The following is a 57091-nucleotide window of genomic DNA, read 5'->3' on the forward strand; positions in this document are numbered from 1 at the left end:
GCGCCGCCAAGCTGCCGGGAGGTCTCGTCCGCGACGCGGCGGAGCACTCCCGCGAGCGCGTCGGTGACGGGGACGACGGTGTCACCCAGCAGCAGCGTGCCCTCGTCGACGCGGCGTTTGGGGTTGGGCTCGAAGCGCGAGGGGTCCAAGCGGGCGCGTCGCTCGGCGTCGCGGCCCACGACCAGCCCACCGTCCTCGGCCGCGAACACCGCGGACGGCATCATCGACGACCCGTCGACGTCGACCACCCTCGGCGGGCGGCCGTGCGCGGACAGCACGGCAACGGTGTTCGACGTGCCGAGATCCACCGACAGGACGTTCACTGCTCTCCCCTCATCGCACCCGACTACACCTCAAGCCCCCGGGTAGTCGCGCAGATAGTCCCATGCCCGACCTTTCGCGCGGTCGCGGTAGGCCGAAGTGCCTGGCCGAGTTGTCCACAGGCGACGCCGGAGGACTGGGCGGTGTCGGTGCCGTCAGGTAAGCATTGACATATGGCGGTGAACGCGCTCGACCTGTTCACGCCCGCGACGAGGCAGTGGTTCGCGGGCGCTTTCGTCGCGCCCACCGAAGCCCAGACGGGGGCATGGCGGGCCGCGGCGGCGGGCGAGCACGCGCTGGTCGTGGCACCGACCGGATCGGGGAAGACGCTCGCGGCGTTCCTCTGGGCGCTCGACCGGTTGGCCGCCGAGGGCCCGCCCGTCGAGGCGAAGCACCGCTGCCGGGTTCTCTACGTGTCTCCGCTCAAGGCGCTGGCGGTCGATGTCCAGCGCAACCTGCGGGCGCCGCTGGCGGGCATCCGGCAGGCCTCGCACCGGCTGGGCTTGCCGGAGCCGGACATCACGGTGGGCATGCGGACCGGCGACACCCCGGCCGACGAGCGCCGCGCGTTCGCCAGGACCCCGCCGGACGTGCTGGTCACCACGCCGGAGTCGCTCTTCCTGCTGCTGACGTCTGCTGCGCGCGAATCGCTGCGCGGGGTGCGCACGGTGATCGTGGACGAGGTGCACGCGGTCGCCGGGGCCAAGCGCGGGTCGCACCTGGCGCTGTCACTGGAGCGGCTGGACGCTCTGCTGGAGCGGCCCGCCCAGCGGATCGGGCTGTCGGCGACGGTGCGGCCGGTGGACGAGGTGAGCGGCTTCCTCGGCGGCGGCAGGCCGGTCACCCTGGTCCAGCCGAAGATCGGCAAGACGGTGGAGATCCGGGTCGAGGTCCCCACCGAGGACATGTCGAGCCTGACCGAGCAGCACAACGACGACGGAAACGACCGGACGACAGCCTCGATCTGGCCGAAGGTGGAGCGCCGGGTGCTGGAACTGGTGCGGCAGCACCGGTCGACGATCGTCTTCGCCAACTCGCGGCGGCTCGCGGAGCGGATGACGGCCAGGCTCAACGAGTTGGCGGACGAGGAGCCGGTCGATCTCGACCGCTTCCCCGCGGAGGCGATCGGCCAGTCCGGCCTCACCACGATGGCCTCTCCGGTGATCGCGCGGGCGCACCACGGCTCGATGTCGCGAGAGCAGCGCACGCTGGTCGAGGAAGACCTCAAATCCGGCAGGCTGCCGTGCGTTGTGGCGACGTCGTCACTGGAACTGGGCATCGACATGGGCGCGGTCGACCTGGTGGTCCAGGTGGAGGCGCCGCCGACGGTCGCGTCCGGCCTGCAGCGCGTCGGGCGTGCGGGCCACCAGGTGGGCGCGGTGTCGCGCGGCGTGATGTTCCCGAAGTTCCGAGGCGACTTGGTGTCCTGCGCCGTGGTGGCCGAGCGGATGGCTCAGGGTGCGATCGAGGCGGTCCGGTACCCGCGCAACCCGCTCGACGTGCTGGCGCAGCACATCGTCGCGATGGTCGCGGTGGAGCCGTGGACGGTCACCGAACTCGCCACGCTGGTGCGGCGGGCGGCGCCGTTCGCGTCGCTGCCGGATTCGGCGCTGTACGCGGTGCTCGACATGCTGGCGGGCCGCTATCCGAGCGAGGAGTTCGGTGAGCTGCGGCCCCGGGTGACGTGGGACCGGATCAGCGGTGAGCTGCGCGGCAGGCCTGGTGCGCAACGGCTCGCGGTCACCTCCGGTGGCACGATCCCGGACCGGGGGCTGTTCACCGTGATGACCCCGCCGGACGAGCGGGGCGCCGGGTCGCGGGTCGGCGAGTTGGACGAGGAGATGGTCTACGAGTCGCGCGTGGGCGACACGTTCCTGCTCGGCACGTCGGCGTGGCGGGTCCAGGACATCACCCACGACCGGGTGATCGTCACACCCGCGCCGGGCGAGCCCGCGCGGATGCCGTTCTGGAAGGGCGACGCGCCGGGGCGTCCGCTGGAACTCGGTCGCGCGCTGGGCAAGTTCGTCCGCGAACTGTCCAGTGTGGACGATTCAGCCGCGCGGGACCGGGCCGCGGTGGCCGGGCTGGACGGCTGGGCGACGGACAACCTGCTCGCGTACCTGTCCGAGCAGCGCGAGGCGACTCAGCACGTGCCCGACGACCGGACGATCGTGGTCGAGCGCTTCCGCGACGAGCTCGGCGACTGGCGGCTGGTCGTGCACTCGCCGTTCGGCGGGCAGGTCAACGCGCCGTGGGCGCTGGCGATCGGCGCCCGGCTGCGCGAGCGCCGCGGCGTCGAGGCGCAGATCGCGCATGGCGACGACGGCATCGTGATCCGGCTGCCCGACGCGGTCGACGACCTCGGGCAAGAGGTTGTGGCGGGCGCCGAGGACGTGCTGCTCGACCCGGACGAGGTCGAGCAGATCGTGGTGGCCGAGGTCAGCGGGTCGGCGCTGTTCGCCGCCCGGTTCCGTGAGTGCGCGTCGCGGTCGTTGTTGCTGCCCAGGCGGGATCCGCGCAGGCGCACCCCGCTGTGGCAGCAGCGGCAGCGCTCGGCGCAGCTGTTGTCGGTCGCGGCGAAGTACGAGCAGTTCCCGGTCGTGCTGGAGGCGATGCGCGAATGCCTGCAGGACGTCTACGACGTGGGCGGCCTGCGTGAGCTGATGTCGGACGTGCGGGCGCGGCGGGTGCGGGTGGTCGAGGTGCAGACGCAGGCCGCGTCGCCGTTCGCGCGCAGTCTGTTGTTCGGCTATGTCGGGATGTTCCTCTATGGCAGCGACGTTCCCCTCGCGGAGCGGCGGGCGGCGGCGTTGTCGCTCGACAGCGCGCTGCTGGCCGAACTCCTCGGGTCCGAGGCGATCCGCGAACTGCTCGACCCGGATGTCCTGGCCGAGGTGGAACGGTCGCTGCAGCGGCTCGACCCGAACCGGCACGCCCGACACGCCGAGGACGCGGCGGACCTGTTGCGGTTCCTGGGAGATCTGTCCGAAGCGGAGGCGCAGGCCCGGGGCGTGGCGCCGCAGTGGCTCGCGGAACTGGAAGCCGCGCGACGGGTGCTTCGGGTCCGAATCGCAGGCGACGAGCGGTTCATCGCCATCGAGGACGCGGGCCGGGTCCGCGACGCGCTGGGCACCGCGCTGCCGGTCGGCGTGCCCGAGGTGTTCACCGAGCCGGTCGCCGATCCGTTGGGCGACTTGCTTTCCCGCTACGCCCGCACCCATGGGCCGTTCCCCGCGGCGGAGGCCGCCGCCCGGTTCGGGCTCGGCGCGTCGGTGGTGACCGGGGTGCTGGAGCGGCTGGCGGGCGCGGGCAGGCTGGTGCGCGGCGAGTTGCGGCCGATCAGCGGCCCGGAGCCGCCCGCGGCCGTCGAATACTGCGACGCCGACGTCCTGCGGCGGCTGCGGCGCTCGTCGCTGGCGCGGCTGCGGGCCGAGGTCGAACCGGTCGAACCGGCGGCGCTGGGCCGGTTCCTGCCCAGCTGGCACGGCATCGGCCGCAAGTCCCGCTCGTCCGCGACCGCGGATGACGTGCTGGCGGTGGTGGAGCAGCTCGCGGGAGCGCCCATCCCGGCGAGCGCGTTGGAGTCGCTGGTCCTGCCCTCGCGGCTGCGCGGCTACTCCCCTGCCCTGCTCGACGAGCTCACCGCCGCGGGCGAGGTCACCTGGTGCGGCACCGGCACGCTGGCGGGCGGCGACGGCTGGATCGCGCTGGCACCCGCCGATGTCGCCGACCTGCTGCTCCCCGATGTCGAGGACACCGTCCCCGACACCCCGCTGCACACGGCGGTCCTGTCCGCTTTGGACGGTGGCGCGCTGTTCTTCCGGCAGGTCGCCGACCGCACCGGCGCCGTCCTGCTCGACGGCGGCGCCAAGTCCCCGAACGACCCGGATGTCATCGCGGCGCTGTGGGATTTGGTGTGGGGCGGCCTGATCACCAACGACACAATCGCGCCGTTGCGTGCTCTGGTCTCCGGCAAGGGCGCCGCGCACCGGCCCCGCCGGACAGCTCCCCGCGGGCGCTACGCCCGGCTGCGCACCGCCCGCCCGGACATGCCCACCCGCACCGGACCACCGACCGTCGGCGGCCGCTGGTCCCTGGTCGTCCCCCGCGAACAAGACCCGACGCGACGCGCCCACGCCCGGGCGGAGGCATTCCTTGAACGCCACGGGGTTCTCACTCGCGGCGCACTGGACACCGAGCGGGTCACGGGTGGCTTCAGCGGCATCTACAAGGTGCTGCGGGCGATGGAGGAGTCGGGCCAGATCATCCGCGGCTACGTCGTGGAGGGCTTGGGCGCTTCCCAGTTCGCCGCCCGCGGCGCGGTCGACCGCCTCCGGGCACTGTCGCGCGCGGACCCGGCCGACGCCCCCGAATTCCCCGCGACCGTCCTCGCCGCCGCCGACCCGGCCCAGCCGTACGGCGCGGCACTCACGTGGCCGGAGGCGTTGGGGGAAGGCAAACACCGCCCGGGCCGCAAGGCCGGGGCGCTGGTGGTGCTGGTGGACGGCGTCCCCGCCATGTACGTCGAACGCGGCGGCCGCACCCTACTGTCCTTCACCGACGAGGAACCTTCCCTACGCGCCGCCGCCGAAGCCCTCTCCCGCGCCGTCCGAGACGGCTGGCTCGGCTCACTGTCGGTCCAGAAGGCGGACGGCGAAATAGCCCTCACCTCATCCCTGGCCACAGTCCTCCGCGACGCGGGTTTCCGAGCCACCCCCAAGGGCCTGCGCCTACGCGCATAGGAGCAGGGCAGGGCACCCACGCACGCATCCGTATCCACGCCCGAAATCGGGACCAACGGCCCGTTGCGATGCCGGGGCACCCTCTCAACCACCATGAAACTCATTGCCTTCCGGATCAACGCGAACCTCAGCCCCAACCGCCCCCACAGCCAACCGGACCCGGTTCCTGACAACCTTCGGCTCCACGACCCGAACAAACTCCAACCACGGCCCAACACCTTCAAGCGAAGCGAAGTCATCAGTCGCGAGCGCCACCCGGCGGCCGGTGATGGTCGACCACGCCAAAGCCTGGCTCGCGGGTGCGAGGGCGTCGACCACGATCGCCGCCACCGGGCCGGTCGCCGCGTATTCGGGGCGGGGTTCCAGGACACAGAACTCGTTTCCCTGTGGGTCGCGCAGTACTGCCCACGGGGTGCGGCCCTGGCCGATGTCGGCGTGGGCGGCGCCCAGGGACAGTGCGTGGGAGACGATGTCGCCCTGGTCGGCGGCCGACTGGGAAGCCAGGTCGAGGTGGACCCGGTTTTTCACCGTCTTCGGCTCGTCCGCGGGCACGAACGTCAGCGTCAGCTCAGGAGCGTGGACTTGCGTCCCGTCGAGTGGCACGTGGAGCAGGTCGGCCCAGAACCTCGCCGACACCAAGGGATCGGCACTGTCCACGACGACGTTCACCTGGCCGGTCGACACGTTGTCGACGCTAGCGGCTGAAGCGGCGGACCGGGATGTCGATGGCGGGTTCGCACACCAGGTTGAACTCGTTGCCCTCGGGGTCGGCCAGGACGCGGTCGGACAGCCGGGTGGCGCCGAGGGCGAGCAGCCAGCCGACCGGGTCCTCGATGTCGGTGGGGAACATGTCGAACTGGATGCGGTTCGGCGTGCGCTTCGGGTCGGGGACGCGGAGGAATTCGATCCAGGGCCCGTGGGTGTCGAGGGGGCGCAGGGCGGCCGAGTCCTCGCAGACGTGCACGACCGGCCACCCGGTCGCCGCCGACCAGAAGTCCGCGACCCTGGCCGGGGCGACCGAGTCGATCACGACGGCGGCGAGCGGGCCGGTGTCGGTGTAGAGCTCGCGTGGTTCGAGGACGCAGAACTCGTTGCCGTCGGGGTCCTGGAACACCGTCCACGGCATCGCGGGACCTTGGCCGATGTCGACGACGTGGGCGCCGATGTCCGCGGCCAGGGAGGTGAGGACCTGGTACTCGTGTGGGCTCTCGGTGGCCAAGTCGACGTGGATGCGGTTCTTGCCGGTCTTGGCACCGTGCGCGGGGACAAACACCAGGTCAAGGTCGCAGCCACCGATCTCGGGCCCCACCAGTCTGCGGCCCTGAGGGCCGTCGGGAATGGCGGTGCCGCCGAGCATGACGTACCAGAACTCGGCGGCGGCACTCGGATCCGCCGCTTCGATCACGACGCTCGCCAGGCGGGTGGACATACCGGACACGGTAGCCGCGTACGCGACATCGCGTTTCGACATCCACCCACCGACGCGCCGACCAGCACTTTCGAAGATCATGCGCGGACGGTCCGCCACCCGCACCCGACTCCGCGCGGCGACGCGCTCCCACCGAATGGCCGAGTCGCCTACACCCAAACGCCAGTCACCGTCGCTGGGCATGTGGTCGCACGGCTGCCGCTGGTCGCGCGGGGCGCGCTCGCCACCGTGCTCCCTCACGCTTGGGGCGCGCACCCACCCTCACCAACGTGGGTGGGCGGGTGCCCCGCCCACGCGCCGTTCGTGAGCGGACGCGGTTGTCGTCGCCGACGGGGAAGCGGTCACCTGGTTCGGATCGCGTCGGCGTGACCAGCGAATCGCCGGTCGGGCGGTCAGCGGGTGGCGAGGCGCAGGAGGGCCCACATCTGGGAGGAGATGTCGAGATCTCCCTCGAGCGTGAGCGACCTGTCGAACACCGCCCGCCTGCCCCACAACCACAGGTACAGCTCCACCGCGTCGCCGGTGACTGAGGCGTCCGCGGTCTCGGCTTCGGCCGCCGTGGCTCGGGTGGCCTTGGTGCTGACCGGGCCCAGGGTCGCGAGCCAGAACCGGTCTCCCGCGTTGATGGCCACCGTGCCCCGGCGGGTGCCGGAGACGCCGAGAACCGAGAGGCGGTGGGTGAACCACAGCCGCAGGACCTCGTCGATGCCGTCGAGCGCCACTTCGGGCTCGACGAGGTCGATCTCACCACCCGCCGCGGTCTGGACGTCGATGCGGTGGACCGTGCTCTCGTGGGCCATGCGGCGACGCCAGAAGCCGTAGTGGTGTTGCGCGGGATCCCAGGTGGGGCAGGGTTCGTCGGGGTGGTGGGTGACAAGTTCGCCGAGGAGGGTCCGCAGACCGTCGCGGAGGTAGTCCTCGACGGTTTGGTCGCCGAGGGGCTGGCGCTGCCAGGACGTCGGGCGGTCGCCTGCCCGGATCCAGGACACCACGGTCCGGTAGACGCTGCCGACGTGCCGGACCGTCTCGCCGATGTCCAGGCCGGGGCAGCCGGGGATCAGGCGGTCGTGGTCGGCGGCCTCGGCGGACGCGGCGAGCAGGCCTCCTTCGTGTTCGAGGATGTCGAGGTATCTGTCGTATTCCAGGAGCGGCGTCCAGCTCATCGCCTGTCGCCGTGCACGGCACGGTGGACGAGGGCGATGAACTGCCCGGACTGGCGCACCAGGTCGTCGGCGGCGCGGGGACCGACGCGGCTGGTGATGCCCGCCTGGACGGCGGCGCGAGTGGTGGAGCAGGAGGCGAAGAACGCCGACCACTCCCGCATCTCCGGGGCGACCGAGGAGAGCAGGGTCCACACACTGGTCGGCTTGGCGCGCCCCCGGTGCGGCCGCCCACGGGCGGCGAGCAGCGCGGCGGCGGCCCGAAGCGCGCAGAGGTACGCCTCCGCGAAACGCTGGGCGGGCTGCGGTTGCCGGACGGCGGCGGCAAGCCCCTGCTCGGCTTGGGCGAGCAGGCCGAGCGCGGCCGGGGGCACCGCGGGCACCAGGCCCCGCTCGTCCTGCGTCGCGGATCGGTCGCGACGAGGAGACGTGGCGACACGGGGTGAAACCTGCGCACCGACCTGCCCGTGTCGGGTCGAAGCTATTCCGCGCTCTACCTGGGCGGGCATCGAGTTGGAACCCGAAGCGCCACGCTCCCCCGCTCCGGCCGACGCCGGGGTCGCCCGGCCTTGAACCGGAACCGGCATGGCTGGGTGCACACCAAGGTCGGGCTGGACCGCCTCTGCCCCACCGGCCGCTGACACACGACGCGGGGTCGCGGCGATGCCATGGTGGGATCGGGGGTGGGATCGGTCGTGCGTGGCAGGCGTGGCGAAGCCCAACTCGGCTTGGGCGAACCCGTCCGACGCTGTTGCCGGGGTGACTGGGAAGTCCAAGGTGCTGGTCATCGTGGCCTCCTCGCAAGATTTCCGTCACGGCTGGTGACGGGCGGCGCCGAGGGGAAGCCGGCGGCGCTCGGTGGTGAGGCGCTTCCCCCGCCCCACCACCGAGCAGATTCGAACTAGTGTTCGAACAACGCCAGCCTAACCCGGCGGCTCGCGGGCTTCAAGCAGGCTCGGGTGTGACCTGTGGACTACTTGCCCACGACCAGATCAGGGATGGTGAGATGGAGCGGTGAGCACACTCGAACATCCCGCCGTGGCCAAGGTCGCCGCGGCTCTGCGCGAAGCGGGGATGGAGCAGGCCGCCGACGGGATCCGGATCCTCGACGCCGACGTGAAGACCGCCGCGGCGGCCGCGGCGGCGTTGGGGGTGGACGTGGGGGCGATCGCCAACAGTCTGGTCTTCCGCACCGACAGCGACCCCCTGCTCGCCCTCACCTCCGGCGCCCACCGCGCCGACACCGGGCTGCTGGCCGAGCTGGCCGGCGTGCGGGAGGTGGGACGGGCCGACGCCGCCTACGTCCGGGAGCACACCGGCCAGCCGATCGGCGGAGTCGCCCCCACCGGCCACCCGGCGCCGCTGAAGACGCTGGTCGACCGGCACCTCGCCCGCCACGCCGTGGTGTGGGCTGCCGCGGGCCACCCGAAGTCGTTGTTCCCCACGACGTTCGCCGACTTGGTGACGCTCACCGGGGGCACGGCTGCGGATGTCGCGCACGAGGAGGATGATCGGGCACCGTGACCGCCGCCCCCTCCCCCCGCGTCGACCGCTTCGCTGAGCTGAGCTCCGAGGAGCTGCGGGTGCGCCTGCGCGAGGCGCTGGCGCTCTACGTCACCGCCATGCGCTACCCGAAGGGCACAGTTGAGCAACGGGCCCCGATGTGGCTCGCGCACATGCTCCGCGCGGGCTGGCGTTGCGTGGCGGCCTTCGACAGCGACGACCGCATGACCGGCATCGCCTACGGCTACCGGGGTTCGCCCGGGCAGTGGTGGCACGAGCAGGTGCGCCGCGGCGTGACCGAGAACCGCGGGCCCGCTGTCGCCGAGGCGTGGATGTCGGACTACTTCGAGCTGACCGAGCTGCACGTGCTCCCGGACCGCCAGGGGCAGGGCATCGGCGAGGAACTGGTGCGCAGGCTGGTCTCCGGGGCGGACACGGCCAACGTGCTGCTGTCCACCCCGGAGGGGCCCTCCCGCGCCTGGCGGCTCTACCGCAGGCTCGGTTTCGACGACGTCCTGCGCGACTACCAGTTCACGGGCGACCCACGCCCTTTCGGTGTCCTGGGCCGCCCGCTTCCCCTCTAGGTCTTGTCTGACAAATCTCGGCGGCGAGAGTCGTGATCGAGGTGGTTCCTGGCGGTGCGGCCGGAATGCCCTCGTACCGGGTTGTACTCGGGCGTTCCGGCCGTGCCGTCAGGGGCCGCCTCGGCGCGGCTCTCGCTGTCGCGATTTGTCAGACAGGACCTACAGAGCCGCGAGGCGGGTGCGCAGGGTGTCGAGACCCATGGCGCCCATCTCGAGGGCTCGCTGGTGGAACGTCTTGAGCGAGAAGTCCTCGCCCTGCCGCGCCTGGTATTCGTCGCGGGCCTGCAGCCAGAGGCGTTCGCCGAGCTTGTAGGTCGGGGCCTGGCCCGGCCAGCCGAGGTAGCGATCGATCTCGTCGCGCACGTGCGCCTTGTCGGTGATCGTGCGGGTGAGCAGGAACTCCAAGCCCAACTCGGGAGACCACCGCTCGCCCTCGTGGAAGCCCGCCCCACGGGGGATCTCCAGCTTCAGGTGCATGCCGATGTCGATGATCACCCGGGCCGCGCGGAAGATGTTGGCGTCGAGCATGCCCAGCAGGTCGCCGTCGTCCTGCAGGTAGCCGAACTCGCGCATCAGACGCTCGGCGTAGAGGGCCCAGCCCTCGCCGTAGGCGGGCACCCAGGTGAGCAGGCGCTGGAACTTGTTGAGACTCTCCCCCTGGGAGACCGCGGTGGCGATCTGCAGGTGATGCCCGGGCGCGCCCTCGTGGTAGACCGTGGTGACCTCGCGCCAGGTGGAGAACTCCTCCCGGTCGGCGGGCACCGACCACCACATGCGCCCCGGACGGCTCCAGTCGTCGGTCGGGCCGGTGTAGTACGCGCCGACACCGCCGCCGGGCGGGGCGATCTTGCACTCCAGCCGCATGATCTCGTCGGAGATGTCGAAGTGCACGCCCCGCAGGTCGGCGAGCGCGCGGTCGGACAGGCCCTGCATCCACTCCTCGAAGGCCTTCTTGCCGCGCACCTGGTAGCGGGGGTCGGCGTCGAGCTTGGCGGCCGCGTCGGCGATGGTGCCGCCGGGGACGATGCGGCCCGCGACCTCCTTCATCTCCGTCTCGAGCCGGGTGAACTCCTCCCAGCCCCACTCGTAGGCCTCGCGCAGGTCGAGGGTGGCGCCGGTGTACTCGCGCGACCAGAGCCGGTAGCGCTCCTCGCCGACGGCGTCCTCACCGCTCGACTTGGGAGCCAGCTCACCGGTGAGGAAGTCGGCGAGTTCGCCGTAGGCCTCGGCGGCGACCCGGGCGCCCGTGTCGATCTCGGCGCGCAGGGCGCCCTCGGCGACACCGTCCGCGCTATCGGCGAACGTGGCGAAGAACGACTTGGCGCCGCCCCGGCCGGACCAGGTCTGGCACTGTTCGGCCGTCTTGGTGATCTGGCGCAGCGCCGCGACGTCACCCCGGGCCGCGGCGAAGCGCAGCGACTCCTGGTAGCCGGCGAGCGCGGCGGGAACGGCGGACAGCCGCTTGGCGATCACCGCCCAGTCCTCGGCGGTGGCGGTCGGCATCAGGTCGAAGACCTGCCGCACGTCCTGCGGGGGGCTCGCGATCACGTTGAGGGTGCGGTAGAACTCGCCCGCCTCGTGCAGCTCGGCCTCCAGGCCGACCCGTTCGAGGAACACCGCCTTGGCGTTGGCCTCCGACACGTCGGCCGGTTCGGCGGCGCGCATCGCGGCCAGCGCGGCGGTGGCGATGGCCGCTCTGTGGTCGACGCCCTCAGGCGACAGGTCGGGAAGTCGGTCGTCATGCCCGGCGATACCGAGGTAGGTGGCGAGGATCGGCTCCGCCGCCGCCGAGTCGTCGACATAGGAATCACTGATCTTGTGCACGCCGGTGGGCGGTAAGGACACCATGCCTCGCACGCTACCGTCCGGTCACGGCCCGCAGGCAACCGATAAACAGCCGGGCGGCGGTGGCGTGGACATAGCCGGCAGGATGGCCGAGTGCATCAGGCCATCCCCCGTTTTCCCAGGTGGGCCGCTTTCGCCCTGCTGAGTCTTCTCGCCGTGCTGACCCTGTCCGGCTGCGTCCGGGTCCAGGCATCGATGACCGTCTCGGAGAACGACCTCGTCTCCGGCCAGCTCGTCATCGCCGCGGTCTCGATCAAGCAGGGTGACACCGGTCCCACGCTGAAGATCCCACCCGAGCTGGCGGGCAAGGTGAAGACGCAGGTCTACGCCGCCGACGGCTACGTGGGACAGACCATCTCCCTGCAGGAGCTGACCTTCGCCGAGGTCGGGATCCTGTCGGACTCGATCACCGTCGGCAAGCAGTACCGGCTCAGCTTCCGGCGCGCGGGCGACCTGGTGACGATGGCCGGTTCGGTCGACCTCACGGAGTTGCCGAAGGACCGCGCCGACGTGCAGTTCAAGGTGACGCTGCCGGGGACGGTGAACCGGACCAACGGGGTCAACGACAACGGGACGATCAGCTGGAAGCCCAAGCCGGGCGCGGTCACCGAGTTCAACGCGACGGCGCAGTACACGGACTCGTCAGGAGTCTCGTGGACGAAGTGGGTCACGATCGTGGGCGCGTCCGCCGTCGGTGTCGCGTTACTGGTCCTGGCGTTGGCGTTGTTCTCCCACCGGCGCACGATCGCGCGCGAGCGACACGGCGGCTGACCGCTCAGGCGCGGCTGGGCACCATCCCGAGCCGGGCCACCACTTCCCGCGTCGCCTTGGCTCGGTTGAACGTGTAGAAGTGCAGGCCCGAGACGCCTTCGGCGATGAGCCGCTCGCACACCTCGGTGACCAGGTCGATCCCCTCGGCCCGGAACGCGGCCGCGTCCCCGACCAGCGGGTCGAGCCGGGCGGCGATGCGGGCGGGCACGGGGGCGCCGGAGAGCTCGACGGTCTTGGCCAGGATCTTCGGGGTCGTCAGCGGCATCACGCCGGGCAGCAGCACGGCGTCGCAGCCCTTCGCGGCGACCCGGTCGCGCAGCCGCAGGAAGTCCTCCGGTTCGAAGAACAGCTGCGCGATAGCGAAGTCGGCTCCGGCGCGGAACTTGCGGAGCAGGTTCTCCGTGTCGGCGTCGATGTCGGCCGACTGCGGGTGCCCGTAGGGGAACGCGGCCACGCCGACGCAGAAGTCGCCGAGTTCGCGCACCAGCGCGACGAGTTCGTCGGCGTAGTTCAGGCCGTCGGGGTGCGCGACCCACGGGCCGTTGGGGTCGCCGGGCGGGTCGCCGCGCAGCGCGAGGATGTTGCGGATCCCCAGGGCCGCGTACCAGCCGATGACGTTGCGCAGTTCGGCGACGGAGTGGCCGACCGCGGTCAGGTGCGCCATCGAGACCAGGGTGGTCTCGCGCGCGACCCGGCCGGTGGTTCGGATGGTCCGGTCGCGGCTGGAGCCGCCCGCGCCGTAGGTGACCGACACGAACGCGGGGTCGTAGCCCTCGAGTTCGCGAATGGCGTTCCACAGCCGTCGTTCGTCCGCCTGGTCCCTCGGGGGCATGAACTCGACCGAGAAGACCGGCCTGTTCGAGCGGATTCGCTGCAAAACGGTGGTCATGTACTGAAGAGTATCGGGCGTCCGATCATTGGGACAGCACTCCCACAGTTTGGAAGAAGGTCGCCGGACGTCACACCCGGGCACCCCCGCTTGTGCCTACTTCTTCGTTACAGCGGACCATAGCGGTGTGCAGCAGGCACCGGAAACCCCGGTATTCGATCCAGAGTCCATCGACGGCGCGGTCGCCGATCACGTCGAACGGGCTCTCGCCGACTACCTGGCCACCCGCCACGCCGGGATGGCCGAGATGGCACCGTCGTTCGGCTCCGCGGTGGCGTCCCTGGCCGAGTTCGTGCTTGGCGGCGGCAAGCGGCTGCGGCCGACCTTTGCCTGGTGGGCCTGGCGCGGCACGGGCGGCTCGGGCTCGGGTGCGCAGGCCGACGCCGTTCTGCGCGCGGTCAGCGCCCTGGAGCTGATCCAGGCCTGCGCGCTGGTGCACGACGACCTGATGGACGCCTCCGCGATGCGCCGGGGCAAGCCGACCGTGCATGTCTCCTTCGCCGCGCGGCACCGCGAGCGCGGCTGGCTGGGTGAGTCCGACCGCTTCGGCGCGGCCGCAGCGATCCTGCTCGGCGACCTCGCCCTGGCGTGGGCCGACGACATGTTCGCGGGATCCGGCGTCGACCCGCGGCGCCAGGCCGACGGCCAGGTGCCCTGGCGGGCCATGCGCGCGGAGATGCTCGCCGGGCAGTATCTCGACGTGCTGACCCAGGCCAAGGGCGACGAGTCGGCTGAGGCGGCGCTCAGCGTCGCACGGATGAAGACCGCCGCCTACACCGTCGAACGCCCGCTGCACCTCGGCGCGGCGCTCGGGGGCGCGCCCGAGCCGACAGTGGCCGCGCTGCGCTCCTTCGGCGCCGACATCGGCCTGGCCTTCCAACTGCGCGACGACCTGCTCGGCATGTTCGGCGACACCGATGTCACCGGCAAGCCCGCCGGGGACGACCTGCGCGAAGGCAAGCGGACCCTGCTGATGTCGGTCGGCATGGCCAACGCCGACGCGGCCGGACGCACGGCGGACGCGGCACTGCTGCGGGCCGCGCTCGGCGATGGCGACCTGACCTCGGCCACCGTCGAGCGGGCCCGTGAGGTGCTCACCGATCTCGGCGCGGTCGCCGAACTCGATCGCCGCATCGACGAGCTGACCGCGAACGCCCTCGGCACCCTGGCCGCCGCCGACCTCGACGCGCCTGCCGCGAAGGTCCTGTCCGACCTCGCCGTCGCGGCCACCCGCAGGGCGCACTGACCGTGGCCGATCGCAAGACCATCCCGGGCCGCACCGACCACGTCGTCGTCGTGGGCGCGGGGCTGTCCGGTCTGTCGGCCGCCCTGCACCTGGCGGGCACCGGCCGCGAGGTGACCGTGATCGAGGCCGCCGCGAAGCCGGGCGGGCGCGCGGGCCAGGAGACGATCGAGGGCTACCGGGTCGACACCGGCGCGACCGTGCTGACCATGCCCGAACTGATCGACGAGGCCTTCGCCGCGGTCGGGACGTCGCTGGCCGCCGAGGTCGACCTGATCAAGCTGGACCCGGCGTACCGGGCCCGGTTCGCCGACGGCAGCACGATCGCGGTGCACACCGACGCCGCGGCCATGGAAGCCGAGATCCGCGAGGCGGCCGGACCTCGCGAGGCCGAGGGCTACCGCAGGCTGCGCGCCTGGCTGACCGACCTCTACCAGGTCCAGCGCGACCGGTTCATCGGCGCCAACTTCGACTCCCCCACCGACCTGGTCGGCCCCGAACTGGCCCGGCTGGCCGCGCTCGGCGGCTTCGGCAGGCTCGGCCCCGCGGTGGGCCGGTTCTTGTCCGACGATCGGTTGCGCAGGCTGTTCTCGTTCCAGGCGCTCTACGCCGGCGTTCCGCCGAGCCGCGCGCTGGCGGCGTACGCGGTCATCGCCTACATGGACACGGTCGCGGGTGTGTCGTTCCCCCGCGGCGGGATCGGCGCGGTGGCCGAGGCGATGGCGGGCGCGGCCGCCCGCGCGGGTGTGCGGGTTCGGTACTCGACCAGCGCGGCCTGGCTGGAGCGGGTGGGCACCCGGGTCGGCGCGGTGCGCACGACGACGGGCGAGCGGATCGCGTGCGACACCGTCGTGCTGACCGCGGACCTGGCCGCGAGCTACCGGCTGCTCGGCGTGACGCCGCGCCGCCCGCTCGCGCTGCGCTACTCCCCCTCCGCGGTCGTGCTGCACACCGGCACCACGCGGTCGTGGGCCGAACTGGACCACCACACGATCTTCTTCGGCCGCGCCTGGGAGCGCACCTTCCAGGAGATCACCCGCGAGGGCGTGCTGATGAGCGACCCGTCGCTGCTGGTCACCCGGCCCACCGCGACGGACCCGACGCTGGCCCCGCAGGGACGGCACCAGATCTCGGTGCTGGCGCCGTGCCCGAACCTGCGGACCGGCCCGATCGACTGGCGCCGGATCGGGCCGCGCTATCGTGATGATCTTGTTCGGGTGTTGGAGCAGCGCGGCCTGACCGGGTTCGACTCGTCGATCGAGATGCAGCGGCTGGTCACGCCCGCCGACTGGGAGGCGGCGGGCCTTGCCGAGGGCAGTCCGTTCTCCGTGGCGCACATATTCGCCCAAACTGGACCCTTCCGGCCGAGGAACCTGGTCCGGGGTGTCGATAATGTGGTCCTCGCGGGTAGCGGGACGACGCCTGGGGTGGGGATCCCGCCGGTGGTGATCTCCGGCAGGCTCGCCGCCCAGCGGATCGCCGGGCGCCTGGTGACCGCGACGGGAGTGCGGGGGCAATCTGTGAGCGGACTGTGAGGTTCCGTGAGCGGATTGATCGCCGCCGACAGCGATAATGCTGCGGCGGGCGGCGGCGACATGTCAGTGAGGTGGGGTGCGGTGACCCGGGTACCAAGGCGCGGCCGGTTGGCGGCTGTGTTCGGATCGGCTGTGCTCGCGGTGGCCGGATGCAGCAACGCCGTGTCGGGCAGCCCGATCGCGGCCGACGTGGCGCCGCCGACGGCGGCCGAGTCGATCACGCAGTCGCTGATCAACCTGGGCGAGGCGGGCGCCGTCCACTACAAGGGCACGATGTCGTCGGCCTCGGACGACCCGGTGACGTTCGACCTCACCGCGGCGCAGACCGGCGAGATCCACGGCACGTTCACCCTCGACGGCAAGGCCGCCACGCTGCTCGTGGTCAACAAAGCCACCTACGTCAAGGCCGCCGCCGACTTCTGGGCCGCCCTGTCGGGGGTCGCCAACGGCGAGAACAAGGGCACCGCGGTGGCAGACCGCTGGGTCAAGGTCCCCGGCAGCCTGATCGGGGTCGAGTTCGGCGACGTGTTCCTCCCCGACGTGCTCGGGCAGAACCTCGCCAAGGGCAGCGAACAGGCGGGCGAACGCGCGATCGGCGACGGCGAGCGGGTCGACGTCGGGTCGGCGCGCGCGGTCAAGGTCACCACCGGCGGCGGCACGGTCTACGTCGACGAGAAGGCGCCGCACGGCGTGCTCAAGGTCGAGACCGAACGGGTGGGCCGCGCCGACACCAGCAGCGTGCGCGACCTGGTCACCACGGTCACCGACGCCTCCAGCGAGCTGGGCAAGTTCTACCAGGACACCGCCACCCAGGCGGCGGGCCTCACCGCCCCCATCGACGTGCTGACCACCGTCACCGAGGGCACACACAACTTCGACGCCTGCGGCGCGGCGAGTTGCTCGATCATCGTGCAGTTCACGAACCCCGGGAAGGTCGCGGTCAAGGTGTCCGTGCGCGGCGTGTGGCAGGGCGACAACGCCCCGCTGGGCGTGTGCGACGCCACCGCGGGCCCGGTCGCCCCTGGTCAGGGCGGCAGCGCCACCTGCACGCTGGCCAGCCCGGAGTGGGTCAAGTTCTACCAGCGGGCCAACTCGGTTCCGGGCAACCACCCGTACAGCGTCGAGTGGTCGACGGTCGTCCTCGCCGACGCGCCCGACCTGACGCAGCTCACCGAGCGCGCCGGCGCCAAGCCCGCGGATCCGAAGGCGGGCAAGGCCGAGGGCTCGCACTACGTCTACGCGATCACGTACTCCGACTCCGCCCGCCAGGCGAAGGTCTGGAAGTACGGCGTGGTCGCGGGCAAGTTCTGGGAGGACCACGCCGACCAGCAGCTGCCGACGTGCCTGCGGTCCACCGGCTCCGGCTGCGGAGTCGACCTGGTCACCGCGACCGACCAGGCGGCCTCGGCGCAGGGTCTGACCCAGCAGCTGGTCGACAAATACAAGACCGAGAAGGGCGAATGCCCCACCGGCCAGTGGTCGAGCTGTAAGCGCTGACACGTTCGAATCGGCTCCGTCGGGCGCGCGTGCGACGATGGCGCGCGCCATGCGTGCCCACGAACCCACCCTCCGAACCGCCTACGCGGCGTGCCGTCGGATCAACGCCCACTACGGTCGCAGCTACTTCCTGGCCACCCGGTTGCTGCCCGCGCGCAGGCGTCCCGCGGTGCACGCGCTCTACGCGTTCGCGCGCCTGGCCGACGAGATCGTCGACGCCCCCGGACCCGACCCGTCCGGCGCGCTGGGCGACCTGGAGATCTGCCTGAAGGACGCGCTGGCGGGCGAGCCGACACCGCACCCGGTGCTTCCCGCGCTGGCCGACACGGTCCGCCGCTACGACCTTGACCCGGAGTTGTTCACCGACTTCCTGGCGTCCATGCGGATGGACCTGACCGTCACCGACTACGCCACCCTCGACGACGTGGCCGTGTACACGCACGGGTCGGCCGGGGTGATCGGGCTGATGATGCTGCCCATCCTGGGCACGGTCGGTCCCCGCGCCGAGGCCGCGCCCTACGCGCGGGGTCTGGGCGAGGCGTTCCAGGCGACGAACTTTCTGCGCGACGTCGGTGAGGACTTGGCCAGGGGCCGGGTCTACCTGCCCGCCGACCACCTGGCGGCGTTCGGCGTCGACCGGGAGCGGCTGCTACACGCGGTGCGGACCGGACGGACGGACCGGGCGATCCGCCGGGCCATCGCGCACCTGGTGGCCCACACGAGGGCCCTCTACCGGGCCGCTGAGCCCGGTATCGGCCTGCTCGACCCGGTGGCACGGCCGTGCGTGGAGACCGCGTCGCGGCTCTATGGCGGCATCCTCGACGAGATCGCGGCGGCCGACTACGACGTGTTGGCCGGCCGCGCGGTGGTGCCCCCGGCCCGGCGGCTCGCGGTGGCGCTGCCGGGGGCGGCCAGGTGTCTGGCGGCGCGGATCAGAACGCGAGAGCCTGCGCGCGGCGCTTGACCTCACGGCCCCGGTCGCCGCGCAGCGCGTCGATGGGGGTGCCGGGGAGGGTCTCGTCCTCGGCGAAGAGCCAGCGCAGCATCTCGTCGGGGCCGAACCCGGAGTCGTGGAGCACGGTGATCGTCCCGACGAGACCCTTGACGATCTCGCCCTCGTCGTTGAGGAACGCCGCCGGCACCAGCAGCACCCCCTTGCGGCGGATGGCGATCAGATGGCGGTCACGCAGCGCCTGGTGCACGCGGGTAATGGGCTGGTTCAGCCGCTCGGCGACATCGGGCAGCGGAAGCACGTCGACCGAGGCGTCCAGGACGTCGGTGGCGGCGGGAATCGAACTCACGAGGAACAACGATAGTCACAACGGTCTCTAGGTCACAGATACATGGGGGACGCCACGCCCGTCGGCGTGGCTCCGTACGATCCACGACTGTGGCGGACAAGGGACCGAGGCTGATCGGAGCACTGCTGGAGCAGCGCTACCGAGTCGACGCGCTGCTCGCGCGCGGGGGCATGTCGGCGGTCTACCGGGGGCTCGACACCCGGCTGGACCGGCCGGTGGCGATCAAGGTGATGGATTCCCGGTTCGCCGACGACAAGTCGTTCGTCGAGCGGTTCGAGCGGGAGGCCCGATCGGCCGCGAAGATCCACCACCCGAACGTGGTCGCGGTGCACGACCAGGGCCTTGACGGCGAGCACGTCTACCTGGTGATGGAGCTGGTCTCCGGCGGCACCCTGCGCGACCTGCTCGCCCAGCGCGGGACGCTGCCCGCGCCGCTGGCCGTGGCGATCATGGAGCCGGTCCTGGCCGCGCTCGGCGCCGCGCATGACGCGGGCCTGATCCACCGTGACGTGAAGCCGGAGAACGTGCTGATCGGGGCGGGCGGCGTGGTGAAGGTCGCCGACTTCGGTCTGGTCCGCGCCGTGGCCAGCCCCGGCACGACCAAGAGCAGCGTCATCCTCGGCACTGTGTCCTACCTCTCACCCGAGCAGGTCGAGGCGGGCACCGCGACCGCGCGCGGCGACGTGTACTCAGCGGGAATCGTCTTCTACGAGATGCTGACCGGCAGCACCCCGTACAACGGCGACAACGCGCTGTCGGTGGCCTACCGCCACGTCAACGAGGACATGCCCGCGCCCGGCTCGTCCACCCCGGGCATCCCGGCGCTGCTCGACGACCTGGTGGTCCGGGCGACCCGGCGCGACCCGGAGTCGCGGCCCGCCGACGGCGCCGCGTTCCTCCGCGAGCTGCGGTCGGTCCGCGAGCAGCTCGCGCTGCCCCGGATGCGCGTGCCCGTGGTCGAGGCGCCGCCGATCGACCTGACCGATCCGGTGGCGCCCGACGACATCGTCAAGCCCGTCGGGGAGGACTCCACCCGCGCCGTGGCCCCGGTCCTGGCCGATCCCGAGGCGACCGTGCGCAATATGCCCGTGCCGAACCTGGCGGTGCCGCCGCCCGACGCGACGGTGATGCGGCAGGCGCCGACGGGTTTCAGCGGCGGCGGTCCACAGGGGACGCGCGCGATGCTGCGCTCGGACCTGGAGAAGGTGATCGACTCGGCGGCGGCGAACCCGATGCCGCCGACCGGCCCGCACCCGGTGCCGCACCACGCGGGCCCGCACAGCGGCCCGATCCACAGCGGTCCGATCCACAGCGGTCCGATTCACAGCGGTCCGATTCACGCGGGCCCGCCCGGTCCTCCCCCGCCGCCACCGTCGCAGACCAAGAAGATCGTCGGCTGGAGCATCGCGGGCGTGGTGGCGCTCGCGGTGCTGGTCACGTCGCTCTGGTGGTTCACCAGCGGCCGCTACACCGAGGTGCCCGCGGTGCAGGGCAAGGATTCCGCCACCGCCGAGCAGGCGATCCGCGCGGCCGACCTGAACCCGAACATCACCACGGTCCGGCACAACGACATCGCCGCGGGCGAGGTGATCGGCACCGAACCCGGCGCGGGCGCCGAAGCGCTGCGCGGCGACGAGGTGAAGCTGATCGTGTCCGCCGGGCGCCCGGTGGTGCCGGACGTGGCCGCCGGGTCCACTGTGGAACAGGCCGAGCAGCTGATCCGCACGGCTGAGCTGCAGCCGCAACGCGACGACGGGAAGAACGTCTTCGACGAGAAGGTCGCCAAGGGAACGGTCGTGCGCCTCGACCCGCCGCCCGGCACCAAGCTGCAACTGGGCCAGCGGGTGATCATCGTGCTGAGCAAGGGACCGGCCCCCAAGCCGGTGCCCGACGTGCGCAACAAGACACGTGACGAGGCGTTCAAGCTGCTGCAGGAGCAGGGTTTCGAGCCGTTCGACGGTCCCGCCGAGTTCTCCGGGGAGGTCGAGGGCGGACTCGTCATCCGCACAGATCCCGCGCCCGGGACCAAGATCGCGCCGGAGGCGAGCAAGCGGGTCTCGGTCGTGGTGTCGAACGCGGTCACGGTGCCCGACATCGGCAACAAGACGGTGCCGGACGCGCAGGCGGCGCTGGCGGCGGTGGGCCTGGAGTTGGAACTGGGCGTGTTCAACAATCCCAACGGGATCATCCGCGCGCAGAACCCCGCGCCGGGCACGAAGGTCCAGCGCGGCACCAAGGTCGGGGCTTTCGCCTTCTGAGTGTGACCAACTCGATCGGGTGATACCGCCGAGGTCGACCCACGGGGGTAACCACGGTGTCATCTCGGTCTGGTGTCGTAGAGGCATGCCCCCCACGACCCCACTCAGCGGACTGGACGTCGCGTTCCTGAGTCTGGAACGCGCGAGCACGCCCATGCACGTGGGCGCGGTCGCGGTGTTCCGACCGGAAACCCCGGTCGATCCCGACGAGGTCGCCCGCCTCCTCGCCGCCCGGATCGACGCCATGCCGAAACTGCGCAAGCGGGTCCGGTCGACCCTCTTCCCGCCCGGCGGCGCCGAATGGGCGTCCACACCGGACTTCCGCGCGGCCGACCAGATCTCGGCGTACCGCCTGCCCGAGGAACTCGACCTGCTTGACGCCTACGCCTCGTCGTGGCTGGAGCGGCCGCTGGACCTGAGCAGGCCGCCATGGGACCTGCACGTCGTCACCGGCCTGCCGCACGGCGAGTTCGCGGTGCTGTTCAAGCTCCACCACGCGCTCACCGACGGCGCGGGCGCGGTCGAGATCGCCGCGGGCCTGCTCGACGGCCTCTGCGAGCGCCCGCCGCCCGCCGAGTCGGTTCCCGCCCCGCTGCCCGGGCTGCTCGACCGGCTCCGCCAGGGTGTGGACGTCGCGGGCTCGGTGGTCCAGGCGATGCGCGCGCCCTGGTCAGCTCCCCTGCTCAGCCGTACCACGCCCGCCCGCGAGTTCGCCCGGGTGCGCCTCGACCTGGCCGACATCCGGCACATTCGACGCACCCACGGCGGCACGGTCAACGACGTGCTCCTCGCGGTCCTCACCGGTGCCCTGCGCGACTGGATGGACGCCTCGGGGCGCAAGGTCGACGGCGTCGACGTGCGCGCGCTGATTCCGGTGAACATCCGGGGCCGCGGCGACGCGGGCGGCGGCAACCAGATCTCCGGCTACCTGTGCGACCTCCCGGTCGGCGAGCCCGATCCGGTCGCCCGGCTCAAGGCGGTCCGCACGGCGATGGACGCCAACAAGCTGGCGGGTCCGAAGAAGGGCGCGGGCGCGCTGTCGATGATGGCGTCCTGGCTGCCGCCGCTGGCCCACCGGGTCGGCACCCGGTTGCTCGCGGCGGCGACGCCGATGCTGTTCGACACGGTCGTGACCGCGGTTCCGTTCCCGCCCATGGTGTTGCGTCTGGCGGGCGCGGAGATGCGCGAGGTGTATCCGATCGTGCCGATCGCGCCCGGCCACCGGGTGAGCATCGCGGTGTCGACCTACCGCGACGGTGTCCACATCGGAATCAACGCGGACGCGGGGGCGGTGGTGAACGTCGGTCGCTTCGCCGACGCGATCGTCAAGTCGACGGCGACCCTGCACGAGCTCTGCGCCTGACCCGTGTTCTTTGCTGGTCGGGCTGCGGGTGGGGCGCCCCTCCTGGAGTAGTTTCCGCTCCAGGAAGGGCACTTTGTCTTGGTGATTACGAGCGCAGCATCTCCGCGACCAGGAAGGCCAGTTCCAAAGACTGCTGGGTGTTCAGACGCGGGTCGCAAGCCGTCTCGTAGCGGCCGTGCAGGTCGGCGTCGGAGATTTCCTGGGCGCCGCCGAGGCACTCGGTGACGTCCTCGCCCGTGAGTTCCACGTGGATGCCGCCCGGGTGGGTTCCCAGCCTGCGGTGGACCTCGAAGAACCCCTGGACCTCATCGACGATCCGGTCGAAGTGGCGGGTCTTGTAGCCCGTCGACGACTCGTGGGTGTTGCCGTGCATCGGGTCGCACTGCCAGATGACCTTGTGGCCCGAGGCTTCGACCTTCTCCACGATCGCGGGCAGGACCTCGCGAACCTTGCCGTTGCCCATGCGGCTGATGAGGGTCAGCCTGCCGGGCTCGTTGCGCGGGTCGAGCCGCTCGACGTACTCGACGGCCTGTTCCGGGGAGGTCGTCGGGCCGATCTTGAGGCCGATCGGGTTCGACAGCAGCTCCGCGAACGCGATGTGGGCGCCGTCCAACTGCCGGGTGCGCTCCCCGATCCACAGGAAGTGCGCCGACAGGTCGTAGAGCTTGGGCTCCGGGCCGGACGAGTCCAGCCGCAGCAGTGCGCGCTCGTAGTCGAGCAGCAGCGCCTCGTGGCTGGCGAACACCTCGACGGTGTGCAACGAGCTGTCCTCGACACCACACGCCTGCATGAAGCGAAGGCCGCGGTCGATCTCGGTGGCCAGGGCCTCGTAGCGCTCACCCGCGGGTGAGGTGCGCACGAAGTCGCGGTTCCAGTCGTGGACCTTGGTCAGGTCGGCCATGCCCGCACCGGTGAGGGCGCGCAGCAGGTTCATCGCCGCGCCCGCGTTGGCGTAGGCGCGGATCATCCGCGACGGGTCCGGCACGCGGGCCTCGGGCGTGGCGACCAGGGAGTTGACGATGTCACCCCGGTAGACCGCCAAGCCCAGCGCGTCGGTCTTGTTCGACCGCGGCTTGGCGTACTGCCCGGCGATGCGGCCGACCTTGACCACCGGCATGCTCGCGCCGTAGGTCAGGACGACCGCCATCTGCAGCAGCGTGCGGATGTTGCCGCGGATGTGCGGCTCGGTGTTGTCGACGAAGGTTTCGGCGCAGTCGCCGCCCTGCAGCAGGAAGGCCTCGCCGTTGGCCACCTCGGCGAGCCGGCGGCTGAGCCGGTCGATCTCGGCGGGCACGGTGATCGGGGGCACCGACTCCAACAGGGTGCGCACCTGGCGCACCTGGTCGGCGTCGGGCCACTCGGGCTGTTGCGCGGCGGGCCGCGCAAGGGCGTCGTCGAGTCGGTTACGCAGCGTCGGAGGCAGCGGGGGCAGCTCGGGAAGCGTGTCCACTGGCACGTCCACGGTCCAGTTCACGTGTCAAGAGTAGGAGGTCGGACTTGGCGACCGCACAGCGGGACACCGGGTCCCATCACGTGGACCGGTGTCGACTTGACCGATTCACCCTTCGAGGTGCGCCCAGTAAGGACATTTCCGCTGGTGGACGCCGGTTTTCACGCCCGAACCCTGATCTTCCGGGCACCCAGTCCGCCTCGGACACACCGGGGGCATGGACAAGATCGTTGCCTGTTTGCGCACGGGTGGTGACGAGCAGCCGCGTCAGAGGTCCGGCCTGCGGTCGACCCACGGGTGAGCCCGCTCGTATTGGCCCGCGAGCGACAGGAGCAGGCGCTCCGCGCGGTCCGACCCGATCAGCTGGACGCCGATCGGCATGCCCGTCTCGTCGCGGCCGACCGGGAGGGCGGCGACCGGGTTGCCCAGGACGTTCCAAGTCGGGAAGTACGGGATGCGGTGCGTCACGCCCGCGTACGTCGCGGACAGCCCGCTGCCGTGGAACTGCCCGATCCGGGTGGGCCTGCGGGTCCACGAGGGCTGCAGGATCACGTCGAAACGGGTGAAGAACTCCTCCATCACCCGCCGCAGGGGCGCCTCCCCCGCGTGCGCCCAGCGCAGGGTGCTGTCGGGGATGCGCCTGCCGAGGGCGGCGACCTTGCGGGTGCGCGGCTCCAGCCACTTCGGGTTCGGCAGCCTGGCGACGTCTTGGGCGACACCGCGCAGGTAGCGGATCAGGAACTGGGTGGACGGGCCGGTGCCGAGCGCGGGGTCGGCGACGGTGACCCGGTGGCCGAGGTCGCGCAGCCGGTCGGCGGTGTCGACGACGGCCCGCTTCCAGCGCGGGTTCATCGGGGTCGCGCCGAGCGGTGTGCGCCACGACAGGGCGATGCGCAGGGTGCCGGGGTCGGAGGTGACCGCGTCGCCGTAGGTGCCGCCGTCCTCGGCGATCACGTCGAGCATGGCGGCGGTGTCGGCGACCGTGCGGCCGAGCGGGCCGATCACCGACAGGCCGCTCCAGGTGCCTGCCCACGGAGCCACGTCGACGAGGCCCCGGGAGGTCTTGACGCCGAAGATGCCCGTGGCGGCGGCGGGCATGCGGATCGAGCCGCCGCCGTCGGAGCCGGTGGCCACGCCCACGATGCCCGCGGCGATGGCCGACGCCGAGCCGCCGGACGAGCCGCCGGGGGTGTAGTCGAGGTTCCACGGATTGCGGGTGGCGCCATAGGCCAGGGACTCGGTGAACGGCCAGAGGCACTGCTCGGGGGTGAGCGTGTGGCCGACGACCACCGCGCCCGCCGCGCGCAGCTTCGCGACGACGGCGCTGTCCTGCTCGGCGGGCGGTGACTGCGGGCGACCGCCCTTGGTGGTCAGCCCGCAGGCGACGTCGGAGTCGTCCTTGATGGCGACGGGGACGCCGAGCAGCGGTGTGCGCTCCCCCGCGTCGAGTCTGCGCTGCGCGTCCAGGGCGGCCGTTCGCGCCGCGTCGGCGTAGAGCACGCGGAACGCGTTCACCGTGGGGTTCACCGTCTCGGCCCGGCGCAACACTGCTTCGAGCAGTTCCGGCGCGGTGACCTGCCCCGCGCTCAGTGCCCGTGCCTGCGCGTGGGCTCCGGCCCAGAGCAGATCTTCCATGGCGGGCACCATACCCGCGGGTAGGGCTTCGTGGTCCGGTCGTTGAACCCCGGACCGGCCGCACGCGTTGTCTTAAGGGGATCCGAACCTGAGGAGACGACATGGCCAGATCGACCAGAGCGCTCGCCTTGATCACCACCGCCGCGGCCGCGTTCACGCTGACGGCGGGTGTCGCGGCGGCGGCGCCCGCGATCCCGCTGAACCCGGAACAGGAAACCGGGACGGTGGTCAGCGGCGGCAGCGGGTTCTTCACCTACGAGATCGACGGCAGCGAGCTCTGCTACACGCTCGAAGTGCGGAAACTGACCATGAGCCCCTTCGCGGCCCACATCCACATCGGCGACCGCGACGTGGCGGGCCCGGTGGTCGTCGGCCTGATCACCCCGCCTGCCGCGACCAGCACCGTCGCCGCGTGCGTCACCGCCGTCGAGGGCGGCGCGCTGACCCCGGCTGAGCTGGCAGGCATCGCCGCCGACCCACGGGCCTACTACGTCAACGTGCACACCTCTAACTACCCCGGCGGCGAGATCCGCGGCCAGCTCAAGTAGCCGAGCCCCGCGGTTGTTCGGCCTGCCCACCGAGCCGGACTCAGCCGAAGAAGATCTCCGCCTCCGCGTAGCGCTCCAACGGCACCGTCTTGAGTTCGGCTGTCGCCTCCGCGAGCTTGACGCGGACGATGTCGGTGCCGCGCAAGGCGACCATCACGCCGAAGTCGCCGTCGGCTACCGCGTCCACGGCGTGCAGGCCGAAGCGGGTGGCGAGGACTCGGTCGTAAGCCGTGGGCGTGCCGCCGCGCTGGGTGTGGCCGAGGACGACCGCTCGCGACTCCTTGCCGGTCTTCGCCGCGATCTCCTCGGCCAGCCAGGTGCCGACGCCGCCGAGTCGGACATGGCCGAAGGCGTCCTTCTCGCCGCTGGCGAGCAGTTCCGCGCCGCCCTCGGGAAGGGCGCCCTCCGCCACGACGATGATCGGGGCGAACTGGCGCTCGAAGCGGCGCTGCACCCACTCGATGACCTTGTCGACGCTGAACGGGCGTTCCGGCACGAGGATGACGTTCGCGCCGCCCGCCAGCCCGGAGTGCAGGGCGATCCAGCCCGCGTGCCTGCCCATGACCTCCACGACGAGGGCGCGGTGGTGGGACTCCGCGGTGGTGCGCAGGCGGTCGATCGACTCGGTCGCGATGTGCACCGCGGTGTCGAAGCCGAAGGTGTAGTCGGTGGCGCCCAGGTCGTTGTCGATCGTCTTCGGCACGCCCACGACGCCGATGCCGTCGTCGGTCAGCCGCTTGGCGACGCCGAGGGTGTCCTCGCCGCCGATGGCGATCAGCGCGTCGACCTTGAGCTCGGACAGGGTCTGGCGGATCTTCTCCGGACCGCCGTCGACCTTGTACGGGTTGGTGCGCGAGGAGCCGAGGATGGTGCCGCCGCGGGTCAGGATGTCCTCGACCTCGGCGAGGCCGATCGGCTTGGTGAGCCCTTCGAGCGGCCCTTGCCAGCCATTGCGGAAGCCGACGATCTCCCAGCCGTGACCTTCGATGCCTTTTCGCACCACGGCCCGGATGACCGCGTTGAGACCTGGACAGTCACCACCACCGGTGAGCACGCCGACGCGCATGTCTTCGACCTTCCTGGGCTTCGGGAGCAGTGACCGCCGTCACCACCTCGGTGCCCAGCCTGCCGGCTACTGAATCGGTGTAGCAAGCAGGGGTGCTCAGGGTGTGGACAACGCGTCAGTGGGCGATCATCTTCTGCCACTCGGCTTCGATGATCTTCCAGCGCACCAGGTTGTGGCGGGCGTCGGCGAGAGCGTCGTGCGCGTCGTTGGGCGGGGTGGGCAGGTAGGGCTTGCCGACGTCCTCCCAGCGCTGCCGCAGTTCCCGGGTGAATCGGGGGATCTCCCGCGGCAGCGCGGGCATGGCGCCCCAGAGCTGGCCGAGGACGACGTGGTCGTAGGCACCGAACCAGGCCCAGAGCTCGATCTTGTCGCGCGTCTTGGGCGTGGTCAGGAATTCGAGCAGCCGCTTGCGGATGGTCGCGCGGTCACACCACGCCTTGTCCGCGGGCGAGGGCAGCTTGTCGAGGACGTTGTCGCGGACCCACTGGCCCGCCTTGTTCGGGTCGAACTCGGTGGAGACGGCGTAGAACTCGCGGCCGTTCTCGTCGACGACACCGATCGACACCAGGTCGATGGTCTTCCCGTCCTCGATGAATTCGGTGTCATAAAAGAATTTCACCGCAGAAGCCTAGCTGGCCTCGGTCTCCGGGATTCGGGCGTCGCGCTTGAGCTGGGTCGGAACGTCGGTGACGGTCCCGGCCTCGTGGGCGGCCTGCAGCTCCTTGGCCTTCGCCGCGTACACGTCGACGTACTCCTGGCCGGAGAGCTCCATCAGGGCGTACATGATCTCGTCGGCGATGGACCGCTCGACGAACCGGTCGCCTTCGAGTCCCTCGTAGCGGGAGAAGTCGAGCGGCTTGCCGACCCTGATCCGGATCGGGTACGGCCGCCACATCTTCGAGCCGATCGGGTTCGCCTTGTCCGTGCCGAACATCGCGACCGGGATGACCGGCACGCCTGCCTGCAGCGCGATCCGGGCGATGCCGGTCTTGCCCTTGTAGAGCCTGCCGTCGGGCGAGCGGGTGCCCTCCGGGTAGATGCCCATGAGGTGGCCCTCGCGCAGTAGCCGCACGCCGGTGGCGATCGCGGCCTGGGCGGCGGACCCGCCGGAGCGGTCGATCGGGATCTGACCCACACCGGTGAAGAACAGCTTCTTGAGCTTGCCCTTGATCCCGGGCGCGGTGAAGTATTCGATCTTGGCTGGGAACGTGATCCGGCGGGAGACCTTCAGCGGGAGGAAGAACGAATCCGATACCGCGAGGTGGTTGCTCGCCAAGATCGCGCCGCCCTCGGCGGGAATGTTCTCCGCGCCTTCGATCTTGGGACGGAAGAACAGTCGCAGCAAAGGTCCCAGGAAGACCCACTTGACCAACCAGTACACCACGCGACCAGCGCTCCCGTTCTCCCCTGATTCCCACCCGAGCCTACGAACCCCCGGTGGCCGGCACAACGCTACGGCCAAGCGGTAACACGAACGCACCGAGGCGAGACACCCAAGTCATCCGAGTACACAACGACGAAACCACGGGCACGGATCCGGTCACCGAAGCGCCAGTTCGTGCGACTATGGCCACATCCCAGGCTCACCGAGCTGATCATAGGAGGAGCGGGGTGCCCGCTATCGAAGGCGCGCAGGCCTACGCGCACGATGGGTCCACCGAGATCGGTGTGCTGCTCAGCCACGGTTTCACCGGCTCGCCGTTCAGCATGCGCCCGTGGGCCGACCACCTGGTCGCCCAGGGCTACAGCGTCCGGGTGCCGCTGCTGCCCGGCCACGGCACGCGCTGGCAGGACATGAACCGCACCGGCTGGCCCGACTGGTACGCCACGGTGTCGGACTCCTTCGCCGAACTGCGCGAACGCTGCGACCAGGTCTTCGTCTTCGGCCTGTCCATGGGCGGGGCCCTGTGCCTGCGGCTCGCGGAGGAGCACGGGGACGCGATCGCCGGGGTGGTGCTGGTCAACCCGTCGATCATGACCTTGCGCAAGGAGATCCGGTTCGTCGGGATGCTGTCCAAGATCGTCCCGTCGGTGCCCCCGATCAGCGACGACATCGCCCTGGCGGGAGTCAGCGAGTACGCCTACCCGCGAACGCCGCTGCGCGCGATGGCGAGCCTGACCAAGTTCTGGGCGCTCGTGCGGCAGGACCTGGCCAAGGTCGCCCAGCCGCTGCTGGTGCTGCACTCGGCGGTCGACCACGTGGTGGAGCCGGAAAACTCCCACGAGATCCTGCGCGGCGTGTCCAGCACGGATGCCACCGAGGTGGTCCTGGAGAACAGCTTCCACGTCGCCACCCTCGACCACGACGCCCCACTGATCTTCGACTCCAGCGTCGAGTTCGTCCGCCGGGTAAGCGCAGGTGAGCGAGTGTGATCAACCGCCCGGGCGACGGCCCAGAAGACGTGGACGCGGCCTTCGCCGAGATCATCGCCGACCTCGAACGCGAAGGAATCGGCCGCGACGTCGAACAGCGGCGAGCGGACACGGTCCAGGAGGAACCGGAACTCCCACCGGCGCCACCGCCCCCGGCCACCGCATCGGCCTGGCGCGGCCACGAAACCGACTTCGACTGGGCAGGCGACGACGACCCTGGCGGTTACGAACCACCGGAACCACCCCCCTTGCCGAAACTGCGCCCGCTGACAATCATCGCCATCGTTTTGCTGGTGATCGGCGTGGTACTGCTGGTACTGCCCAACATCATCGGTCTGGATCCGCGAATCGCCACACCTATCGCGTTGATCTCACTCGCGGGCGGGATCGGGTTTTTGCTCATGCGGGTACGCAAGACTCCACCCGATTTTGACGAAGACGACGGGGCGCAGGTTTAGGCCCAGGCAAAGCCAAAGCCCCCACCTCCCATAGCCGCACCAGACAACCCAAGCGCACGGCAAACATCCGGCCGCGCGCGCCGTGCACCAGCCCCGATCAACCGAGCCCGCAGGCGAGCGCGGCCCCCACCAAGCCGGCGTCATCCCCAAGATGCCCGATCCGCAATCGAGCCAACGGCCGATGCCCCGCACCAGTCACAACAGCCCGATAACGATCCCGAGCGTCATCCAGAAACAACGGCCCGGACTCCGAAACCCCGCCCGCGATCACAATCAGCTCGGGGTCGTATACGTCAGCCACCAACGCCAACCCCTCCCCCAACCACTTCGCGAGATCAGCCATCGCCAGCAACGCCACCGGATCGCCCTCACGAGCCGCGGCGGCCACCTTCCGCCCGGTCAACGCCCGAGAGTCCCGAGCCGCTTCCCGCACCAGCGTCGACGAAGGATGCCGGGACAGGAGATCCACAGCGGTCGCGCTCAGCGCCGTCCCACTGCAGTACCGCTCCCAGCACCCGGACTTCCCACACGGGCACGGCCGCCCACCCGGCATCAACCGCAGGTGCCCGAGCTCAGGCGCCACCCCGTGCGCTCCCCGGAACAGCTTCCCGTCGATCAACAAAGCACCGCCGATGCCCGTGCCGATCGCGATCAGCAGCCCGACGCGCGCCCCGCGAAGAGCGCCGAAGTGGTACTCGGCCAGAGCGGCGGCGTTGGCGTCGTGCTCCAGGACAACCGGCAGCCCGATACGCGAAGCAATGCGATCTGCGACCGGTGCCGCGCGCCAAGCCAGGTGCGGCGCGAACATCACCGAGCGGCGGTCGTTGCCGATGAAACCCGCCACCGCGAGCCCCACGGCGCTCACCTCGTGCTCGCGCCGGAGGGTCTCGATGGTGGAGCAGATCACGTCCTCCAACTCGGCCTCGCCGCTCGGCGTCGAGCCGCGGGCCGTGTCGAGCACCGAGCCGTGGGCGTCCACCACACCCGCCCGGACGCTGGTGCCGCCGACGTCGACACCGATGGCCGTCACTCCGGGGTCATCCCCTTGCGCCGAACCACGATCCGCTGCACGCGCGCCGACGACGACGGGGGTGTGGGCTCCGGGCGGAACCCCGGCATGTGCGGCTCGGCCTCCGGCTCCCACCGGTCGGCCAGCACAGCGCGCAGGAGGGCGACGAGGTCGGCGACGCGGTCGAGTCCGCGGGTCGCCAGCTCCGACGGCTCGCCGCGCAGCAGGGCGATCAGCGCGCACACCGGGCACCACTGACAGGAGTCGGCGGGCGACACCGGCTCGTGTTCGTCGTGGGTGCTGACCGCGACCCGGTCGAGCCATGGGCCCGCGCGCTCGGCGACCGCGGCCATCAGCAGGCGTAGTTCGTCGGCCAGCCGTGACCCCGGGTCCTGTGTGGTCGTCTGCGTCACGGGCGCTCCTCCTGGCCGGGCGCGAAGCGCAGCACCAGACCGGCGCCGTCGGCCTCGGCGTCGATAACGGTGTAGCGCCGAAGCATAAGCGGCAGCGCCACAAGCCTGCGCACGCCGTCCACAGTGACCGCCAAATCGTCACCGACCCGCACCAGGTCCAGGTCGCAGCCGTCCAGGAGCGGCAGGGCGACCGTGAGCAGGTAGTCGTCGCCGTCGGCCCGCACCGACAGCAGCGGCACCCCCGGCCTGCGCAGACCGTCGAGCGGGTCGATACCCGCGTAGAGCTCGTCGGCGAGGTCGATCAACGCGCGCGCGCCGATCGGTTCGGCCGCGCGGTGTTCGACCACGTGCACCGACAGCGGGGTCGAGGCGTCCAATTCGGACAGCACGGCGTCCTGTTCGGACCGGCGGGTGCGCAGCCAGCTCGCCGCGGGTCCCCGCCACAGCCGGGCCTTGGGCACCAGCCGGTTGGCGATGAGCGCGTCCACATGCACCCCGCGCAGGGCGAGCGCCGCGAGCGTGCGGCGGGTCTCGGCGACGACGAGCCGCTCCGGGGTGAGCACGAGTCGCACGCTGGTCGTCGCCGGATCCGTCAGCACGTCACGCAGACCCGCCAGGTGCGTGGCCAGCGTGGCGATCGACTTGGCGGCGGACCGCAGCGGCGCGCTCGCGAGCATTCCCCGCGCGGAACCGAACACCCGGTCCAGATACCCGGCGATCGCTTCCGGCAAAGCCAGCAGCCGCAACGTTTCCGCGGTGGGCCCGCAGTCGACGACGACCACCTCCCATGGACCGCTCTGGGCGAGCCTGGCCACTTCGGACAGCGCGAGCAACTCGTCCACGCCGGGCAGGACCGTGAGCTCCTCGGCGTCGAGTTCGTCGAGGCCCGCTCCCGCGAAGACACCGCGCAACTGGTCGCGCAGCTCCGGCCACGACCGGTCGACCAGCGACCGGGCGTCGACGTGCGCGGCGTAGAGCGAAGTGTCCACTTCGGACGGCTCGGCGCCCAGGACGGTGCCGAACGCGTCGGCGAGCGAGTGCGCGGGATCGGTGGACACCACCAGTGCCTTGCGGCCGGACGCGGCGATGCGGGCGGCCGTCGCCGCGGCCAGGGTCGTCTTGCCCACCCCGCCCTTGCCGGTGAAGAGCAGAATCCGCACGCGTCGCCCTCCGCTACAGCGCTTCGACGCGGCGCTTGAGCTCCTTGAGCGCGGTGTCCATGATCACTTTCTCGGCCTTGCGGCGGAACAGGCCGATCATCGGCACCATCAGCTGCACGGACAGGGTGTAGGTGACCGTGGTCCGGCCGCCCTCCTCGCGCAGCGCGTAGCGGCCCTTCTGCGAGCGCTGCATCTGTCCCTTGACCAGCGTCCAGTCGACCGCGAGGCCGTCATCGGCCCAGGTGTAGGCCAGGGTGTAGACGTCCTTGAACACCCCGGCGTCAAGGGTGAAGGTGACTTCCTGCCCGCGGCCGTCGGCGTCACGGGAGAGCACTTCGCTCTGTTTGACCGCCCCCGCCCACTCGGGATATGCCTCGAAATCTGCGATTACCGCCATGATCGCGTCCGCCGGGGCGTCGACGACGATGGACTGCGTGGACTCGTCGGCCATAGTTCCGCAGGTTACCCGGTCACCAGCTCAGGACGTACGGCCACCGGGTCCGCTGGAAGTGTCCGACGTTGGCGCACTCGGTGCGCCCCAGCCGCATCCGGGCGGCGAGCGGCTGGTGGACGTGGCCGAACACCGACCAGCGAGGCCGCTGCCGGTGGATCAGGTCGATCAGCGCCGAGGATCCCAGTTCGGCGCGTCGCGCCATCACGTCGTAGGTCAGCTCGGGCACGTCCGGCGGGATGTGGCTGCACAGCACGTCGACGTCGACCAGTCGGTCGACCGCCTCGTCGAACTCCTCGGGCGTGCGTAGGTACGGCACGAACGGGCCGGTGCGCCGGGGCGCCACCCCGCGTGGGAGCAACGCGCCGCCGACGAAGCCGAACCGCAGCCCGCCCATCTCGGCGACGTCGCCGTCGAGCACCTCGACGCCGTCACCGGCGAACTCGGGCCACAGGTGCGGGAGGTCGACGTTGCCGGGCGTGGCGTAGGTGGGCACGGTCATCGCCGCGAACAGCGCCTTGTACTGGGTGCGGACGGCTTCCTCGACCACCCCGGCGGCGTCGTGCAGGGTCGACCACAGCTCGCGGGCGTACGCGGAGGCCTCGGCGGTGAGCCGCTCGCGGCGCAGCCCGGCGAACACCGCGACCTTCTCCGCGCCGAACACCATGCCGAGGATCCCGCGCGAGTGGTCGTGGTAGTCGACGAAGTCGATCAGGTCGCCGAGGACGATGAGCGCGTCGGCGCCTTGTCCGGCCCGGGCCAAGGCCTCGGCGTTGCCGTGAACGTCGGACACAACATGAACCCGCACGGGTCTACATTACGCGGACGCCGGCGCGCATCCCGGCGCTCGCCCGTCCTCCAGGACGGCCTTGAGCCCCAGCGCCACCGACTTCGCGGCGAGCTGGCGCGCGGTCATCTCCCGGCGCACGTTCTTGACCGGGCGGCCCTCGGGCAGGTCCGCCCGCAGGAAGTAGTGCACGACCGTGCCGTCGAGCACCGGTTCGAGCCAGACCTCCATGGTCCCGACCAGCGCACCGCCCACGGTCCAGCGCAGGCCCTCGTCGCCCCGATCGGCGTACACCTCGAGGTCGAGGTCGGGCCAGTAGCGACGCCACGCGCCGGGATCGGCGAAGGCGGCGGCCACGATTTTCGGGGGCACCACGATGAACGTCTCGTCCACCACGTCGACATGCGGCATTCCCGCAGCATTCCATGTCACCCGGGGTGACCCGCGCGGCACAGGCCGGTAGGACTAATTTTGGGGGCGATCACGGGGAGGTCGACGTGCGCGAATACAGCGTGCCCGCCATCGGGGCAGTGGCCGACGAGGAAAGCCTCACCGACATGGTGTGGGCCAACGCCGAGCGCTTCGCCGACGCGGTGGCGTTCCGGCGGCGGGTGGACGGGTCGTGGATCGACGTCACCACCGCGGAGTTCGCCCAGCAGGTCGCGGCCGTGGCCAAGGGCCTGATCGGGTCAGGGCTGCGGGCGGGCGACCGGGTGGCGCTGTTGTCGCGGACCCGGTACGAGTGGACGCTGCTCGACTTCGCCATCTGGGCCGCGGGCTGCGTGACCGTCCCCGTGTACGAGACCTCCTCGGCCGAGCAGATCGCGTGGATCCTGGGCGACTCCGGCGCGCGGGCGGTCGTGGTGGAGACCGAGGCCCACCGGCACACCGTGGAGCAGGTCGTCGACCGGCTCGCCGAGGTCGAGCACGTGTGGCAGATCGAGCCGGGCGGGGAACTCGACGCGGCGGTCGACGAGCTCACCGCCGCGGGCGCGGGCGTCAGCGACAAGGCCGCGCACGAGCGCAGGCTCGCGGTCCGCTCGTCGGACACCGCGACCCTGGTCTACACCTCGGGCACCACCGGCAGGCCCAAGGGCGTCGAGCTGACCCACCGCAACCTCCTGGCCGAGATCCGCGCGGACATCGCCGCGTTCCCGCAGCTCATGCGGCCGTCGAACGCGATGCTGGTCTTCCTGCCGCTGGCCCACGTGTTCGCCCGCGCCATCGCGCTGTGCTGCGTGTACTCCCGCACCACGCTGGGCCACCTGCCCGATGTCCGCGACCTGGTCGCCGATCTCGCGACGTTCCGCCCGTCGTTCATCGTCGCCGTGCCGCGGGTGTTCGAGAAGGTCTACAACTCCGCGAAGCAGCGGGCGCACGCCGCGGGCCGCGGCCGGGTCTTCGACCTCGCGGAGGAACTCGCGGTCGAATACAGCACCGCCCTGGACGGGCCGGGTCCGTCACTGGCACTGAAGGCGCGTCGGGCGGCGGCGAGCAAGGTCGTCTACAGCAGGCTGCGCGCGGTGTTGGGCGGCCGGTGCGTGGCCGCGATCTCGGGCAGCGCCCCGCTGGGCGATCACCTCGCGCACTTCTTCCGAGGCGTCGGGGTGCCCGTGTACGAGGGCTACGGACTCACCGAGACGTCGGCGGCCATCTGCGTCAACACCGAGCAGGCGTTCCGGGTCGGCACGGTCGGCAAGCCGGTCGCGGGCGCGTCGGTGCGCATCGCCGACGACGGCGAGATCCTGCTGTCCGGCGAGATGGTGTTCCGCGGATACTGGCGCAACCCGGCCGCCACCGCGGAGGTCCTCGACGACGGCTGGCTGCGCACCGGCGACCTCGGCGCCCTCGACGACGAGGGATTCCTGCGGATCACCGGCCGCAAGAAGGACATCATCGTGACCGCGGGCGGCAAGAACGTCGCCCCCGCGGTGCTGGAGGACCGGGTGCGCAGGCATCCGCTGGTCAGTCAGTGCGTGGTGGTCGGTGACCGGCAACCGTTCGTGGGCGCGCTGGTGACCCTCGACCCCGACTTCGTCTCGGTGTGGGCGGCGAGCCACGGCAAGCAGGTGGCCGTCGCCGACCTGGTGGACGACCCCGACCTGCGCGCGGAGATCCAGACGGCGGTGGACGAGGCGAACCGCGCGGTGTCGAAGGCGGAATCGATCCGCGAGTTCGTCATCCTGCCGCGCGACTTCACCGAGGCGGCGGGCGAGGTCACGCCCAGCATGAAGGTGCGGCGCGAGGCGATCACCAAGGCCTACGCCGAGGAGATCGCCGCCCTCTACGGCTGACCGATCAGGAGAGTCGGACGGCCAACTCGGTGTGCCACCGGGTCGGGTCGGGCTGCTCCACGGGGTTGGTCAGGAAGCGCTCGACCCGCGCGCCCCAGAGACCGTCCTCGACGTCCCAGTCCAGGCCCTGCTCGTCGCCCCAGGCGAGCACTGCGGCGGTGAGATCGGTCAGGCCGTCCGGGTGGCCGATGTGGGTGATCGTCACGTAGCGGCCCGCGGGAAGCTCGCAGGACCCCGCTATCGGTGCGGCGACGGGCACGCCCGCCTCGACTTCGATCTCGCCCGCCAGGTCCACCCGCAGGTACCGCAGGAAGGGCGCGCCCGCGATGGCGACCCCACGCTCGGCCAGGCCGCCGATGACCTCCGGGATCCGGTCGGCTATCTCGTTCATCGTCGCGATGGTCACCAACCGACGTACGCCCATGTACGGCTGAGCGGGACGTTCCTCGATCGTCGGGTCCAAGACCATTCGCGCTCCCTCAGTTCGTGCCGAACCGGTACGTCGTCTCACCGTCCAGCAGCGTGGACAGGCGGGCGGCCCGGTCCGACCACTGCCACGACCGCCGCATCCACTCCCGACCTGCCGCGCCCATCGCGGCGGCCTTGTCGGGGTCGGCCAGGAGGCTACCGACGCGGTCGGACAGTTCGGCGACATCGCGACCGTCGACCACATGGCCGGTCTCCCCGTCCAGCACGGTCTCCGGGGCGCCGCCGGAGTCGCCGACCACGACCGGCAGACCGGTCGCGGCGGCCTCCAGGAAGACGATCCCCAGGGCCTCGACGTCCAGGCCGCGGCCGTGCGTGCGGCACGGCATGGCGAACACGTCACCCGTGGCGTAGTGCGCGGGCAGTTCCTCCCACGGGACGGACCCGGTGAGCACCACGTGCTCGGCGACCCCGGTCTGCCGCGCCAGTGACTCCAGCCGAGGCCGGTACGGGCCGCCGCCGACCAGCAGCAGCGCGGCGTCGGGCACCCGTGCGCGGATGCCCGGCAGCGCGCGGATGAGCATGTCCTGGCCTTTGCGCGGCATCAGCCGGGACACGCACACCACGGTCGGCCGATCGCCCAGCCCGTACCGGGCGCGGATCTCGGCGCGGGCGGCCGCGTCGGGCCGGTAGAGGTCGGTGTCGACACCCGATGGCAGCAGTTCCAGTGCCGCCGAGCGGCCGAAGGCGGCGGCGAACCGCGCCCGGGTGTACTTGCTGACGTAGGTGACGACGTCGGTGGTCGCGCCGATCCGGCGGACGGCCTGGCGGGCGCCCGGGAGCATCGACCAGCCGACCTCGTGGCCGTGGGTGCTGGCGACCACCCGGCGGGCTCCCGCGGCGCGCAGCGTCGGCGCGAGCAGGGCGAGCGGGGCGGCGGCGCCGAACCACACCGAGTCGCAGGTCTCGGCGCGCAGGATCTCGCGGGCGCGGCGGGCGACGTCGGGGGTGGGCAGCATCAGCTTGCCGGGGTGGCGCACGACGGTGAACGGCTGCTTCGCGTCGAACTCCTCATGGGTGCCCGAGTCCGACTCCCACGACGGCGCGTAGACGACCAGGTCCTGCCCGAGCCGGGTGGCGAACGAGTGCAGATAGGTCTGGATGCCGCCTGGGCGGGGCGGAAAGTCGTTGGTCACCAGAAGCGTTCGACGCACCGGGCCAACCTATTCCCCGGCTATCGCAGCGCCCCACGCAGGTAGGCCTGCCACTCGCGGAGCAGGATCGCGCGGTCCATGCCGATCACCCGGCGCAGCAGGTCGTCGGTCTCGCTTGCCGACAGCGGCCCGGCCCCGCCCAACTCGCGGTAGAGCGTGACCAGGCGCGGTTCACCGAAGCGGTCGGCGATGAACCGGCTGATAGACCACGCCTGCTGGTAGGCGAGGTCGAGTTCGCGGTCCTTGCCGCGGAACGCGCGGTCCTCGGGCAGCGAGGTCGGCGGGCCGGACTCCCGAACCTGTTTGGCCAGGTCAGGCGCGCCCTGGGCCAGGGCGATGTCGGTGTCGCGGTAGCCGACGTAGTCGGAGAAGCCTTCGAGCAGCCACATCGGGGAGCCGTCGACGGTCACCGACCGGGCCGCGACATGGGTGATCTCGTGCCGAAGGACCACCCGCAGCGAGGCCACAGACAGCGCCCGGGCCCCCATCGGGCTGAGGATGACGCGCTGCCCGGTGGCGGTCCGCTCGGCGGTGTCCACCCGGTCGGCGATGGCCACGGCGACGACGGACTCCACCGGGAAGTCCGGCCCGACCAGCGCCCGCATCTCGGCGGGTCCGTCCGGCAGGAACAGGGCGACTCGTCTGGACCAGTCGCTGCCCCACACCCGGCTGACCGCCTGCACCGAGGGGTCGAGCTCGCGGACCAGCCGGTCGACCATCGGCTGGCTGCCCGGGTGGGCCAGGACCAGGCCATGCGCGGTCTTGGTCACCACACACGGTCCGAAGTCCCACGGGCCGCGCCACGACCGCCTGCCCAGGTCGTTCAGCGCGGTGTCGGACCGCAGGTACCAGGTGCCCGCCCGGTGGACGAACAGGTAGCCCATGGCCCGGCTGGTGGGGGTCAGGTCGACCCCGCCGAGCGCGTACCGCAGATCCACCGCGGGCGCCCACAGTTCGGCGGTGCGATCGTCGTCGAGCGCGGTCAGGTCCAGGCTGTCGTCGGGGTGCAGCACGTAGGACCAGTGGTCGAACGGGACTCCGGCGAGGTTGGCGAACAGCGCGCGCTGGCTTTCGAGGAAGTTCGGGTCGGCCAGTGGGTCGAGACCGGCGAGGAACGCGGCCTCGTCGCGGCGTACGACGGCCTCGGCCCGCCGATCCAGGAGCGCCCTGACCGCGTCGACGCGTTCGGTGTCGCCGCCCTTGGGCCCCGCGGGCTCCAACCCTCCCAGGGGCTGTCCCTGGCTGGGCGCTGGGGGCGACGGGGCCACCTGGGACGCGGGGACGGCGATGAACACCATCCCGGCGAGCGCGGTGGTGGCGACCACGGCGCTCAGCCAAGCTCGCACCCGTGCCCTCATGGCCATTGGGTGATCGTAAGGGAGAAATGAGTCGGGACCAGTACCCAATGGCACTGGTCCCGACTCGGAAATGCTTCGCTGACGGCTACCCGACGATGCGCTTGGCACCGAGGTAGTCGCTGCCGCCACCGGAGAGCGGGGCGGTCTTCACCGGCACACCCGAGGTGGAGGCGTGCACGAGCATGCCGTTGCCGATGTACATGGCGACGTGGTGGATCGTGCTGGGGCTGCCGCCGTAGAACAGCAGGTCGCCCGGGATGAGTTCGCTCTTCGAGACCGCTTTGCCATAGGTGTACTGCGACCGGCTGGAGTGCGGCAGGTTGATACCGATGGCGCGGTAGGCGTAGAGCGTCAGGCCGGAGCAGTCGAACGCGTTCGGGCCTTCGGCGCCCCAGACGTACGGGTCGCCGCGCTGCGCGAGCGCGACCTCCATGGCCTTGCCCGCGTCGCCGGAGCCGACGTAGACGCCGGTGTCGACGGGCGGTTCGAACAGCGTCTTGCGCTCCGCCGCCGAGAGGCGGTTCTTGGCCTCCTCGACCTGCTTGATCTGCGTGTCGAGATCGGCCTTCGCCTTGGTGATGTCGGCGAGCAGCTTCTCCGACGCCGCCTTGGCCTCACCAGCGCGGTTCTGGCCGTCCTCGGCCTGCTTGCGCGCCTGGGCCGCGGTGGCCACCGCGTTGGTGTACTTCGACAGCGCGTTCTGGTTGTCCGAGGCGAGGACCGTGAGCGCGGAAGCACGCTCAAGGAAATCGTCCGCGGACGATCCGGTCAGCAGCGCGCTGATCTTGTTGAAGCGCGCGCCCTGGAACGACGCGCTGGTCAGCTGGTCGACCTGGCCGCGGAACTGCTCTTCCTGAGCGGCGGCCTGCTTCTCCAGCTCCGCGGCCGCGGCGACGTCGGCTGTGGCCTTGTCGTACTCGGCCTGCTTGACCTTGAGGTCTTCCTTCGCTTGCAGGAGATCCTCGTTGACGTCTCCGGCCTTGGCGCTGAGCTCCTGGTACTGCTTGATCGCTTCCGACGCGGTGGTCGGGGGCGGCGGGGGCTGGGCAGGTTGCGCGTACGCGGGACTTTGGGACATACCGATCACCGAGATGACCGCGGTGACACTCAGGGCTCCACGCACAGCTCGCTTGAGTCGATGCGACGACACGTCGCGCGTACTCCTTCGTCCTCAAAACCGCCGACGGGGTAGTCCTCGGGCACCGGGGGCGCTTTGGGGAGCACCCTCCGGCCGGACCGATCCGCTCGCGATCGTGTCGCTCACTTCTCGATCATCGACGACCCCACCGTGGGGGATCCGGGTCAGCCGGACGAGGCTGACTTCGGCGGCGATCTCGCGTAGCCACCTCGGGGTGGGCGACTGCTGGCCGCGAGATCTCGGACAGGTTACGAAACGTGAGCCTCCTCGTCTACCAGGTGCGCCGGAAAAGCGCCGGGAATCCTTCCCACACACCAACGGAGCAGTGGCAACTCCACCCTGTGACAACGACAACACCCTGTTCACCCGGGCGTGGAACCGTTCGGCGATCTGGAGCGACCGTTCGGCGAATATTCACGATCGGCCGGACCGATCACCCGGATCAGGCCGTTTTCTCCACCGGAATCAGCCGCAGCCGGGGTACGAGTCCTGCACTCGCGAGGGCGTCGATCGCGAGCCGCTCGGAGCTGTCGAGATCGACATTGGGCGGCGCGCCGAGGAGCACACTGATCACACAATCCTGACAAGCGTTCCCGCGGACCTCGCAGCTATCGCAATCGATGATCATTACTCGGGTCCTTTCCGGTGCCGACGATCTCGTGTTTCACACACTAGAAGACGCCACCGACAATTTCGCTCAGGTGTTCGAAATGATCGAACCCGATAGATCAAGAACCGATGTATTCCCAGTGCCAGGGCTCCTCGCGGCCCCGACCCGGACGCGCCCACGGCGGATTCGCCCATCCGTACACGCCCGCGTTCTGGGCGAGCCAGGCGTACTCCGGGGTGCCGAACGACTGGGCTCCCCCGCAGAGGTCCACCGCCAGCCCCCACCCGTGGTTGCTGGTGCCGGGAACCGCGGCCAGAGCGGGCTTCACGCCATAGAGCCGCACCTGGGCGGCGAAGGTCCGATAGGAATCCGTCAAGCAGATCGCGCGACCGAACACAGTGGCGAACGCGTCCGACATCGCCCGGAACGACCCGGCCGCGTCGCAGCGCAGCGAGTGCGACCCGACGCCGATGAGGCACAGCGCCGCCTGCGGGATGAGGCCGTTGGGATAGCCGCCCCAAGCCCCCGGGGCCTCCCCAGGCCCGCGTGGCGGGAGCTGCACTCCCCCACAGCGCCAGCGCAGACCGCCGTCGGTGGCCTGCGGCACCGGCTGGGGCTGGCGCTGCCCAAGCGCGGGCCGGGCGACACCGAGCAGGGTGTCTCCGCCGGGCAGGTCCGTCACCACGACGCCTGCCAGCCTGCCGTCGGCGGTGAGCATGGTGCGTTGGTCGAGCACGATGCCCACGCCCTGCACACCAAGCCGGGCCGGGCCCAGAAACACGACATCGCCGGGCTGGGCGTCCGGCGTCGGCACCGGCGTCAGCACACTCATCTGCTCGGCCACGGCACCGGGCAGGGCCAGCCCGCCCACCCCGAACACGGACCGGACCAGTCCGTCGCACGAGTACGCGTTGGGACCCTCGCCGCCCGCGCCGGGCACGAAGGGCTTGCCGAGCACGCCCACGGCGGTGTTCACCGCGCCGATCACCTCGGCGGGCAGGACGAGCAGCTTCTCACCCGTCGGCAGCGTGGCCCGGGCGACGCCCGGCTGCGGCGCACCGGTCGAGCCGGGCAGCGGCTCCAGCCGGGCGGGCAGCTGCGCCGGGTCGCGCAGGGCGGCCGCCTTGGGCGCGGCGATGCCCGCGAGCGCCAGCTTGTCGGTGTAGGCCTTCCACGCCGCCGCGGTCTTCTGGTTGCGTTCGCGCTGCGCCGTCTGCTGGGCGATCACCGCGGCGTTGGTGTCCTCGACCTGGCCGCGCAGCTCGGACGACACGGCCGCGGCCCGGTTGGAGGCGTCGCCGTTGCGGCGGTCCAGGTCGGCCTTGCGCTCGGCGGCGGCCCGCTCGGTGCCCACCGCGGCGTTCTCGGCGTCCTGCGCTCCACGCTGCCTGGCGACGGCCTGGGCGAGCCGCTGGTCCTGGTCGATCCGCACGCGCTCGATCAGGCTGCTGCCCTGCAGGAACTCCTCCGGACCGCCCGCGGTGAGCAGCATCTGCAGCTCGCTGGGCTGCGCCAGCGCCGAGTAGAGGGCGGCGGAGTAGGCGTCGACCTCGTCCTGTTGGGCGGACACGACCTTGTCGGCGGCTTGCCGCTCCACGCGCGCGCGTTCGACCTGGCTGGTGGCCTGGCGCAGCTCGTCCTCCGCGGTGCGGATCTTGTCCGAGAGTTCGGACAGCTCGCGCTGCACGTCGGTGGCGGTGCGCTGCAGCTCAGCGACCTTGGGATCGGCGAAGGCCTCGCCCGGGCGGGTGTCCGGCACCGGCGAGCCCGGCCCGACACCGGCCTCGATCTGCGGCGGCTCGGTGGGCTGCGCGCCCGCGAGCGGGTTGGCCAACAGCGCGGCGACCAAGGCCAGCGCGGCGGCAATCTTGACCGAACCCCACCTACGCACCCGCGTACCAACTCCTCGGTGTCACGTTTCCTACTTACCAGTATTAACGCGAAGGTATCGGTGACGTGACGGCACGGGCACTATCGGGTGATCAAATGCGCCCAAGCCGGGCGAGCAGGACGGCGGAAGGCACCGGGTGGGCGCCCCGCCGACGGACGGCGTCGGCCACGGCGCGGTCCGACGTGACGACCACCACCGGCCTGCCCTCGGGTTCGGCGGTGACCAGTGCCTTGATCACGTCGTCGGCCAGCACGCCCGGGTCGCTGAACAGGACGCGGACCCCGCGCGGAGCGGCGACCGGGACCGCCACGACTCCCGCACCGTCGAACACCAGGGTGACCTCCGCGGACGTGCGCGCGGCGAGGGAGGCGAGTTGGCGGACCAGGCGGTCGCGCTGGTCGGCCAGGGACAGTTCGGCGTAGCCGGTCTTGGTGACGTTGTACCCGTCGACGACAAGGTGCACCGATGGCAGCGCGAGCAGCCGGTCGAGTGCGGCCGGGTCCTCGACCCGGCCCACCATGCCCTGCGCCGCCGTGGCGCCCCGGACAAGGTCCGCGGGCCGGGGCCCGCCGCCGCCGAGGGCGAGTTCGCGGCGCAGGCCGGTGACGGCGCCGTCGAGGGTGTCGACGAGCAGCGCCAGCCGCACCTCGTCGGCCTGGCGGGCCTCGCGGGCGGACTGCCGGGCGATGTCGGCGTCGGCTTCGGCGCGTTCGGCGCGGCCGCGCTCGGTCTCGACCCGGTCGCGTTCGCGGTCGCGCTGCTCGGTGAGCGCGGCGACCTGGGCGGCGCACTCGGCGCGCACCCGGTCGACCGCGGCCTGGGCGGTCTCTGCGGTGTCCTTGGCCTCGCGCAGCTTCACACCTTGGTCGCGCAGGCGTTTGCGCAGCCGCTCCACCTCGGCCTCGGCTTCGGCGCGCACCCGGTCGACCGCCCCCGCCGACTCGTCCAGCAGGGCCTGCACGCGGGCGAGTTCGGCCTCGACCTTCTGCAGGCGGGCGACGGCGGTGTCCCGCTCGGCCCGCAGCGACGTGTCCGAGGCGCGCCTGGAGACCAGCTCCAGGTAGTGCACCGCCGACTCCTCGCCGAGCAGCACAGCGGCCGCGGCGACGCTGACCGGGTCGTTGCCCCCGAGGTCGAGCGCGGCGGGCTTGTTCTCCCGGCACCACTGCACGACGGCGGTGCGGAAACCCACCACGTCACGCAGACCGGCGATGATGGCCGAGCCGCCGAGGCGGGCCCGCTTGCTGGGCGCGAACCGGGCCACCGGGCGCACCATCTGCGGGATGTCGACCGGCGGCAGCGACCCGACCGCGTCGGCGCCGAGCTCGGCGAGCCGGTTCCTGACCGCGTCGGGCAGGGTCGACCAGTCTACGGCCGCGTTTTCCGTGCCGTCCACGGTGGACGGTTCGGGGCCGGGGTCTTCCGGCTGGGGCGGCGTGGCCATTCCGTAAGGCTAGTGGCTGAGCCCTGCCGTGACGTGACGGCTCCTCTACCGTGGGACTGACGGAAGTGTCGGTGGTGTGATCTAGCTTCGGCGATGATGAGCACCGCATCCGCCACCCGCACCCAGCTCGCCTTCGACGAGTTGGGAACGCCGCTGCGCGAGACCACCTTCGTCGTGTTCGACCTGGAGACCACGGGTGGCAGCGCGGAGGCCGACGCGATCACCGAGTTCGGCGCCGTCAAGGTGCGCGGCGGCGAGGTGATCGGCGAGTTCGCCACCCTGGTCGACCCGGGCCGGGGCATCCCGCCGGAGATCATCGCGCTGACCGGCATCACCGACTCGATGGTCTACACGGCGCCGAAGCTCGAGGCGGTGCTGCCCGCCTTCCTGGAGTTCGCGGCGGGCTCCGTGCTGGTCGCGCACAACTCCGGGTTCGACGTCGGGTTCATCAAGGCGGCCTGCCACAGGCTCGGCTACCGGTGGCCGAAACCCGCGGTCGTCTGCACGGTCCGGCTGGGCCGCCGGGTTCTCACCCGGGAGGAAGCGCCAAGCTGCCGCCTCTCCGCCCTGGCCGCGCTGTTCCGCGCCTCGACCATGCCCAACCACCGCGCCCTGTCCGACGCCCGCGCGACGGTCGACGTGCTGCACGGCCTGCTGGAGCGAGTGGGTTCGCTCGGCGTGCAGTCGTTGGAAGAGTTGCTCGACTACCTGCCGGAGGTCACGGCCGCTCAGCGCCGCAAGCGCACCCTCGCCGAGGACCTGCCGAACGAACCCGGCGTCTACCTGTTCAGAGGACCGTCCGAGGAAGTCCTCTACGTCGGCACCGCCTCAGACCTGAAACGGCGGGTCCGCCAGTACTTCACCGCGGGCGAGACCCGACGCCGCCTTCGCGAGATGGTCAGCCTCGCCGTCCGGGTCGACACGGTCACCTGCGCCCACCCGCTGGAGGCGGAGGTACGGGAACTGCGGCTGCTGTCGGCCCACAAGCCTGCCTACAACCGGCGGTCCAAGAACGCCCGCAACTCGTGGTGGATCACCCTGACGGAGGAGCCATTCCCCCGCCTGTCGATCGTGCGACGGGCACGAGATGGCGCCCTGGGACCGTTCCGCAGCAAGCGAATGGCCGACGAGGCATTGCTGGCATTGCAGGATGCGACGGGCATTCGCCCCTGCACGGTAAGGATTCCCGCGAAGGCGGCAAGCGCGAGTCCCTGCGCCCTGGCGGAACTGGACCGCTGCGGCGCCCCCTGCGCGGGAAGGCAGACGGTCGAGCAATACCAGCCGATGGTGCGGGCGGTGGACGGGCTCGTGGCGGGCAGGCACCTGGATCCCTTACGGCTCTTGGAATCCAGATTGGCCGCACTGTCCACGGAGGAGCGCTTCGAGCAGGCCCGCACCGGCCGCGACCGCATGTCGACGCTGATCCGGGCATTGGACCGAGGACAACGACTCGCCGCTTTGGCATCGGTTGCCGAACTGGTCGCGGCCCGGCCGGACTCGGCGGGTGGATGGGAGTTCGCGGTGATCAGACACGGCCGACTGGCTTCGGCGGGAGTTGCTCGGCGAGGGGTGCAGCCGATGCCGGTGGTGGAGAACCTGATCGCCTCAGCGGAAACCGTGATCCCGGGTGAAGGGCCGCTGAGGGGAGCGCCCGCTGAGGAAGTGGGGGTGGTCTTGCGGTGGCTGGATCGGCCGGGAACTCGGATGGTTCGCTGCACCGCGCCGTGGGCCGAGCCGGCTCAGTGTGCGGCGAGATGGCGGCCGTGGCTGGATCTCGCTGATCGGGCGAGGGTTTCGCTGGTGGTCCGGGACTGACCGGACGCCCGCCCGGCCTGGCTTTGGGTGCCTGTGGCGGCCATGGTTTGGGTGCTTCGCCGACTCTGGCTTTGGGTGCCTGCGGGCAGTCTTGGGCGTGTGGGTGCCTGTTCGGGTGGTGGGCGGATCACCCAACAGGCCGTTCGATTCCGCCCATCGCGATTCGGGGGTGGTGGGCGGATCACCTGAACAGGCCATTGCGTTGGGCCCCTTGCGTTCGCGGGACGGTCGGCGGATCACCTGGACAAACCGCTCGGTTCTGCCGCTTGCGTCAGGGGCGAGACGTTCACGGCTGTTGTGGCAGGCCCGTTGGGTCTACCTGCTGCGTTGCGTTGGGGGTGGCCCGTGGCCGGCGGTGCCCAGCGGTCAAGTCACCACTTGTCTGAGTCGCGGAGTACCACTGGCTCATCGCCGAAGTCTTCATCGTCGCGAGTCGTGGGGCGCTTGGGGGCGGGTGCGTTCGCCTCCTCCGGTTCCGGCACCGGGATCCGCTGCACCATTTCCGCGTCCCCGCCCAACGGCTGGAAGGCCTGCGCCACCCCCACCGCCGCGTTCTGGCGGGCCTTGCGGGTCAGCGTGAGGATCTCCGTCGCCAGTTCGTCCGCGGACTTCCGCAGGGCCGAGTCCTCCAGCCTCAAGTCCAGAAGCGCCCCGGAAGCCGCTACCGTCACCGTCACCGACTCCGAGCGTTCGGTGGCGCCGGCGGCTTCGACGTTCGTCTTGAACTCGGTCGCCTTCTGTTGCAGGTCGGCCACCTTCGCCTCGAAGTCGGCCAGCCACTCGTCCGGAGTCTGCACGTGTGTCTCCCCTGTCGTACGGTCGCGTCGAGAGCCTAATGTCTTCGCCGATTAGGCTCAGCCAAACCGACAAGGGAGAGACGGATGATCACCGCGATCGTGTTGATCCGGGCAGCCACGGACAGCATTCCCGAGACCGCTCAGGCGATCGCGGACATCGAGGGGGTCGCCGAGGTGTACTCGTGCGCGGGTGACGTCGACCTGGTCGCCATCGTCCGGGTCGCGCAACACGAGGAGTTGGCACAGCTGATTCCCGACGAGATCAGCAAGGTCGACGGCGTGCTCGACACCGACACCCACATCGCGTTCCGCTCCTACTCCAGCCGCGACACCGACGCCGCCTTCGACATCGGTGTCGACGAGGGCTAGAACCGGCCGTCGAACAGCAGTCGGACGACTTCGCTGACCGTCGTGCGGCCGTCCTCCTGGCGGCCGCGGCCCGCGAGGTTGTTCATGATCGCCACGGTGTAGCGCTCTTGGGGGCCGACGAAGCCGATGCTGTTCATCACCGAGCCACCCTCCTCGTCCGACCAGCCCGCCTTGACCCCGGGCCGGGCAGCCGCGCCCGCCGCCCACACGCCCCACTGCTGGTTCGGGCCGACGGCGCGCATGCGGTCCACGATGGCGGAGCGCTCGGTGTCCGGGAGGTCCGTCAGGACGTAGCTGACGAGCCGCTCCAGGTCCGTCGTCGTGCACTTCTGGAAGCCCCAGTAGGGGAAGACCTTCCCGAAACCCGGCTGCGGCCGCAGCGACGTCAGGCCGTAGCCGGGGAAGCCGTGGTTGAACGCCCAGTGGTCCCGCCCGGAGTACCTGGTCCACAGCTCCGTGGCCGACGCGTCGTCGGAGCTGTGGAGCATGGCGTCGATGGCCGCGTGGTCGGCGGCGGACAGGCGGAGCTTGCCCGAACGCTGACGCGTGTACAGGTCGACGACCATCGCGAGCTTGATCGTGGACGCGGTCCACGTCAGGTCCTCGGCGTGCCCGTTGCGCCACGCGGCGCCGGTCACCCGGTCCCGGACGACGATGCCGACGGTGCCCGGTCGCCCCCGCAGATAGGACTCGACGGCGGCGAAGCGGCCCTGGAAGTCACAGTCGAAACCGGATTCGGGCATGGGGCACGCGGCGTGCGCCGCCTGCACGTGGCTCGTCACGGGCAGTGTCTCCGAGGTGCTTGATCGGGCGGGTGCACAGGACAGTACGGCGGACACGGCGATTCCGCTCGCGACCCACCGCAGCCATGTCCCAGACGACCCCAGCACCGCGGCAGGCTACCGCGCGCCGCCTTTGAAGATCCCAGGAAACGAAAAGGGGCGGCACCCCTGAACCGGGTGCCGCCCCTACTCGACTGACCTAGTGACTCTTCGGCTCCTCGGCCTTGGTCGCCTCGATCTCGGTGTGGCCGTTGTGCTGGGCCGCGCGGGCCCGGGCCAGTGCCGTGGTCTCCTCGACCGGGTCCGGCGTGAGCCAGGAACCGGCGACGGGCGCGCCCGCCGAGCCGAGCTTGTTCATCTTCTTCGGCACCGCCGCGCCCTGGTACTCCAGCGGGATCGGGTGGCCGTGGTCGTCCACCGGGCCGAGCGGCTGGTGGATCTCGATGAACTCGCCGTGCGGCAGCCGCTTGATGATGCCGGTCTCGACACCGTGCTCCAGCACCTCGCGGTCCGAGCGCTGCAGGCCCAGGCAGATGCGGTAGGTGATGAAGTACGCCAGCGGCGGCAGCACCAGCAGACCGATGCGTCCCATCCAGGTCGTCGCGTTGAGCGAGATGAAGAACTTCTCGGCCAGCACGTCGTTGGCCGCCGACAGCAGCGACACCATGAAGTAGGTGATCGCCATCATGCCGAGGCTGGTGCGCACGGGAACGTCACGCGGACGCTGCAGCAGGTTGTGGTGCGCGTAGTCCTTGGTGAACCAGCGCTCGATCCACGGGTAGGCCGCCGCGATACCGCCGAGCAGCGGCAGACCCAGCTGGAACGGGAAGAACGCCGCCGGGATCGTGTAATCCCCGAGGTAGATCTCCCAGGCGGGCCAGAGTCGGATCAACCCGTCGGTCCAGCCCATGTACCAGTCGGGCACCGTGCCCGCGGAGATGTGCGCCGCGTTGAACGGTCCGAAGTTCCAAATCGGGTTGATCTGGAACAGGCCGCCCAGGGCCGCGGTGACGCCGACGACGACGGCCATGAACGCGCCGCCCTTGACCGCGAACACCGGCATGATCCGGACGCCGACGACGTTGGTCTCCTTGCGCCGCACGCCCGGGAACTGGGTGTGCTTCTGGTACCAGACCAGGGCGAGGTGAACGCCGATGAGCGCGAGCAGGATGCCCGGCAGCAGCAGGATGTGGACCGTGTAGAGGCGCGGCACGATGTCCTCGCCCGGGAACTCGCTGCCGAAGAGCAGCCAGTGCACCCAGGTGCCCACGACCGGCAGCGACAGCAGCAGGCCGGACATGATGCGCAGACCCGCGCCGGAGAGCAGGTCGTCGGGGAGCGAGTAGCCCGCGAAGCCCTCGAACGCGCCGAGCAGGAACAGCAGCACGCCGATGACCCAGTTGACCTCACGCGGGCGCCGGAAGGCGCCGGTGAAGAAGACACGGAACATGTGGCAGACGATGGCCGCCATGAACAACAGGGCCGCCCAGTGGTGGACCTGCCGGGCGAACAGACCGCCGCGCACGTCGAAGGAGATGATCAGCGTCGACTCGTAGGCCCGCGACATCTCCAGGCCACGCAGGTTGACGAACGAACCCTCGTAGACGACCTCCTGCATGGAGGGGTCGAAGAACAGCGCCAGGTAGGTGCCCGAGAGCAGCAGCACGATGAAGCTGTAGAGCGCGATCTCACCGAGCAGGAACGACCAGTGCGTCGGGAAGACCTTGTTCATCTGGTGGCGCATGCCCTTGGCCAGGTGATAACGGTCATCCGCCCACTTGGCCGCACCACCCGCGGCACGTGAGGCGGCTGAGTTGGCCTTGGTGGGAGTTGTGATTGCGCTCATGACTTCCGCTCCCAGAATGCGGGCCCGACCGGCTCGATGAAATCGCTCCTGGCAATAAAGTAACCCGTCTCCTCATCAACCGCGATGGGCAACTGGGCCAGCTTGCGCGTCGCCGGACCGAAGATGGGCTTGGCGTAGGCCAGCGCGTCGAACTGCGACTGGTGGCACGGGCACAGGATCCGGTTCGTGGCGTCCTCGTACAGCGAGGTCGGGCAGCCCAGGTGGCTGCAGATCTTCGTGTACGCGTAGTAGTCGCCGTAGTTGAAGTCTTCCTGGCCCTGGTGCTTGACGACCTTGCGGCCGTCCTCGGAGCGCAGGCGGATCAGCATGACCGGGTTGTCCGAGCGCTTGAGCGCCTTGGACAGCGCGTGCTCGTCCTCGCGCTCCGACTCGCGGAACGGGAACACCGTTTCCATAGCGCCCGCGGACAGGTCTTCGGGACGAACCAGGGAGACCTCGTGCGCGTGGCCGGTGGCGCGGCGCAGGAAGACCTTCTCGCCCGGCTTGTCGTGCTTCCAGCCGGTGTGCCACAGCGAGTCCTTGGACTCGGTCTGCGCCCACGGGTCGCGGACCAGGCCGCCGAGGGCGAACACGCCGATGCCCAGGCCCATCGCGCCCGCGCCGAGGCCGGCGGAGCGCTTGATCAGCGAACGGCGGGCAATGGTGCTGCGGTCACCCGCGTCGGCGAGTTCGGCGAGGATCGTCGCCTTGTCCAGCTCCGAGGAGCCGCTGTCGTTGCGCTGCTGGACCGCGACCTCGTGCGGGATGAACTTCTTCGTGTACATCAGCGCGCCGATGCCGACCGCCAGGACCGACAGGCCCAGGGTCGCGCCGAGCAGCGGGGTGAACAGCGAGTACGCGAAGTAGCCGTCCGTGTTCGGGGCGGTATAAGCGTGCGGCCAGAAGAGGAACACACCGATGAAGGCGAACCCGGCGAGCGCCGCGATAAGGAACCAGAGAGCGACAGCGCGCTCGGCGCGCTTCTCCGCGCGCGTGCCCTTGACCGGCCACGGGTCCGGGTACTCGACCAGTTCGACGCCGTCGAGCTTGGCGCCGAGCTTGACCAGGTCGTCCCGGGACATCTGGGCCAGCTCTTCGTCGCTGGGCAGGTCCTGGGGGGTGTTCGAACTCATGACTTCGCCCCAATCCAAAGGGTGATGCCGACCAGGGCCGCCATACCCACGATGAATGCGATCAGGCCTTCGGACTGCGGACCAAGGCCGCCGATCGGGTTGCCGCCCGGGTTGTTGTTCCCGTCGGTCACCGACTTCACGTAGGCGATGATGTCTTTCTTCTCAGCCGGGCTGAGCTGGCGGTCGGAGAACGTCGGCATGTTCTGCGGGCCGACGAGCATCGCCGCGTAGATCTCGGTCTCGGAGACACCATCCAGCTTGGGCGCGAACTTGCCCGAGGACAGGGCGCCGCCGCGGCCGGTGAAGTTGTGACAGGAGGCGCAGTTGAGCCGGAACAGCTCGCCACCGCGGGCCGGGTTGTCGCCGACGAGCTGCTTGCCCGACTCCTCGGGCAGAGTGGTGCCGCCGCCCTTGGACTGGATGAACGCCATCAGGGCGTCGATGTCCTCGGGGCTCAGCTTCGCGGGCTTGCGCTCGATCTGCGCTTCCTGCCGCGTCGCGGGCATGCGGCCCGTCGCGGTCTGGAAATACACCGACGCCTCGCCGACGCCGATGAGGGCGGGGCCGCGGTCGGTGACGCCTTCGAGGTTCGTGCCGTGGCAGCTGATGCAGGTGTTGTTGTAGACCTGCTCACCCCTGCGCAGCGCGGCCGGGTCGCCCTGGGCCTGTGCGACCTGCGGCTGCGGCGCGAGCGCCGAGTACAGCAGGCCGAGCGTCATCAGCGCGAAGCCGAGCGCCAGCAGGCCCGCGATGCGCCTGCGGCCCTTGGTGTGGCTCCGTTGTTTCTTGGTCATTTAAGCGGCAACCCTTGCTGTCAGTGCGGGCTCGGCGAAGCTGTGGTGGTTGGCGGCCATCACGGCACCAGGTAGATGACCGCGAACAGTCCGATCCACACGATGTCGACGAAGTGCCAGTAGTACGAGACCACGATCGCCGACGTGGCCTGGGCCGGGGTGAACTTGCTCAGCCGCGTCCTGATCAGCAGGTACACGAACGCGACGAGACCGCCGATGACGTGCAGACCGTGGAACCCGGTGGTCAGGTAGAACACGGTGCCGAAGCCGCCGGAGGGGATGGTGACACCCTCCTGCACGAGCTGCCAGTACTCGTAGGCCTGACCGCCCACGAAGATCGCACCCATGATCAGCGTCAGGATGTACCACCGGCGCAGGCCGAACACGTCGCCCCGCTCGGCGGCGAACACGCCGAGCTGACAGGTGAACGACGACGCCACCAGGATGATGGTGAACGGCAGCGCGAAGGGCAGGTTCAGATGGATCGGCTCACCGCCCGCCTCAAGCGGCGGGGGCCAGTGTCCGGTCGCGTTCTGCGCCTTGACGGTGAAGAACATCGCGAACAGGCCGGCGAAGAACATGAGCTCGCTGGACAGCCACACGATGGTGCCGACGCTGACCATGTTCGGCCGGTTCAGCGAATGCACACGCTGACCAATGGAGGGCGCTGCTGTTGTCACGCGACGCATTATGTCGTGCGTGTGACCGCCATGCCGTATCGGGTCCACGGCGGGTCGCACGTCGTGCCGGTCACACCTTGACGATCGCGTGCGCGCGAGGCCCCAAACCGGCGAACCAACGGCGATTCGTGCGAAAAACCGCACGTGGGGGCCCAGTTGGACGCCTTGGGCCAGGCCCGGAAGTGAGACCGATAACATCGTGTCCACCAGCACCTGGCCTAGCGAAGGACCCCAGCGCATGAGCACGCAGCCACTGAAGATCCTGGTGTTCAGCCACCGCCCCGAGGTCCGGGAGACCATCGTCACAGCCATCGGCCGACGCCCGGCGGCGGATATCGGCCGCGTCGCGTATGTCGAGGTCGGCACCGTGGCGGAGGTGCTGATGGAGATGGACGGTGTCGGAACCTCCGGTGGAGACATCGATCTCGCCATCCTCGACGGCGAATCACAGCCCACCGGTGGCATCGGTCTTTGCCGCCAGCTCAAGAACGAGATCGACGAGTGCCCGCCGATCGTCATCGCGGTCCGTCGCAAGGACGACCGCTGGCTGGCCACCTGGTCGCAGGCCGACGCGGTGGTCGTGCACCCGCTCGACCCGCTGACCGCCGCCGAGACGGTCGCCGATGTGCTGCGCTCGAAGCGCCTTCCCGTCGCGCGTGGTTGACATGACCGCCCGCACCTGGCCCCGCCTGCTCAACCAGCTGATCGACCGGGTCGACCTCGCCGCCGAGGACACCACCTGGGCGATGAACGAGATCATGTCCGGCAGCGCGACCCCGTCGCAGATCGCCGGGTTCGCGATCGGCCTGCGCGCCAAGGGTGAGACGGCCGCCGAGATCGCGGGCATGGCCGAAGGCATGCTGGCGCACGCCAAGCTCGTCCATGTCGGGGGCAACGCCGTCGACGTGGTCGGCACCGGCGGCGATCAGGCCCACACCGTGAACATCTCCACGATGAGCGCCCTGGTCACCGCCGCGGCGGGGGTGCCGGTGGCCAAGCACGGCAACCGGTCGGCCTCGTCGCAGTGCGGGACCGCGGACGTCCTCGAGGAACTCGGTGTCGCGATCGAGCTCTCCCCCGACGCCGTCGCCACCTGCGTGCGCGAGGTCGGCATCGGATTCTGCTTCGCTCCCGCGTTCCACCCGGCACTGCGGTTCGCCGGCCCGACCCGGCGTGAGCTGGGGGTCCCCACGGCGTTCAACGTGCTCGGGCCCCTGACGAACCCCGCTCGGCCGACGGCGGGCCTGGTGGGCTGCGCGAACGCCCGGATGGCGCCGATCGTGGCCGAGGTGTTCGCCCGGCGCGGCGCGAGCGTGCTGGTCGTGCGCGGCGACGACAACCTCGACGAGATCACCACGACCACCACCACCTCGGTGTGGGTGGTCAGCGGCGGCAAGGTGCGGGAGGACCGGATCGACCCGGCGAAGCTGGGGATCGCGGCCGCCGAGCCGCGGGATCTGCGGGGCGGCGACGCCGCGCACAACGCCCAGGTGATCCGAGATCTGGTGGCCGGGAAGACCGGCCCGGTCCGCGACGCCGTCGTGCTCAACGCGGCGGGTGCCATCGCGGCGTTCCGCGGGCTGTCCGCCGACGTGCACGCCGATCTGGAGGCGGCCATCGGGCAGGCCACGCTCGCCTTGGACTCAGGAGCCGCGAGCACCCTGCTGGACCGCTGGACCGTGCGGTCGACAGAGCTGGCGGGCTGAGCACCCCCGACAACGGCGAAGCCCGTGCGCGAAACGCGCACGGGCTTCGCCATGTCTACTGCGGTAGGTCAGGTGAAGATGCTGACGCCGCCGGGGCCGATGAGCAGGCCGAGCACGATCAGTAGCGCGCCGTAGAGCATTTGTCCACGAATCAGGGTGACAACGCCACCGATTACGAGCACCACAGCGATAATCCATAACAGGGTTGCCATGATTACTACCTCCTCACCAGCCGGAATGCCCATCGGTCGGGGTAGTCAAACCTTCTATCTCCTAGTCGCCGAGTGCTTCGGGATTGAGCAGTGCGCGCGGCCTGGTGCCCGCTAGGCCATCCAGCAGGTTCTCCACCGCCAACAGCCCCATCGCCGCCCGGGTCTGCACGGTGGCGCTGCCCAGGTGCGGCACGATCGTGACCGCGTCGAGGTCCAGCAGGGCCTCCTCGACGATCGGCTCACGCTCGAACACGTCGAGACCGGCGCCGAAGATCTCGCCCGCGCGAACCGCGTCGGCCAAGGCCTTCTCGTCCACGACCGGGCCTCGGGCCGTGTTCACCAGCACGGCCGAGGACTTCATCCGGGCGAAGACGTCGGCGTTGAACAGGTGCCGGGTCGCCGGGGTCAGCGGGCAGTGGACCGAGATCACGTCGGACTCGGCCACCAGCTGGTCGAACGTGCGCAGCTCGGCCTTGAGCTCGCCCGCGACGTCCTCGGGCAGGGGACGCGAGTTGTGATAGATCACCCGCATCCCGAAGCCGAGCGCCCGCCGGGCCGTGGCCTGGCCGATGCGGCCGCAGCCGACGATGCCGATGGTGCGGCCGTAGAGCTCCTGGCCGAGCATCATCCGCGGGTCCCAGATCCACTCTTCGCGCGAGCGCAGGAACCGGTCGCCCTCGGCGACCCGCCGCACGCAGGACAGGATCAGCGCCCACGCGAGGTCGGCGGTGGCCTCGGTCAGCACATCCGGGGTGTTGGTCACCAGGATGCCGCGCCGGGTGCACTCGGGGATGTCGATGTTGTCGACACCCACCGCGTAGTTGGCCACGACCTTGAGCTGCGGGCCCGCCGCGTCGAGCAGTTCGGCGTCGACCTTCTCCGTGAGCAGGGTCAGCAGCCCGTCCTTGCCCTTGACCCGGCGCAGCAGCTCCGAGCGCGGGATGGCGGTGGGCGGACCCTCGTACAGGTCCACCTCGCAGGTCCCGTCCAGGGCAGCCATGGCCTCGTCGACGAGCCTTCGGGTGAGCAGGATCTCCGAGTCAGCCATTGGCGACCTCTCCGGCGAGTTCGGCGAAGGCGGCGAGCGCGGCGCGGATGTTCTCCGGCGAGTTGGCGTAGGAGAACCGCAGGTAGCCCTCACCATAGGCGCCGAACGCGGTGCCCGGCAGCGCCGCGACACCCGCCTTGTTGAGCAGCAGGTCCGACAGCTCGCCGGAGGACTTGCCCAGTCCGGTGATGTTCGGGAACGCGTAGAACGCGCCGCCCGGCCGGACGCAGGACACACCGGGGATGGCGTTGAGGCCGTCGACGATAATGCCGGCCCGTTCGGCGAACGCGGCCTTCATCTTCGCGACCGCGTCCCACGGGCCGTCCAGGGCGGCGATGGCGGCGTGCTGGCTGAACGCCGAGGTGCACGACACCGAGTTGATGACGAGCCTGCTGATCGGCTCCACCAGCTTCTCAGGGAACACACCGAACCCGAGCCGCCACCCGGTCATGGCGAAGGTCTTCGACCAGCCGTCGAGCAGGATCGTCCGCTCGGCCATGCCGGGCACGCTCAGCACGCTGCGGTGCTCGCCGTCGTACTGCAGCGCCCAGTAGACCTCGTCGGTGAGGACGATCAGGTCCCGCTCGATGGCGATCTTGGCGATGGCCTCGATCTGCTCCTGGGACAGCGAGCTGCCGCACGGGTTGTGCGGCGAGTTGAGGATGAGCAGCTTGGTCCGGTCGGTCACCAGCGACGCGAGTTCGTCGGGGTCGATGGTGAAGTTGTTGGACTCGCGCAGCGGGATCGGCACCGGGGTGGCGCCCGCGAACGACGTGATGGAGGCGTACATCGGGAATCCGGGGTCGGGGTAGATGACCTCGTCGCCCTCCTCGCACAGCGCCATGATCGCGAAGAACATGATCGGCTTCGCGCCGGGCGTGATGATCACCCGGTCCGGCGTGGTGGTGAGCCTGCCCGTGCGGTCGAGGAAATCGGCGACCGACGTGCGCAGTTCGGGAATTCCAGGGGCCGCCACGTAATGCGTGTGCCCTTTGCTCAGCGCTTCCTGAGCGGCGCTCTCGATGTGCGCCGGGGTGTCGAAATCGGGCTCGCCGATCTCCATGTGGATGATCTGGCGGCCGGTCTTCTCCAGGGCTTTCGCCTTGGCGAGCACCTCGAACGCCGACTCGGTGCCGAGACGCTCCATTCGACGGGCAAGTTTCACGAACGCTCCTTCTGCTGGCTGCCACCGGGGGTTCTCCACGGGGCAGGGACAGGTCAGCGCGATCGTGCCAGGTTTCCGGCGTTAGGCGTATCGACCGAGAAGGTCTCTTCGGGAATTGGGGGAATAAGCACAGGACTATTCACCCGATCAGCGGAGATACGGCGAATTAGAAAAGGTCTGTTAAAAGTTAAACGCCGCCGAGACCAGGTCTCGGCGGCGTTCAAGTGAATTGCGTGACTCAGTCGTGCTCGGGCCTGGTGTGGTACTCGAAGACCAGACCGCCGATGGTGAGCAGGACGAGCACGGCCGCGATCACGAGAAGCCAGATCTGCCAGAACGCCAGCGCGATGCCGGTCAGGCCCGCGGACGCGGCCAGGGCGACGGGCCAGTAGCTGCCCGGGCTGAAGAAGCCGAGTTCGCCCGCGCCGTCACTGACCTCGGCGTCGGGGTTGTCCTCGGGTCGCTGGGTGATCCGGCGCGCCACGAAGTGGAAGTACGAACCGATGATCAGCGACAGACCGCCGGTCAGGATCAGGCCGACCGTACCCACCGGCTCCTTCGCCCACACGCCGTAAACG

At 70.6% G+C, this 57091-nt stretch carries 53 protein-coding genes and 1 pseudogene (1 of these 54 cut by a window edge); 18 read left to right on the top strand and 36 right to left on the bottom strand.

Features of this window, described 5'->3' with window-relative positions; all coding sequences use genetic code 11:
- Window positions 1-323: pseudogene (locus GPZ80_RS26780) on the bottom strand (Hsp70 family protein); the annotation flags it as partial.
- 171 nt (window positions 324-494) lie between these two features.
- Between GPZ80_RS26780 and GPZ80_RS26785 the strand changes: the two are divergent.
- Window positions 495-5063: an ATP-dependent helicase gene (locus GPZ80_RS26785; RefSeq protein ID WP_187223864.1), complete on the top strand. Its 4569-nt coding sequence runs from the start codon at window positions 495-497 to the stop codon at window positions 5061-5063.
- An 84-nt stretch (window positions 5064-5147) separates the two neighbouring features.
- On the opposite strand, the gene GPZ80_RS26790 is transcribed toward GPZ80_RS26785, so the two are convergent.
- From GPZ80_RS26790 to GPZ80_RS26805, 4 genes are all read right to left on the bottom strand, one after another.
- The gene (locus GPZ80_RS26790; RefSeq protein ID WP_222719923.1) at window positions 5148-5747 is read right to left on the bottom strand and encodes a VOC family protein; all 600 of its coding nucleotides are present in this window, start codon (window positions 5745-5747) and stop codon (window positions 5148-5150) included.
- Window positions 5748-5757: 10 nt separating this feature from the next.
- Window positions 5758-6492, bottom strand: coding sequence for a VOC family protein (locus GPZ80_RS26795; RefSeq protein ID WP_187223865.1), 735 nt, complete (start codon window positions 6490-6492; stop codon window positions 5758-5760).
- Window positions 6493-6884: 392 nt separating this feature from the next.
- The gene (locus GPZ80_RS26800) at window positions 6885-7655 is read right to left on the bottom strand and encodes a maleylpyruvate isomerase family mycothiol-dependent enzyme (protein ID WP_187223866.1); all 771 of its coding nucleotides are present in this window, start codon (window positions 7653-7655) and stop codon (window positions 6885-6887) included.
- Window positions 7652-8035: an SAV_6107 family HEPN domain-containing protein gene (locus GPZ80_RS26805; protein WP_312880601.1), complete on the bottom strand. Its 384-nt coding sequence runs from the start codon at window positions 8033-8035 to the stop codon at window positions 7652-7654. The genes GPZ80_RS26800 and GPZ80_RS26805 overlap by 4 nt, the downstream gene beginning before the upstream one ends.
- Window positions 8036-8666: 631 nt before the next feature.
- On the opposite strand from GPZ80_RS26805, the gene GPZ80_RS26810 reads away from it, so the two are divergent.
- Both GPZ80_RS26810 and GPZ80_RS26815 read left to right on the top strand, forming a co-directional pair.
- A complete protein-coding gene (locus GPZ80_RS26810) occupies window positions 8667-9176 on the top strand; it encodes a YbaK/EbsC family protein (protein WP_187223867.1) in 510 nt (169 codons plus the stop codon).
- Entirely contained in the window at window positions 9173-9739 is a 567-nt protein-coding gene (locus tag GPZ80_RS26815; RefSeq protein ID WP_312880602.1) for a GNAT family N-acetyltransferase, read from the top strand. Before GPZ80_RS26810 ends, GPZ80_RS26815 begins: the two co-directional genes overlap by 4 nt.
- 159 nt (window positions 9740-9898) lie before the next feature.
- Here GPZ80_RS26815 and GPZ80_RS26820 read toward each other — a convergent pair whose 3' ends face one another.
- Window positions 9899-11587: a DUF885 domain-containing protein gene (locus GPZ80_RS26820; protein WP_187223868.1), complete on the bottom strand. Its 1689-nt coding sequence runs from the start codon at window positions 11585-11587 to the stop codon at window positions 9899-9901.
- Window positions 11588-11677: 90 nt separating this feature from the next.
- Here GPZ80_RS26820 and GPZ80_RS26825 point away from each other — a divergent pair, with 90 nt between their 5' ends.
- A complete protein-coding gene (locus GPZ80_RS26825; protein WP_187223869.1) occupies window positions 11678-12355 on the top strand; it encodes an LppM family (lipo)protein in 678 nt (225 codons plus the stop codon).
- Window positions 12356-12359: 4 nt separating this feature from the next.
- On the opposite strand, the gene GPZ80_RS26830 is transcribed toward GPZ80_RS26825, so the two are convergent.
- Window positions 12360-13244 carry a methylenetetrahydrofolate reductase gene (locus tag GPZ80_RS26830; protein ID WP_187223870.1) on the bottom strand — a complete coding sequence of 295 codons (885 nt, stop codon included), beginning with the start codon at window positions 13242-13244 and terminating at the stop codon, window positions 12360-12362.
- 127 nt (window positions 13245-13371) lie between these two features.
- Here GPZ80_RS26830 and GPZ80_RS26835 point away from each other — a divergent pair, with 127 nt between their 5' ends.
- Genes GPZ80_RS26835 through GPZ80_RS26850 form a run of 4 tightly spaced genes read left to right on the top strand, consistent with a single transcriptional unit; the run spans window position 13372 to window position 18483 of the window.
- Entirely contained in the window at window positions 13372-14490 is a 1119-nt protein-coding gene (locus GPZ80_RS26835) for a polyprenyl synthetase family protein (RefSeq protein ID WP_376771735.1), read from the top strand.
- A 2-nt stretch (window positions 14491-14492) separates the two neighbouring features.
- A complete protein-coding gene (crtI, locus tag GPZ80_RS26840) occupies window positions 14493-16022 on the top strand; it encodes a phytoene desaturase family protein (protein ID WP_187223871.1) in 1530 nt (509 codons plus the stop codon).
- 6 nt (window positions 16023-16028) lie between these two features.
- A complete protein-coding gene (locus GPZ80_RS26845; protein ID WP_187223872.1) occupies window positions 16029-17519 on the top strand; it encodes a hypothetical protein in 1491 nt (496 codons plus the stop codon).
- 49 nt (window positions 17520-17568) lie between these two features.
- Window positions 17569-18483, top strand: a complete 915-nt coding sequence (locus GPZ80_RS26850; RefSeq protein WP_246477518.1) for a phytoene/squalene synthase family protein — start codon at window positions 17569-17571, stop codon at window positions 18481-18483.
- On the opposite strand, the gene GPZ80_RS26855 is transcribed toward GPZ80_RS26850, so the two are convergent.
- Window positions 18452-18820: an Rv2175c family DNA-binding protein gene (locus GPZ80_RS26855; RefSeq protein WP_187223874.1), complete on the bottom strand. Its 369-nt coding sequence runs from the start codon at window positions 18818-18820 to the stop codon at window positions 18452-18454. The two genes, GPZ80_RS26850 and GPZ80_RS26855, sit on opposite strands and share 32 nt — an antisense overlap.
- Window positions 18821-18909: 89 nt before the next feature.
- Between GPZ80_RS26855 and GPZ80_RS26860 the strand changes: the two genes are divergently transcribed.
- Together GPZ80_RS26860 and GPZ80_RS26865 are read left to right on the top strand one after the other, a co-directional pair.
- Window positions 18910-21078: a Stk1 family PASTA domain-containing Ser/Thr kinase gene (locus tag GPZ80_RS26860; RefSeq protein WP_312880603.1), complete on the top strand. Its 2169-nt coding sequence runs from the start codon at window positions 18910-18912 to the stop codon at window positions 21076-21078.
- An 85-nt stretch (window positions 21079-21163) separates the two neighbouring features.
- The gene (locus GPZ80_RS26865) at window positions 21164-22441 is read left to right on the top strand and encodes a wax ester/triacylglycerol synthase domain-containing protein (RefSeq protein ID WP_187223875.1); all 1278 of its coding nucleotides are present in this window, start codon (window positions 21164-21166) and stop codon (window positions 22439-22441) included.
- An 85-nt stretch (window positions 22442-22526) separates the two neighbouring features.
- On the opposite strand, the gene GPZ80_RS26870 is transcribed toward GPZ80_RS26865, so the two are convergent.
- Both GPZ80_RS26870 and GPZ80_RS26875 read right to left on the bottom strand, forming a co-directional pair.
- Window positions 22527-23915 (bottom strand): class II 3-deoxy-7-phosphoheptulonate synthase, encoded by a 1389-nt coding sequence (locus tag GPZ80_RS26870; RefSeq protein WP_187223876.1) that lies wholly within the window; start codon window positions 23913-23915, stop codon window positions 22527-22529.
- A 243-nt stretch (window positions 23916-24158) separates the two neighbouring features.
- Window positions 24159-25526 (bottom strand): amidase family protein, encoded by a 1368-nt coding sequence (locus GPZ80_RS26875; RefSeq protein ID WP_187223877.1) that lies wholly within the window; start codon window positions 25524-25526, stop codon window positions 24159-24161.
- Between the two features lie 101 nt (window positions 25527-25627).
- Between GPZ80_RS26875 and GPZ80_RS26880 the strand changes: the two genes are divergently transcribed.
- Complete coding sequence (locus GPZ80_RS26880) at window positions 25628-26074, top strand: CHRD domain-containing protein (protein ID WP_187223878.1); 447 nt, start codon at window positions 25628-25630, stop codon at window positions 26072-26074.
- A 40-nt stretch (window positions 26075-26114) separates the two neighbouring features.
- On the opposite strand, the gene GPZ80_RS26885 is transcribed toward GPZ80_RS26880, so the two are convergent.
- The 3 genes from GPZ80_RS26885 to GPZ80_RS26895 all read right to left on the bottom strand — a co-directional run bounded on the left by GPZ80_RS26885 (window position 26115) and on the right by GPZ80_RS26895 (window position 28524).
- Window positions 26115-27140, bottom strand: coding sequence for a 6-phosphofructokinase (locus GPZ80_RS26885; protein ID WP_187223879.1), 1026 nt, complete (start codon window positions 27138-27140; stop codon window positions 26115-26117).
- A 115-nt stretch (window positions 27141-27255) separates the two neighbouring features.
- A complete protein-coding gene (locus tag GPZ80_RS26890) occupies window positions 27256-27759 on the bottom strand; it encodes a polyadenylate-specific 3'-exoribonuclease AS (RefSeq protein ID WP_187223880.1) in 504 nt (167 codons plus the stop codon).
- 9 nt (window positions 27760-27768) lie between these two features.
- Window positions 27769-28524, bottom strand: coding sequence for a lysophospholipid acyltransferase family protein (locus GPZ80_RS26895; protein WP_187223881.1), 756 nt, complete (start codon window positions 28522-28524; stop codon window positions 27769-27771).
- A gap of 227 nt (window positions 28525-28751) precedes the next feature.
- Between GPZ80_RS26895 and GPZ80_RS26900 the strand changes: the two genes are divergently transcribed.
- Together GPZ80_RS26900 and GPZ80_RS26905 are read left to right on the top strand one after the other, a co-directional pair.
- Entirely contained in the window at window positions 28752-29513 is a 762-nt protein-coding gene (locus GPZ80_RS26900; RefSeq protein ID WP_187223882.1) for an alpha/beta hydrolase, read from the top strand.
- Entirely contained in the window at window positions 29510-29971 is a 462-nt protein-coding gene (locus GPZ80_RS26905; protein ID WP_187223883.1) for a hypothetical protein, read from the top strand. The genes GPZ80_RS26900 and GPZ80_RS26905 overlap by 4 nt, the downstream gene beginning before the upstream one ends.
- Window positions 29972-30068: 97 nt before the next feature.
- On the opposite strand, the gene GPZ80_RS26910 is transcribed toward GPZ80_RS26905, so the two are convergent.
- The 6 genes from GPZ80_RS26910 to GPZ80_RS26930 are packed head-to-tail and all read right to left on the bottom strand — an operon-like array spanning window position 30069 to window position 34202.
- On the bottom strand, window positions 30069-31001 hold the full coding sequence (locus tag GPZ80_RS26910; RefSeq protein WP_312880604.1) for an ROK family protein: 933 nt from the start codon (window positions 30999-31001) through the stop codon (window positions 30069-30071).
- Window positions 30998-31393: a hypothetical protein gene (locus GPZ80_RS32205; RefSeq protein WP_312880606.1), complete on the bottom strand. Its 396-nt coding sequence runs from the start codon at window positions 31391-31393 to the stop codon at window positions 30998-31000. Before GPZ80_RS32205 ends, GPZ80_RS26910 begins: the two co-directional genes overlap by 4 nt.
- The gene (locus tag GPZ80_RS26915; protein WP_187223885.1) at window positions 31390-32553 is read right to left on the bottom strand and encodes an ArsA family ATPase; all 1164 of its coding nucleotides are present in this window, start codon (window positions 32551-32553) and stop codon (window positions 31390-31392) included. The genes GPZ80_RS32205 and GPZ80_RS26915 overlap by 4 nt, the downstream gene beginning before the upstream one ends.
- Window positions 32554-32566: 13 nt before the next feature.
- Window positions 32567-33004: an SRPBCC family protein gene (locus GPZ80_RS26920; RefSeq protein WP_187223886.1), complete on the bottom strand. Its 438-nt coding sequence runs from the start codon at window positions 33002-33004 to the stop codon at window positions 32567-32569.
- Between the two features lie 19 nt (window positions 33005-33023).
- Entirely contained in the window at window positions 33024-33812 is a 789-nt protein-coding gene (locus tag GPZ80_RS26925; RefSeq protein ID WP_187223887.1) for a metallophosphoesterase family protein, read from the bottom strand.
- A 9-nt stretch (window positions 33813-33821) separates the two neighbouring features.
- Complete coding sequence (locus tag GPZ80_RS26930; protein ID WP_187223888.1) at window positions 33822-34202, bottom strand: polyketide cyclase / dehydrase and lipid transport; 381 nt, start codon at window positions 34200-34202, stop codon at window positions 33822-33824.
- Between the two features lie 86 nt (window positions 34203-34288).
- On the opposite strand from GPZ80_RS26930, the gene GPZ80_RS26935 reads away from it, so the two are divergent.
- Entirely contained in the window at window positions 34289-36085 is a 1797-nt protein-coding gene (locus GPZ80_RS26935) for an AMP-dependent synthetase/ligase (protein ID WP_187223889.1), read from the top strand.
- 4 nt (window positions 36086-36089) lie between these two features.
- On the opposite strand, the gene GPZ80_RS26940 is transcribed toward GPZ80_RS26935, so the two are convergent.
- From GPZ80_RS26940 to GPZ80_RS26970, 7 genes are all read right to left on the bottom strand, one after another.
- Window positions 36090-36554, bottom strand: coding sequence for a GyrI-like domain-containing protein (locus GPZ80_RS26940; RefSeq protein ID WP_187223890.1), 465 nt, complete (start codon window positions 36552-36554; stop codon window positions 36090-36092).
- A 10-nt stretch (window positions 36555-36564) separates the two neighbouring features.
- A complete protein-coding gene (locus tag GPZ80_RS26945; protein ID WP_187223891.1) occupies window positions 36565-37725 on the bottom strand; it encodes a glycosyltransferase family 4 protein in 1161 nt (386 codons plus the stop codon).
- 20 nt (window positions 37726-37745) lie between these two features.
- Window positions 37746-39089 carry a gluzincin family metallopeptidase gene (locus tag GPZ80_RS26950; RefSeq protein ID WP_187223892.1) on the bottom strand — a complete coding sequence of 448 codons (1344 nt, stop codon included), beginning with the start codon at window positions 39087-39089 and terminating at the stop codon, window positions 37746-37748.
- A 79-nt stretch (window positions 39090-39168) separates the two neighbouring features.
- Window positions 39169-40233, bottom strand: coding sequence for a C40 family peptidase (locus GPZ80_RS33870; RefSeq protein WP_187223893.1), 1065 nt, complete (start codon window positions 40231-40233; stop codon window positions 39169-39171).
- 430 nt (window positions 40234-40663) lie between these two features.
- Window positions 40664-40795 carry a hypothetical protein gene (locus GPZ80_RS26960; protein WP_312880607.1) on the bottom strand — a complete coding sequence of 44 codons (132 nt, stop codon included), beginning with the start codon at window positions 40793-40795 and terminating at the stop codon, window positions 40664-40666.
- Window positions 40796-40949: 154 nt separating this feature from the next.
- Window positions 40950-42722, bottom strand: a complete 1773-nt coding sequence (locus GPZ80_RS26965) for a D-alanyl-D-alanine carboxypeptidase family protein (RefSeq protein ID WP_187223894.1) — start codon at window positions 42720-42722, stop codon at window positions 40950-40952.
- Window positions 42723-42813: 91 nt separating this feature from the next.
- Window positions 42814-44166: an NYN domain-containing protein gene (locus GPZ80_RS26970; protein WP_187223895.1), complete on the bottom strand. Its 1353-nt coding sequence runs from the start codon at window positions 44164-44166 to the stop codon at window positions 42814-42816.
- A gap of 96 nt (window positions 44167-44262) precedes the next feature.
- Between GPZ80_RS26970 and GPZ80_RS26975 the strand changes: the two genes are divergently transcribed.
- Window positions 44263-45981 (top strand): DEDD exonuclease domain-containing protein, encoded by a 1719-nt coding sequence (locus tag GPZ80_RS26975; protein ID WP_187223896.1) that lies wholly within the window; start codon window positions 44263-44265, stop codon window positions 45979-45981.
- A gap of 371 nt (window positions 45982-46352) precedes the next feature.
- Here the strand turns inward: GPZ80_RS26975 and GPZ80_RS26980 are convergent, their stop codons facing one another.
- Entirely contained in the window at window positions 46353-46778 is a 426-nt protein-coding gene (locus GPZ80_RS26980; protein WP_187223897.1) for a YbaB/EbfC family nucleoid-associated protein, read from the bottom strand.
- Between the two features lie 84 nt (window positions 46779-46862).
- Here GPZ80_RS26980 and GPZ80_RS26985 point away from each other — a divergent pair, with 84 nt between their 5' ends.
- Window positions 46863-47147, top strand: coding sequence for an Lrp/AsnC family transcriptional regulator (locus GPZ80_RS26985; RefSeq protein ID WP_187223898.1), 285 nt, complete (start codon window positions 46863-46865; stop codon window positions 47145-47147).
- On the opposite strand, the gene GPZ80_RS26990 is transcribed toward GPZ80_RS26985, so the two are convergent.
- The 5 genes from GPZ80_RS26990 to ctaE form a co-directional block, all read right to left on the bottom strand.
- Window positions 47144-47929 carry a serine hydrolase gene (locus GPZ80_RS26990; protein WP_222719927.1) on the bottom strand — a complete coding sequence of 262 codons (786 nt, stop codon included), beginning with the start codon at window positions 47927-47929 and terminating at the stop codon, window positions 47144-47146. The genes GPZ80_RS26985 and GPZ80_RS26990 overlap by 4 nt on opposite strands.
- Window positions 47930-48128: 199 nt before the next feature.
- Window positions 48129-49775, bottom strand: a complete 1647-nt coding sequence (gene qcrB, locus GPZ80_RS26995; protein ID WP_187223899.1) for a cytochrome bc1 complex cytochrome b subunit — start codon at window positions 49773-49775, stop codon at window positions 48129-48131.
- Window positions 49772-50908 carry a cytochrome bc1 complex Rieske iron-sulfur subunit gene (qcrA, locus tag GPZ80_RS27000; RefSeq protein ID WP_187223900.1) on the bottom strand — a complete coding sequence of 379 codons (1137 nt, stop codon included), beginning with the start codon at window positions 50906-50908 and terminating at the stop codon, window positions 49772-49774. Before qcrA ends, qcrB begins: the two co-directional genes overlap by 4 nt.
- Window positions 50905-51702, bottom strand: coding sequence for a cytochrome bc1 complex diheme cytochrome c subunit (gene qcrC / locus GPZ80_RS27005; RefSeq protein ID WP_187223901.1), 798 nt, complete (start codon window positions 51700-51702; stop codon window positions 50905-50907). Before qcrC ends, qcrA begins: the two co-directional genes overlap by 4 nt.
- A gap of 59 nt (window positions 51703-51761) precedes the next feature.
- Entirely contained in the window at window positions 51762-52391 is a 630-nt protein-coding gene (gene ctaE, locus GPZ80_RS27010) for an aa3-type cytochrome oxidase subunit III (protein ID WP_187223902.1), read from the bottom strand.
- A 229-nt stretch (window positions 52392-52620) separates the two neighbouring features.
- On the opposite strand from ctaE, the gene GPZ80_RS27015 reads away from it, so the two are divergent.
- Together GPZ80_RS27015 and trpD are read left to right on the top strand one after the other, a co-directional pair.
- Entirely contained in the window at window positions 52621-53046 is a 426-nt protein-coding gene (locus tag GPZ80_RS27015) for a hypothetical protein (protein ID WP_187223903.1), read from the top strand.
- 1 nt (window position 53047) lies between these two features.
- The gene (trpD, locus tag GPZ80_RS27020) at window positions 53048-54088 is read left to right on the top strand and encodes an anthranilate phosphoribosyltransferase (protein WP_187223904.1); all 1041 of its coding nucleotides are present in this window, start codon (window positions 53048-53050) and stop codon (window positions 54086-54088) included.
- 68 nt (window positions 54089-54156) lie between these two features.
- On the opposite strand, the gene GPZ80_RS27025 is transcribed toward trpD, so the two are convergent.
- The 4 genes from GPZ80_RS27025 to GPZ80_RS27040 form a co-directional block, all read right to left on the bottom strand.
- Window positions 54157-54300 carry a GPGG-motif small membrane protein gene (locus tag GPZ80_RS27025; protein ID WP_187223905.1) on the bottom strand — a complete coding sequence of 48 codons (144 nt, stop codon included), beginning with the start codon at window positions 54298-54300 and terminating at the stop codon, window positions 54157-54159.
- A gap of 61 nt (window positions 54301-54361) precedes the next feature.
- Window positions 54362-55348, bottom strand: coding sequence for a 2-hydroxyacid dehydrogenase (locus GPZ80_RS27030; protein ID WP_187223906.1), 987 nt, complete (start codon window positions 55346-55348; stop codon window positions 54362-54364).
- On the bottom strand, window positions 55341-56513 hold the full coding sequence (locus GPZ80_RS27035) for a pyridoxal phosphate-dependent aminotransferase (protein WP_222719928.1): 1173 nt from the start codon (window positions 56511-56513) through the stop codon (window positions 55341-55343). Before GPZ80_RS27035 ends, GPZ80_RS27030 begins: the two co-directional genes overlap by 8 nt.
- Window positions 56514-56751: 238 nt before the next feature.
- Window positions 56752-57091, bottom strand: partial view of a cytochrome c oxidase subunit 4 gene (locus tag GPZ80_RS27040; protein WP_187223907.1) — the 3' portion only. It continues 59 nt past the right edge of the window; the window shows 340 of its 399 coding nt (coding positions 60-399); the start codon falls outside the window, past its right edge; the stop codon is at window positions 56752-56754.

This window comes from Actinokineospora xionganensis (assembly GCF_014323725.1).
GTDB classification, from domain to species: domain Bacteria; phylum Actinomycetota; class Actinomycetes; order Mycobacteriales; family Pseudonocardiaceae; genus Actinokineospora; species Actinokineospora xionganensis.

Bases quoted from the DNA above. Each gene is read 5' to 3' on its own strand.
- GPZ80_RS26785 (WP_187223864.1), top strand. From the start codon at position 495: ATGGCGGTGAACGCGCTCGACCTGTTCACGCCCGCGACGAGGCAGTGG.
- GPZ80_RS26795 (WP_187223865.1), bottom strand. From the start codon at position 6,492: ATGTCCACCCGCCTGGCGAGCGTCGTGATCGAAGCGGCGGATCCGAGT.
- GPZ80_RS26800 (WP_187223866.1), bottom strand. From the start codon at position 7,655: ATGAGCTGGACGCCGCTCCTGGAATACGACAGATACCTCGACATCCTC.
- GPZ80_RS26820 (WP_187223868.1), bottom strand. From the start codon at position 11,587: ATGGTGTCCTTACCGCCCACCGGCGTGCACAAGATCAGTGATTCCTAT.
- GPZ80_RS26830 (WP_187223870.1), bottom strand. From the start codon at position 13,244: ATGACCACCGTTTTGCAGCGAATCCGCTCGAACAGGCCGGTCTTCTCG.
- GPZ80_RS26850 (WP_246477518.1), top strand. From the start codon at position 17,569: ATGCGTGCCCACGAACCCACCCTCCGAACCGCCTACGCGGCGTGCCGT.
- GPZ80_RS26865 (WP_187223875.1), top strand. From the start codon at position 21,164: ATGCCCCCCACGACCCCACTCAGCGGACTGGACGTCGCGTTCCTGAGT.
- GPZ80_RS26875 (WP_187223877.1), bottom strand. From the start codon at position 25,526: ATGGAAGATCTGCTCTGGGCCGGAGCCCACGCGCAGGCACGGGCACTG.
- GPZ80_RS26880 (WP_187223878.1), top strand. From the start codon at position 25,628: ATGGCCAGATCGACCAGAGCGCTCGCCTTGATCACCACCGCCGCGGCC.
- GPZ80_RS26885 (WP_187223879.1), bottom strand. From the start codon at position 27,140: ATGCGCGTCGGCGTGCTCACCGGTGGTGGTGACTGTCCAGGTCTCAAC.
- GPZ80_RS26920 (WP_187223886.1), bottom strand. From the start codon at position 33,004: ATGGCCGACGAGTCCACGCAGTCCATCGTCGTCGACGCCCCGGCGGAC.
- GPZ80_RS26930 (WP_187223888.1), bottom strand. From the start codon at position 34,202: ATGCCGCATGTCGACGTGGTGGACGAGACGTTCATCGTGGTGCCCCCG.
- GPZ80_RS26940 (WP_187223890.1), bottom strand. From the start codon at position 36,554: ATGGTCTTGGACCCGACGATCGAGGAACGTCCCGCTCAGCCGTACATG.
- GPZ80_RS26950 (WP_187223892.1), bottom strand. From the start codon at position 39,089: ATGGCCATGAGGGCACGGGTGCGAGCTTGGCTGAGCGCCGTGGTCGCC.
- GPZ80_RS26970 (WP_187223895.1), bottom strand. From the start codon at position 44,166: ATGGCCACGCCGCCCCAGCCGGAAGACCCCGGCCCCGAACCGTCCACC.
- GPZ80_RS26975 (WP_187223896.1), top strand. From the start codon at position 44,263: ATGAGCACCGCATCCGCCACCCGCACCCAGCTCGCCTTCGACGAGTTG.
- GPZ80_RS26985 (WP_187223898.1), top strand. From the start codon at position 46,863: ATGATCACCGCGATCGTGTTGATCCGGGCAGCCACGGACAGCATTCCC.
- qcrB (WP_187223899.1), bottom strand. From the start codon at position 49,775: ATGAGCGCAATCACAACTCCCACCAAGGCCAACTCAGCCGCCTCACGT.
- qcrA (WP_187223900.1), bottom strand. From the start codon at position 50,908: ATGAGTTCGAACACCCCCCAGGACCTGCCCAGCGACGAAGAGCTGGCC.
- qcrC (WP_187223901.1), bottom strand. From the start codon at position 51,702: ATGACCAAGAAACAACGGAGCCACACCAAGGGCCGCAGGCGCATCGCG.
- ctaE (WP_187223902.1), bottom strand. From the start codon at position 52,391: ATGCGTCGCGTGACAACAGCAGCGCCCTCCATTGGTCAGCGTGTGCAT.
- GPZ80_RS27015 (WP_187223903.1), top strand. From the start codon at position 52,621: ATGAGCACGCAGCCACTGAAGATCCTGGTGTTCAGCCACCGCCCCGAG.
- trpD (WP_187223904.1), top strand. From the start codon at position 53,048: ATGACCGCCCGCACCTGGCCCCGCCTGCTCAACCAGCTGATCGACCGG.
- GPZ80_RS27025 (WP_187223905.1), bottom strand. From the start codon at position 54,300: ATGGCAACCCTGTTATGGATTATCGCTGTGGTGCTCGTAATCGGTGGC.
- GPZ80_RS27030 (WP_187223906.1), bottom strand. From the start codon at position 55,348: ATGGCTGACTCGGAGATCCTGCTCACCCGAAGGCTCGTCGACGAGGCC.